The organism is Ochrobactrum sp. CGA5 (assembly GCF_006345815.1).
Lineage (GTDB): Bacteria > Pseudomonadota > Alphaproteobacteria > Rhizobiales > Rhizobiaceae > Brucella.
Map to the genome: position 1 here is coordinate 115,344 of NZ_VCIG01000009.1, position 56,545 is coordinate 171,888.

Genomic DNA, 56,545 nt, shown 5'->3' on the forward strand with positions numbered 1-56,545 from the left:
CAATCCCGGCGCGTGTCCGCGCCAAAAATGTGACTGTGAAAAATCCATGTCCCATTCTGCATCCCCGAAACCAGCAACCGCCCGCCGCTCGGAGGCACTTACGGGCGAAATCCGCATTCCGGGCGACAAGTCCATATCGCATCGCGCCTTCATGTTTGGCGGCCTTGCATCGGGTGAAACCCGCATCACCGGCCTTCTGGAAGGCGAAGACGTCATCAATACCGGTCGCGCCATGCAGGCCATGGGCGCGAAGATCCGCAAGGATGGCGACGTCTGGATCATCAATGGCGTCGGCAATGGTTGCCTGTTGCAGCCCGAGACAGCGCTTGATTTCGGCAATGCCGGAACCGGTGCGCGCCTCACTATGGGGCTTGTCGGCACTTACGACATGACAACGACCTTTATCGGCGACGCTTCGCTTTCCAAGCGCCCGATGGGTCGCGTGTTGAACCCGTTGCGTGAAATGGGCGTCCAGGTGGAAGCAGCCGAAGGCGACCGCATGCCGCTGACACTGATCGGCCCCAAGACGGCCAATCCGATCACCTATCGCGTGCCAATGGCATCCGCGCAGGTAAAATCCGCCGTGCTGCTCGCCGGCCTCAATACGCCGGGCGTCACCACCGTCATCGAGCCGGTCATGACTCGCGATCATACGGAAAAGATGCTGCAGGGCTTTGGTGCGGACCTCTCCGTTGATACAGACAAGGATGGCGTACGCCATATCCGCATCACCGGTCAGGGCAAGCTTACCGGCCAGACCATTGATGTGCCGGGTGATCCATCGTCAACGGCTTTCCCGCTCGTTGCCGCCCTTCTGGTTGAAGGTTCCGACATCACTATTCGCAATGTGCTGATGAACCCGACCCGTACCGGCCTGATCCTCACGCTGCAGGAAATGGGGGCAAATATCGAGATCATCGATCCGCGCCTTGCTGGCGGCGAGGATGTTGCCGATCTGCGCGTGAAGGCGTCGAAGCTCAAGGGCGTGGTCGTTCCGCCGGAGCGCGCGCCGTCGATGATCGACGAATATCCGGTACTGGCGATTGCCGCCTCCTTCGCGGAAGGCGAAACCGTGATGGACGGTCTCGATGAGCTGCGGGTCAAGGAATCGGATCGTCTGGCAGCCGTTGCGCGCGGCCTTGAAGCCAATGGCGTCGATTGCACCGAAGGCGAGATGTCGCTGACGGTTCGCGGCCGTCCCGACGGCAGGGGGCTGGGTGGCGGTACGGTTGCAACCCATCTTGATCACCGCATCGCGATGAGCTTCCTCGTGATGGGGCTCGCATCGGAAAAGCCGGTGACGGTTGACGACAGCACCATGATCGCCACGTCTTTCCCCGAATTCATGGACATGATGCCGGGACTCGGTGCTAAGATCGAACTGAGCGACGCGCAATGACATCGTTTGTCGTCGCCCCGTTCATCGTCGCGATAGACGGACCGGCGGCCTCGGGCAAGGGAACCCTTGCCCGGCGCATCGCCATCCACTACGGCATGCCGCATCTGGATACGGGGCTGACCTATCGCGCTGTCGCCAAGGCACTTCTCGACAAGGGGCTGCCGCTCGATGATGAGGCGATGGCTGCTGACGCCGCGCGGAATCTCGATCTGCGGGAAATGGACAAGGCAGTTCTTTCCGCTCATGCGATCGGCGAAGCGGCATCGAAGGTGGCAGTCATGCCTGCTGTCCGGCGGGCGCTTGTCGAAGCGCAGCGCAATTTTGCTAATGCCTTGCCCTCAAGCGTGCTTGACGGACGCGATATCGGTACCGTCGTCTGTCCCGATGCGGCCATAAAGCTTTTCGTCACGGCCTCGCCGGAAGTGCGCGCCGAGCGCCGCTATGAAGAGATCGTGGGTCGGGGCGAGAAGGCCGATCTTGGAGAAATCCTTGCCGATCTCAAGAAGCGCGACGAGCGCGACACGAACCGCATCGATTCTCCTTTGAAGCCTGCTGAAGACGCGCACTTGCTAGATACGAGCGAAATGAGTATAGAAGCGGCATTTCTGGCCGCAAAAAAGCTGATCGATCACGCTTTGGCGCAGCATCGGGGATGAAATCCGGCAAGTTTCGCGCTTCCGGGCGTCATTGTGCCCTGAAAAGCTGGATTATCCCGAGTTCGGACCTATATAGGCTGCACTCATACTGAAAAGCCTGACTTCGCGTTCCACGCGCCGGTTGTCTGCAAAGACGGGGCCGAGGTCGGGCATAACGCAACACTAACCCCCGGCGCCGCATCCGATGAATTTTCCGGATGCACCAGGAGTATTCATGTCAGAATTCAATCCATCCCTCGCAGACTTCGAGTCGCTGCTGGCGGAATCCTTTGCAACGAACGACCTTGCTGAAGGTTATGTCGTCAAGGGCCGTATTGTAGCCATTGAGAAGGACATGGCGATCATCGACGCCGGTCTCAAGGTCGAAGGCCGCGTGCCGCTGAAGGAATTCGGCGCAAAGGGCAAAGACGGCACGCTGAAGCCGGGCGACGAAGTGGAAGTTTACGTCGAGCGCATTGAAAACGCTCTGGGCGAAGCTGTCCTGTCGCGCGAAAAAGCACGCCGTGAAGAAAGCTGGGTCAAGCTCGAGCAGAAGTTCGCCAATGGCGAGCGCGTCGATGGCGTCATCTTCAATCAGGTCAAGGGTGGTTTCACCGTCGATCTCGACGGCGCTGTTGCCTTCCTGCCGCGTTCGCAGGTCGACATCCGTCCGATCCGCGACGTCACCCCGCTCATGCACGTCCCGCAACCGTTCGAAATTCTCAAGATGGACAAGCGTCGCGGCAACATCGTTGTCTCGCGCCGGACCGTTCTTGAAGAAAGCCGTGCGGAACAGCGTTCGGAAATCGTTCAGAACCTTGAAGAAGGTCAGGTTGTCGAAGGCGTTGTCAAGAACATCACCGATTACGGTGCGTTCGTTGACCTCGGCGGTATCGACGGTCTCCTGCACGTTACCGACATGGCATGGCGCCGCGTCAACCATCCGTCGGAAATCCTCACCATTGGCCAGACGGTCAAGGTGCAGATCATCCGCATCAACCAGGAAACCCATCGTATCTCGCTCGGCATGAAGCAGCTCGAGAGCGATCCTTGGGATGGCATCGGCGCGAAGTACCCGATCGGCAAAAAGATCACCGGCACCGTCACGAACATCACCGATTACGGTGCGTTCGTCGAGATCGAGCCAGGCATCGAAGGCCTCATCCACGTTTCCGAAATGTCGTGGACCAAGAAGAATGTCCATCCGGGCAAGATTCTCTCCACCACGCAGGAAGTCGAAGTCGTTGTGCTCGAAGTTGATCCGGTCAAGCGCCGTATCTCGCTCGGCCTCAAGCAGACCCTCGACAATCCGTGGACGACCTTTGCCCAGAAGTACCCTGTCGGCACAGTTGTTGAAGGCGAAGTCAAGAACAAGACCGAATTCGGCCTGTTCATTGGCCTCGACGGCGACGTTGACGGCATGGTTCACCTCTCCGACCTCGACTGGAACCGTCCGGGCGAACAGGTCATCGAAGAGTACAACAAGGGTGAAGTCGTCAAGGCCGTTGTTCTCGACGTTGACGTCGAGAAGGAACGCATCTCGCTCGGTATCAAGCAGCTTTCCGGCGACAAGGTCGGTGAAGCAGCAACTTCCGGCGACCTGCGGAAGAACGCCGTTGTAACGGTTGAAGTCACCGCAGTAACCGACGGCGGCCTTGAAGTTCGTCTGGTCGATCACGACCTCGACAGCTTCATCAAGCGCTCGGATCTGTCACGTGACCGCGACGAACAGCGTCCGGAACGCTTCACGGTCGGTCAGAAGGTTGACGCCCGCGTCATCGCTTTCGACAAGAAGACCCGCAAGCTGCAGGTCTCGATCAAGGCGCTCGAAATCGCCGAAGAAAAGGAAGCTGTCGCTCAGTACGGTTCGTCCGACTCCGGCGCTTCGCTCGGCGACATCCTCGGTGCCGCTCTGAAGAAGCAGGAAAAGAACTAATCTTTCCCTCTTCAGTTAAACATGGAAAAGCCCGCCAATTGGCGGGCTTTTTCTTTATTAAATAAATTTAATGCTTCTCTTCTGCCACGAAATGGTCACGAATTGGGTCGATCTTCATTACAACATCAGTACTGATTCAGCATTTATATTTCAGATACATCATTTAATATCCAATAAACGCACTACCGCATCAATACTGGAGGGCAGAGACTTACAGAAAGCCAATTACTTAAACATATCCCTATACAGTTATTTCAAGACGGATTGCATACGATGATTTCCAAGACCACCTCTCTTCCCGCGCTGCTCATTTCAGCCGCACTGTTGAGCGCATCATTCGCAACGGCCAGTTTCGCCGAAGAAGCGACAAAGCCAAAAGCAGCAGTAACAGAGAGCACGAAGGCTGCGGAGCAGGATGCCATCAAAAAACTGGACGCGATTTCCGACGACGGCCTCGCAGCGGTGCGCGGTGTCACACTGGCTCGACTGGCCATTTTTCAAGGAACGCCGGACCAAGCCAAGATTATCCTGACAACCGTGAAGGATGATCTGGATAAAGCCCTGAAAGACACGCCAGCATTGCTCGACAAGATGAAAATGGCTGGCGCTCCGGCCGATGAAATCGCAGAGGTTCAATCCGGCACATTGCCGGTCGATATGGAACTTGGTGTCGTTGACGATTACAAGCTGACGCCTGAAAAGGCAGCGCATCTGAAAAAGGCCAATGAGCATATTCAGCATGGTCGCAAGAAAGAAGCACAGGACGAGCTCAAGCTTGCCGATGTCGATCTGGTAATAACCGAAACGACCGCTAATCTGCCAGCTATCGACAAGGATGTCGATCTGGCACTGGAACAGCTCGGCGACAGCAAATACTATGACGCCAACCTGACGCTTATCAAGGCAGAGCATATGGTGACCATCCGCTCCAACATGCCGAAAGACGCGATGAGTGCCGACAAGAAGGCCAATCCACCAGCCGAGGCAAAGCCTGCTGCAGACGCTGCAAAATCAAGCGATGCAGCCAAGAAAAGCTGACCATCAGCTTATGAGAAGAAGCCGGGATGGGAACCCCATCCCGGCTTCTTTATGCAACGCTGAGCATATGGATCAGGCCAAGGCTTATAACGCAGAGAGCCAGGAGTGAAAGCACTGCGGTCAGCGTGACGCGACCGCCCGCCGACGCTACAGAGCGGATATCGACGCCGAGGCCAAGGGCTGCCATCGAAATGATGGTCAGGATGGTCGAGGTGTATTGAATGCCTGGCAGGATCGATTCCGGTATCAGGTGCAGCGAATGCAGCGCCATCATGCCAAGGAAGCCGAGGATGAACCATGGCACCAACTGGAAGAAACCCGGCTTGGCGTTTGCGTCCTTGTTTCCAGCAAGAAGCGCCAGCGCGAGGATGACCGGTCCGAGCATCAACACGCGCACAAGTTTCACCAAAGTGCCAAGCTGAACGCTGATCGTCGCGACCGGCGCAGTGGCTGCCAGAACCTGTGGCACGGCATAGACGGTCAGGCCGGCCAGCACGCCATATTGCGTATGCGACAGCCCGAGAAGCGGCACCAGAAGTGGCAGGAGCAGTACGACGGCCACGCCGAGAATAGCGGTAAAGGCGATGGAAGCCGCCACGTCCTCGCTTCCCGCGCCGATAACCGGTGCGGTTGCGGCGATGGCGGAGTTACCGCAAATGGAATTACCGCAGGCGACCAGCACGGCCATCCGGTGCGGAAGCTTCAACAGGCGCCCGATGCCGTAACTGAGTGTAATGGCCAGAACAACAACGCCCGCAATGCCGAAAATGAGCCCCGAACCCGCCTCCACCACCGCGCTGGCGCTGATCGATGCACCGAGCAGCACCACTGCAATTTCCAGAAGAAGTTTGGCGGAAAAGCCGATGCCCTTGTTGAACTGTTTGCCGGGACGCAGAAACGTCCGCACAACAGTACCGAGGAGAATAGCGAGTACCAGTGCTTCGAGCCAGGCACGCCCTGCATAATGTTCCTCAACCCTTTCAAGCCCAATCGCCGCTATTGCGACGGCAACGCTCAGACCAAGTCCTGGGAGGATGTTCTGGAATTTGGAGTAGGTCATTGTCGGCATTTCAAATCTGACTGTTCGCTTTTCTCGCATTATCCCGCACAAAATCGCTGTGCACTTTTGCTGGAAACGCTGTTTTCCTTGGCATTGTCCCGCGCAAAACCGCTATGCACTTTTGCTGGAAATGCTCATGTGAGAATTATTTTCTGATTAGATGCCTGATTTCGCCTGTTCAATCCATTTCATTGTATGTCATATTTCATTCGATAATATCGAACGATAAGAACTATGACCCTGGAACAGCTAAGAATTTTCATTGAGGTTGCCGAACGCGAACACCTCACACGAGCGTCGGAGGTCCTGAACCTGACGCCTTCGGCGGTCAGTTCGGCTATCCGCACGTTGGAAGATCGCTACGGAGCGACACTCTTCAACCGCATCGGGCGGCGGATCGAGCTTACCGGTGATGGGCACATGTTTCTGGATGAGGCGCGCGCGACGCTTGCGCGTGCCCGTTCTGCTGAACGTATGCTGTCGGAACTTGGTGGCGGTAAGCGCGGCATTCTCGCCATTCATGCCAGTCAGACTATCGCCAGTTATTGGCTGCCGCCCTTTCTGGCAAAGTTTCACGCAACCTACCCGCTGATTGATGTACGACTGACGCTTGGCAATACTGAAAGCGCCACCGAAGCAACCGAGGAAGGAATTGCCGATATCGGCCTTGTGGAAGGCACTGTGCAGGCACCGTCTCTATCGATCAGCCGGGTTGCAAGCGACCAGCTTATTCTGGTGACGCGGCCCGATCATGATTGGGGTATCGGCGGCAAGCTAAGCTGGGACCGGCTTTTCGAGGGAAAATGGATATTGCGTGAGCAGGGATCGGGGACACGCAGCGTTTTCGAGGATGCGATGCGCGCTTCCGGTTACAATCCCGCACGGCTGCATGTGGCGCTTGAACTGCCCTCGAACGAGGCGATCTGTTCGGCGGTGCGCTCGGGTGACTATGTGACGGCGATATCGGAACTTGTCGCCGCCCCGCATCTTGCTGCCGAAACGCTGGTGAAAGCCGATTTCGCTCTCCCGCAGCGTCAGTTTCTCATGCTGCAACACAAGGACCGATACAGGACAAAAGCTCTACAGGCTTTCGCCAGTTTGCTGACTGGTGGGGATCAGCGAATCTGACGCAACAATTCCGGCTGCGGAAAGCAAGTCGCCGCTAGGCCATTGTTTGCCTGCCACAGGCCGATGGAGCGACGGGTCTTGAAACCGGGAAGACCGTCCGGCTTGCCGACGTCATAGCCCAAAGCCTGCATGCGTTTCTGCATTGCACCGATATCCGACCGGTACATTGTGCCGACGTCGCCCCATCCACGACTGAAATCGCCTGCACCATAGGCAATACGGTCGCCGACATGACCGATGAAGAGCGCATAGAGGTCGCTCATATTGTAATCTTTGAGCACGTAAAAATTGGGCGTCACGATAAAGGCCGGACCGTAGCGACCAGCAGGCATGAGCAGAAAACCCTCGCCCTTCAATTCATTGGCCGGAAATGGCTTTCCATTCACTCGCGTAATGCCAAGCTTCGCCCATTCGGCAAAAGTCTTACCCTGATCCGGGCCTTCCAGCGAACAGGAAACATTCTGCGGCACGTTTACTTCAAAGCCCCAGTCGCGGCCCTTCTGCCAGCCGTGCAGTTTCAGATAATTGGCGATGGAGGCAAGCGTGTCAGGCACTGAATTCCAGATGTCACGCTTGCCGTCAGCATCGAAATCGACAGCGTGTTTCAGATAGGACGTCGGCATGAATTGCGGTTGGCCGAGTGCACCCGCCCATGAGCTTTTCATGGCAGCTTCGTCGATATAGCCCTTGGAAGCGATTTCGAGCGCAGCAATCAGTTCCTTGCGGAACATATCCTTGCGGCTCGCCATAAAGGCCTTGGTGCCGAGCACCTCATAAGCATTATAGGGAATCTTCACCCTGCCAAAGCCGGATTCGCGGCCCCATACGGCAAGCAGGACACGCGCCGAAACACCGTATTTCTGCTCAATGCGGCTCAGGAGGTTGGCATATTGGCCATAGCGCTCCTTGCCGCCGCTTGTGACCAACCCCATTGTCTTGGCGTTAAAATATTTCCCGGGCGCGCCAAACTCCGCCTGTTTCTGTTCTTTCGGTGTCGTGGCCTTTTCGCCGGGAATGACGAGATCTGGCAGCTTCCAGTTGATCGAGATCCCGGCAAAAGCCTGATCGAACACGGCGCGGGACACGCCTGCTGCCTTCGCTTCCGGCCAAAGGTCCCTTTCCAGCCAGTTTCGATACTGGGTTTCAATCTGCGCCTTGGACGGTGCGGCAATAGCGGTAGAAATGACGAGGCTGGCAACCAGTGCGAGGCCAATCTTCAGGCTAAGCTTCCAATTTCCCGCTGCCATGCCTTCTCCATTAGTTCTAAAGAGTGGTTCTTGCCCGCAAGGCGGCAGCAAGTGTGCCTTCATCCAGATAATCGAGTTCGCCACCGACAGGAACGCCATGGGCGAGCCGCGTGACGCGAACCTCGAAGCTCGATAGCTGATCGGTGATGTAATGCGCCGTGGTCTGGCCTTCGACAGTCGCGTTGACTGCGAGAATCACTTCCTTGACGGCACCGGTGGCAACGCGCTCCACCAGTCCCTTGATGTTGAGATCATCCGGGCCGATGCCATCGAGCGGCGAGAGGCGACCGCCGAGAACATGATAACGCACATTCATCGTCCCGGCCCGTTCCAATGCCCAGAGGTCGGAAACATCCTCAACCACGATAAGCGTGGCGGGATCGCGACGCTCATCGGTGCAGATCGTGCACAGATCGGACGTGTCGACATTGCCGCAACAAGAACAGATGCGCACCTTTTCGGCCGCCTCCTGCATAGCACCGCCAAGCGGCACCAGAAGCGCTTCCTTCTTCTTGATAAGATGCAGCGCCGCACGACGGGCCGAACGCGGCCCAAGTCCCGGCACGCGGGCGAGAAGCTGGATGAGGCGTTCGATTTCAGGACCGGCTATTCGTTTGGACATTTGCTTAAGGAAGTATGGGAAAGGACAATAACAGGGTTGGGAACAAGGAACAGGAAATATGCGTCGTGGCGGCAGTCAGGCCGACCAAACATACTGCCCTAGTCGCTTGTTCCCCCTCCTCACTTAAAACGGAAGCTTGAACCCCGGAGGGATCGGCAGACCGGCGGTGAGCGACTGTGTCTTCTCGGCCATGGCTGCCTCAAGCTTCGCCTTGGCATCGTTATGCGCCGCGATAATCAGGTCTTCGAGGATTTCGACCTCTTCTTCCTTCATCAGCGACGGGTCGATTTTCAGCGCCGAAAGGGTGCCCTTGCCGGAAAGCGTAATCGTCACCAGTCCGCCGCCCGAAGAGGCTGAGGCTTCCATGGTTGCGATCTCGTCCTGCATGGCCTTCATCTTGGCCTGCAATTCCTTCGCCTGCTTCATCATGCCCATCATGTCACGCATGGGTTCACTCCATCATTCCGTAAATCAGTCGTCTTCAGACGGTGCGCCGGGGATTTCCGCCACAGCATCGAGGTCAATGTCCTCGTCGTCATTCTGTTCCGGTACGGCAATACGCACATCGGTGATTCTTGCCCCTGGAAAGGCCGCCAGAATGGCGGCTACATCGGGATCGGCCCGGGCGTCGGTTACCAGATTGTCGCGGCGCTCGGTTTCCGCCTCTGAAATGGTCTGACCTGCCACGTCGCGCGCGACAGTCACCACCCAGCGAATGCCGGTCCAATTCAGGAGGCGTTGTGAAATGTCACTCGGCAGCGATTTCGGCGCATCGTCGGTCAGGCCAATTTCCAGTCGCCCGGGTGCGATGGATGCAAGCCGCACGCAGCTCTTGACCAGAATCTTGAACTGCATGTCGCGGTGCTTGTCGGCGAGTGCAACCACATCATGCAGGCTGTTGACCGGCACCGACGGCTGCGGCGCATTCTCCACAAATTGCTGCGGTGCAGCTGATGGCTGAACCGGCTGGGGCGGCGTTTCCACGATACGCATGGCCGTAGCTGGTCCGCCAGAGGCGGAGACCATCGAAGACGAGCCAACCGCATCGGGGGCAAAACGCGCTTCAGGCGCGCCACTGCCACCATTCGGTCGCGGATTGCCCGGCTGCGGGCGTGGGGTCGAAACAGAGCCATTGTCGAGACCGCGGATCGCCTCATCCAGTGTCGGCAGATCGGCCGCATGGGCAAGCCGGATCAAAAGCATTTCTGCAGCCTGCACAGGTCTTGCCGCCGTATCGACTTCCGCGATGCCTTTAAGCAGCATCTGCCAGGTGCGCGACAGCACACGAACGGACAGTTTCTGTGCGAACTCACGCCCGCGCACGCGCTCTTCCTCCGCAAGCGACACATCTTCAGCCACGTCCGGCGTGAAACGCAGGCGTGTCACCAGATGGTTGAAATCGGCGAGATCGGTCAAAACGACCGATGGATCGGCACCAACATCATATTGCGCGCGAAACTCGGTCAACGCACCAGCCACATCGCCGCGCATCAGCATCTCAAAGAGGTCGATAATGCGGGCACGGTCTGCAAGGCCCAGCATGGAGCGCACGGCTTCCACCGTAACGGTGCCCGCACCATGCGCGATGGCCTGATCGAAGATCGACAGCGAATCGCGTGCAGAGCCCTCGCCTGCGCGTGCGATCATGGCGAGCGACGTATCGTCCACCGCGATCTGCTCCGCTTCCGCTATGCGACGCAGATGCTGTGCCAGCGCACCTGATTCGATACGGCGCAGGTCGAAGCGTTGGCAGCGCGACAGAACCGTGATCGGCACCTTGCGGATTTCAGTGGTGGCAAAGATGAATTTGACGTGTGGCGGAGGCTCTTCCAGCGTCTTCAAGAGGCCGTTGAAAGCCTGATTGGAGAGCATGTGCACTTCGTCGATGATATATACTTTGTAACGCGCAGAAACCGGGCGGTAACGCACCTGCTCAATGATCTCGCGAATGTCATCGATGCCGGTATGCGAGGCGGCGTCCATTTCGATCACATCGACATGACGGCCTTCCATGATTGCCTGGCAGTTTTCGCCCTGCACGGAAAGGTCGATGGTCGGCTGATCGATCGTATCGGTCTTATAGTTGAGCGCGCGCGCCAGAATGCGCGCCGTCGTGGTCTTGCCGACCCCGCGAACACCGGTAAGCATCCAGGCCTGCGCGATGCGGCCCGTCTCGAATGCGTTCTTGAGCGTGCGAACCATCGGCTCCTGGCCGATAAGGTCATTGAAATTCTGGGGGCGATACTTCCGGGCGAGAACGCGGTAGGCGCCATCAGCGGATTTTGTGTCCATGAGCTGCCCTTCCGTTCTCCATTCGCTTCTTTCTCAGCCGCCAGTTTGGACCGGACGCATTAGCGGCGTCAACCAAAGAGGCAATCCATCAACAGTCGACGGCGCAATGAGAAAGGGTGGGAGGCTGGCACGATGACCCGTGCCGTGGCTCGTTAGGGCTGCTTCCTTCCGGACCTGACCCGGTTGGCGAGTGGCTCGTCCACCACCAACCTCCCACGCTGCATATCGGCAATTGTGAAGCAAAAAGCAAGGAGGGCTCGATGCAAAAAGCAAGCACAGACCGAAAAAAGCTGGTAAGAATTGGACTATGGAACAATTCGCGCTCGATAAACGGCTTCATGCCGACACTTTTTCCGTCGCCAAGCTCGGCCTGTGCGAGCTTCGGATGATGAATGACCGGCGTTGGCCATGGCTGATCCTGGTTCCGCGCCGTCCCGATCTTGCTGAAATTCACGAGATGACTCCGTTGGACCAGACCATGCTGACTTTCGAGACGGGCATTGTTGCGCAGGCCCTCAAGACTGTGACGGGTTGTGAGAAGATCAATACGGGCGCGCTCGGCAATATCGTTCGGCAGCTACATTTCCACGTCATCGCCCGCAACGAGGGCGATGCTGGCTGGCCCGGCCCTGTCTGGGGCTTTGGCACCCGCGAGACCTATGATGAAAAAGACGCCAAGCAGTTGATCGCCAAGATTCGCACAGCGCTTTAGTTTGTTTTCACGTCCATCTTTTCCGAAAACCGTTTCACACTTTTCGGGATGCGCTTTGATCTCCCAACAATTCCGAGATAGACATGACATTCCGTCTCTATGACCTGCCGGAAATCGAACCGAGCCGATCTGTCGGATTTTCCGGTAACCGGATCGACCGCCAATCCGAAAAGCGACGGGATGATTCTGCCTTCATGGCGCTGGAACTTCCTGAAACGCGAATCATGCTGCTTGGCGGCAACAGGCTGCTCCTCGACTATACCGATGAAAAAGCGCCCCGCGCTTTATTCCGCCTCGGCGAGGCGAAGGATTTTGCGCCCGATCTGCACGAACCGATTTTTCTCGGTCTTCAGGACGGTGTGCCGCTTGTCGCGCTGACGACACCGCTCGAACCTGAAACGGTGGAAGCGCCTTTTCGGATGCAGGACTATCGCAGCATCTATACCGAAGGGCTGGTATCCGCCGACCTGCTGGGCGCGCTGGCGCAAGCCGCAGCATTGACTGCATGGCATGCCAATCACGGGTTCTGCGGGCGTTGCGGCACGAAAGCCGAAATGCGAGCCGGTGGTGCCAAGCGGCAATGCCCGAACTGCGGAGCGGAGCATTTTCCGCGCACCGATCCGGTGGCGATCATGCTGCCGGTGCGCGGTGAGAAATGCATTCTGGCACGTGGACCGCATTTTGCGCCCGGCTCCTACTCCTGCCTTGCGGGTTTTATCGAACACGGCGAAACAATCGAGGCGGCCGTCCGCCGCGAAAGTGTCGAGGAAATGGGTCTCGCCATCGGCCGTGTCGCCTATCATGCGAGCCAGCCCTGGCCGTTTCCCTATTCGCTGATGATCGGCTGTCATGCCGAGGTTCTGAGCGACGACTTCACTATCGACCGCTCGGAACTCGAAGACGGTCGCTGGTTCTCGAAGGCCGAAGTGCGGACAATGCTGGAAGGTACACATCAAAATGGGTTGCGGGTGCCACCATCCGGCGCCATCGCAACCCATCTGATAAAGGCCTGGGCTGTCGGTTAGACAGTTATTCTGCTGCGAGCAGATGTGTATCGCGGATATCGCTGCCTTTGTAGACGCCGAGAATGCGCACTTCCTTGGTGAAGAAGCGTAGTTCTTCCAGTGCAAGCTTGAGATTAGTGTCTTCCGGGTGTCCTTCGACATCGGCATAGAACTGCGTGGCGATGAAACGCCCGCCGATCTGATAGCTCTCCAGCTTGGTCATGTTGATGCCATTGGTGGCAAAACCGCCCAGCGCCTTGTAGAGCGCAGCCGGAACGTTGCGCACGCGGAAGACAAAAGTCGTCACGATGCGTTCGCCGTTTTCGGGACGCGGTGCCCACTGCTTGTTCTTGGACAGAACAACAAAGCGGGTCACATTATCTTCCGAATCCTCGACATTTTCTTCCAGAATATCGAGACCATAGAGATCAGCGGCAAGGCTCGGCGCCAATGCCGCCATGGAGCGATCCTTCATATCGGCGACGAGACGGGCTGCTCCCGCCGTATCACCTGCAATGACGCCTTTCCAGCCGTTCTGGCGGATGACGTTGCGGCACTGGCCAAGCGCATGGACATGGCTGTGCACCGTCTTGATTTCCTCGCGCTTGACACCCGGAAGCACCATCAACTGGAAATGAATGGGCAGGAAATATTCGCCAATGATGTGCATGTCAGCAAGCGGCAGCAAATAATGAATATCGGCGACGCGACCGGCCAGCGTGTTCTCGATCGGGATCATGGCGAGATCGGCAGCGCCGGTTTCAACCGCGTTGAAGGCATCCTCGAAAGTCGGGCACGGCAAAGGCTCCATATCGGGAAACATGTTGCGGCACGCCGTGTCAGAATTTGCGCCCGCCTCACCCTGAAAGGAAATCCTGTTGGTTTTCATCGTGTCCATGCTTTCTAATTGCCGCTTAACAGCGATCGTCAGATACCCTTTGCGACAAGAAGGCGCGCGCGGTCAAGATCGGCCTGCGTGTCGACGCCGAGCGGCACCGTCTTCACCAGCTCCACATCGATGCGCATTCCGGCTTCCAAAGCCCGCAACTGTTCGAGCTTTTCGCGCTTCTCCAGCGGCGACGGTCCAAGCTTCACGAAGCGTTCCAGTGCTAAGCGGCGATAAGCGTAAAGGCCGATATGGTGATAGAGCGGGCCTTCGCCATAGGGCGCGGTTGCGCGGGTGAAATAAAGTGCGCGCAGGCGGCTGTTACCGGCAAACGGGGAGCCGACAATCTTCACCACACTCGGATTGGTCTTCTCCGATTCTTCCTCGATTTCGACGCCGAGCGTCGCAATATCGGCAGGTCCGTCTTCAAGTGGCAGAAGCGCGCGACGGATGATTTCAGAATCGATGGCCGGCAGGTCACCTTGAACATTCACGACGGCATCGAACTCGCCCGCCGGATCAACCTTCATAAGCGCTTCATAGATGCGGTCAGAGCCGGATTCATGATCCTCGCGTGTCATGATGGCTTCGTGACCATGCGCTGTGACGACTGCAAAAATCTCTTCGCTGTCGGTTGCGACCACGGTCCGGCCCAGCTTTGCAGCGGCTGCGCGATCAGCCACATGGACGATCATCGGCTTGCCGCAAATGTCGGCGAGCGGCTTGTTCGGCAGCCGCGTGGAGGCCATGCGCGCCGGAATAAGAGTGAGTGTCTTTAATGTCTGAAGCATCATCGCCTCTTGAGATAAATAGGTCGCGAACGTCTTGTATCGCGCTTTGCCGACGCTGGAAATGCATCAAAAGTGTCAAAAAGTCACGGGTCCAGCCCCCCTTATAAGTGTTGCATCGCCCTGGCAAAAGACCTAGTTTCCGCCCGATGCCGGGGAGAGAATTGTGACCTTTATTAAAGGCTTGCATGCCGGCTAGGAGAGCGTTCTCGGGGAGAGCGTTTTGGTAGAGGGAGCGCTGACCGGCGATGAATTCAACCCGGACTAACAAGTTTATCATGGCTTTTCTGGCGACGGTTTTCGTTGTCATGACGACGGGCATTCTGTCCGATTCGCTGTTTCACTCGCCTGCGCCCGAAAAGCCGGGCTTTATCATCGAAGCGGCAGAGGCTTCGACCGGTGAAGGGGGAGCCGCACCGGCCAAGGAAGAAGTTTCCATTGCAACGTTGCTGCAGACTGCCGATCCGGCACGCGGTCAAACCGTCTTCAAGCGTTGCGCTGCATGCCATACCGGTGAAAAGGGTGGCGCCAACAAGGTCGGACCGCATCTGTGGGATGTTGTGAATCGTCCGGCTGCCTCCGTTGAAGGTTTCGGCTATTCGGCCGCCATGAAGGAATTCGGTGCTGCGGGCAACAAATGGGACTTCGAACATCTCAACAAATTCCTGACCTCGCCGAAGGGCTTCATCAAAGGCACAGCCATGGGCTTTGCCGGCGACAAGAAGGACAATGAACGCGCTGATCTGATCGCTTATCTGCGTACACTTTCCGACAATCCGGCTCCGCTGCCAACCGCTGATGCAGCACCTGCCGCTGGCGGCGATGCAAAGCCAGCCGAAGGTGAAAAGCCTGTGGAAGGCGCACCGGCAAACGGCGAGCAGAAACCTGCGGAACAGGCACCAGCCAATTAAGCCAACAAGACAGAATGACGATCAAAGCCCGGCTCGCCGGGCTTTTTTCTTGACCACATCAAATTTCTTGCCCTGGTGCCTTTCTTCCTCCGCAAAAAACCATAAGACTTCATCCCACTATATCCGAAACATGAACGGAGAGGCTGGATGAGAGCTTTTTGGGCGGGTGCGCTTGCGGTGGCCATGCTTGCGAGCACGGTTTCAATGGGACGCGCGAATGACGCGGAACCCCAGTGGCGATATTCCTCCAGCCTGCTTGGCGAACCCAAATATCCAGCCGATTTCAAACACTATGACTATGTCAACCCGGATGCGCCCAGAGGCGGCACGCTGAACATGGTCGCCGTCGGCACTTTTGATAGTCTCAACCCGTTCGTGGTGCAGGGAGTTCCTGCCGCTGGCCTGTCCGATTTCGGTGGCGGACTGCTCTACGACACACTGATGACGGATTCGCTCGATCAGGGCTCGACGCAATACCCGCTGATCGCCGAAGCCCTGCAATATCCCGACGATTTCTCCTGGGTGAAATTCAAGCTCAATCCCAAAGCGAAATGGCATGATGGCCAACCGATCACCGTCGATGACGTGATCTGGTCGTTCGATGTGCTGAAGAAACAGTCTCCCATGTACAACAAATATTATGGCGACGTAGAGAAAGCGGAAAAGACCGGCGAACATGAGGTGAAATTCACCTTCAGCCAAAAGGGCAACCGCGAACTTCCGCAGATTCTGGGACAGCTTGCCGTTCTGCCCAAGCACTGGTGGGAGGGCAAGGATGCGCAGGGCAAGCAGCGCGACATTACCCGCCCGACGCTCGAAATCCCGCTCGGCTCTGCAGCCTACAAGATCGACAGCATGACGCCTGGACGCTCCATTACCTGGGCACGCGTCGACGACTATTGGGGCAAGGATTTGGGCGTCAATGTCGGGCGAAATAATTTCGACCGCCTGCGTTATGAGTATTACTTCAACGAAGATGCAACTTGGGAAGCCTTCAAGAAAGGCGGCCAATATGATTACCGTCTGGAGAATCGCGCTCAACGCTGGGCAGAACAGTATAATTTCCCGGCTGTCCAGCGTGGCGACGTTGTGAAGACCTCTTTCCCGTACCATGCAGCAGGACGTATGCAGGGCTATTTCCTGAATACCCGCCGCGACAAGTTCAAAGACCCGAAGGTACGGCAGGCGCTGACTTATGCCTTCGACTTCGAATCGATGAACCGCCTGCTGTTCTTCAACCAGTACAAGCGCATCAACAGCTATTTCGCAGGCAATGAACTTGAACTGAGTGGTCCCCCAACGCCCAAAGAACAGGCCATTCTGGAAACGGTAAAGGAAGCACTTCCTGCCGACGCCCTGACCAAGGAATTCAAGCTGCCTGTCTATGACACGCCGCAGGCCACCCGCGAAAACCTGCGCACCGCGCTGAAACTCTTATCGGAAGCAGGCTGGACATTGCAGGGCAACAAGCTTGTTGATGCCAAGGGCAATCCGTTCACCATTGAGTTTCTCGGCAAGGACCCGACGGATGAGCGCATTTACAATCCATTCGCCGCAAGCCTGCGCAAAATAGGCATCAATGCGACCGTGCGTATCGTCGACACGGCGCAATATCAGGCTCGCGTCAACGATTTCGATTATGATGTGGTAACCTCCGTCATCCCGCAGAGCAGTTCGCCCGGCAATGAGCAGCGCGACATGTGGGGCTCGAAGGCTGCCGACTTCAAAGGCAGTCGTAACTATGCCGGCATCAAGAACCCGGCTATCGACAAGCTGATTGATCACGTCATCTATGCCAAAGATCGCGACGAACTCGTCGCTTCGACCCACGCACTCGACCGGGCGCTCTTGTGGAACTACTACGTCATCCCGCAATGGTACTCCGACCACATCAATGTGGCTTACTGGAATAAATTCGGAATGCCTGAAAAGCAGCCGGATTACAGCGGCATTGATCCGTTCTCCTGGTGGATAGATCCTGAAAAGGAAGCCAAGCTCAAGACCGGCAGTGAATGAGGGGCGAGCGAGAATGACAATCCTTCGCATGAACCGCCGCCATTTTCTGGGGCTTTCAGGAAGTGCCGCCGTTGCATCCTTTCTGCCGACAAGGGCCGTTGCCGATATACCGACCGGCAAGGCACTGCATGGGCTTTCAGCTTTCGGTGACCTCAAGTATGGTCCCGATTTTCCGCATTTCGACTATGCCAACCCCGAAGCGCCGAAGGGCGGCACATTCAATTTCGCACCGTCGAGCTGGGTCTGGAACCAGAACACCAACACGTTCAACACGCTCAACACCTTCACATTCAAGGGCGACGCGCCACCGCGCATGGAACTGACCTTCGATACGCTGATGGCGTCCGCGCTGGACGAGCCGGATTCCGTCTACGGACTGATCGCAGAGAATGCGACGCTTTCAAAAGACCACCGCAGTTGCACGTTCAAGCTTCGCAAGGAGGCGCGTTTTCATGACGGTTCGCCGATCGAAGCGAAAGACGTGCTGTTCACCTATATGACCATCAAGCAAAAAGGCCATCCAACGCTGCGCCAGTCCCTGGCTGGAGTGGAAAAGGTGGAGGCAACCGGCAAGCACGAGGTGCGTATGCGTTTCGCCGAGGGGCGTGGGTCGAACGCCATCCTCGATGCCGTAACCGTGCCCATCCTGTCGGAAAGCTGGTTCAAGGATCGCGATTTCGAGGCCACCACCATGGAGCCGGTTCTGGGTTCCGGTGCCTACAAGGTCGGAAATTTCGCCGCCGGGCAATTCATCGAATATCAACGTGTCGAGGATTATTGGGCGAAAGACCTGCCGGTGCAGAAGGGTTTCAACCATTTTGACCGCATTCGCATCGAGTTTTTCCGCGACCGACAGCCACAATTTGAAGCCTTCAAGAAAGGCAGTATCGATTACCGCGAAGAGAGCGTCTCCAAAAACTGGGCGACTGCTTATGATTTTCCCGCCATCCAACAGGGAAAGGTCGTCAAGCGCACCTTTCCGAAAGAGAAGCGCCCGCTCATGCAAGCCTGGGCGCTGAACCAGCGCCGCGACCGGTTCCGCGATCCACGCGTGCGGGAGGCGATCGCGCTCTGCTTCGACTTCGAATGGACCAACGAGCATCTTTTCTACAATGTCTATGCCCGCTCGCAATCCTGCTTCAACGGTTCGGATTTTCAGGCAAGCGGCCTGCCGACGCCCGACGAGATGAAGGTGCTTGAACGCTATCGCGGCAAACTGCCGGACGCAGTTTTCGGCGAGGCCGTGCTGATGCCGGTTTCCGACGGAACGGGACGCGACCGCGCGCAGTTTGCCCAAGCCATCAAACTTTTGGAGGCTGCCGGTTTCGAGCGCAGGAATGGTCAGTTCCACGACAAGGACGGGTCGAAATTCGCGCTGGAGATACTCTCTAATTCCGAATCCTTCACCCGGGTCTACAATCCTTATGTGCAGAAGCTGCGCGCCATCGGCATCGATGCCAGCCTGCGGCTTGTCGATGCAAGCCAGTATCAGGCACGAATGCAGGATTTCCAGTTCGACATGGTGGGGATGGCCCTGCAGTTCATCCCCACACCCACACGCGAATCGCTTGCCGGCATGTTCGGCTCCGAATCGGCCAAGATGCCGGGCAGCTATAATCTTCCCGGCACAGAAGATCCGTTGATCGATTCGCTGATTGCGGATATCGGCACGGTTTCAACGCGCGATGAACTCGTCGCCACAATGCGGGTGCTTGATCGGTACTTGCGTATCCGTCGCGACTGGATTCCAAATTGGACGACAGCGAATCATCTCACGGCCTATTGGGACCGGTTCGGTTTCAGAGAGCCGAAGCCCGATTACGGCTTTCCCATCGAGACGCTGTGGTGGATAGATAAAGAAAAGGCAGAAGCTGTTGGCAAGCCATAAGACAAACCTGAATCTGCGTAGAAAGCAGGGCTGATGGGCGCATATATTCTCCGCCGTCTGCTTCTGATGATCCCGACGATTTTCGGCATCATGGCTATTTCCTTCGCTGTGGTTCAGTTCGCCCCCGGTGGTCCGGTAGAGCGCGTGATTGCGCAACTTTCCGGCCAGGGCGGCGACGCTCTTGATCGCCTTTCGGGCGGTGGTGGCGATTTCGGGCAGAGTGCCGTCGATAGCGGCTCTGTCAATTCCAAGTATCGCGGCGCGCAAGGGCTGGACCCGCAATTCATCGCCGATCTGGAAAAGCAGTTCGGCTTCGACAAGCCGCCGCTCGAACGTTTCGGCCAGATGCTGTGGAACTATATGCGCTTCGATTTCGGCCGCAGCTATTTTCGCGACATAAGCGTAATCGACCTCATCAAGGAAAAGATGCCGGTTTCGATCTCGCTCGGCCTGTGGCTGACTTTTCTGTCCTACATGATCTCAATTCCGCTTGGCATTCGCAAGGCGATCAAGGACGGTTCGCGCTTCGACACCTGGACCAGCGCCGTCATCATCGTAGGTTACGCCATTCCAAGCTTCCTGTTCGCTATTCTGCTGATCGTGCTGTTTGCAGGCGGCTCGTTCTTCGACTGGTTCCCGCTGCGCGGCCTTACCTCACCCGATTTCGCGCAAATGTCGTTCTGGGGCAAGATCGGCGACTATCTGTGGCATATGGTTCTGCCGGTGACCGCACTCGTGCTTTCCGCCTTCGCCACCACCACGCTTCTCACCAAGAATTCGTTTCTGGAAGAAATCCGCAAGCAATACGTGACTACAGCCCGCGCCAAGGGACTGACCGAGAATCAGGTTCTGTATCGTCACGTCTTCCGCAATGCGATGCTGATCGTGATTGCTGGTTTTCCAGGCGCTTTCATATCGGCCTTCTTCACCGGTTCGCTTCTGATCGAGACCATCTTCTCACTCGACGGGCTTGGCCTCCTCGGTTACCAGTCGGTCATCAACCGCGATTATCCCGTGGTCTTCGCCAATCTTTTCATATTCTCGCTGATCGGCCTTCTGGTCGGGCTTCTGTCCGATCTCACCTATACTTGGATCGATCCGCGCATCGACTTTGACCGGAGGGACGTGTGATGACCGACACCACCATCACTCCTACCGCAAAGCCGGTAAAACGTCCGTTTCTGTCGCCACTCAACAAGCGTCGCTGGCAGAATTTCAAGGCCAACAAGCGCGGTTACTGGTCGCTGTGGATATTCCTGTTCCTGCTCATTGCAGCGCTTTGCTCCGAGTTCATCGCGAATGACCGGCCCATCCTCGTTTCCTACAAGGGCGAGCTGCTGATGCCGGTTTTCGTCGACTATCCGGAAGAGAAATTCGGCGGCTTTTATGCCGTCACCGATTATCGCGATCCGGTAATACAGGACGAGATCAACAATAATGGCTGGGCTATCTGGCCGCCGATCCGCTATTCCTACAACACTGTGAACAACGAGATACCGGAAGCAGCGCCGTCGAAGCCGTTCTGGCTCTATTCGGCAGAAGAGCGCTGCCAGCGCTATCCGCAAGGTGCGAGCGACCCCAATTGCCGCTTTGGCAATTTCAATCTGCTCGGCACCGACGATCAGGCGCGCGACGTTTTTGCACGCGCACTCTACGGCTTTCGCATTTCGGTGCTGTTCGGCCTGATTCTAACCTTTTTCTCGGCGATCATCGGTGTGACGGCTGGCGCGGTTCAGGGCTATTTCGGCGGCTGGGTCGATCTTCTGTTCCAGCGCTTCATCGAAATCTGGTCATCAATCCCGGTTCTCTACCTGCTGCTGATTATCGCGGCGATACTGCCCCCCGGTTTCTGGGTGCTTCTAGGCATAATGTTGTTGTTTTCTTGGGTGGCTTTCGTCGGCGTCGTGCGCGCGGAATTTCTGCGGGCGCGAAACTTCGAATATGTAAATGCGGCACGTGCGCTCGGCGTGAAGAACGTCACGATCATGTGGCGTCATCTCCTCCCCAATGCCATGGTCGCGACACTGACCTTCCTACCTTTCATTCTGAACGGCTCGATCACCACGCTCACCTCGCTCGACTTCCTCGGTTTCGGCCTGCCGCCCGGCTCGGCTTCCCTCGGCGAACTTCTTGCCCAGGGCAAGAACAACCTGCAAGCCCCGTGGCTCGGCATTACCGGCTTCGTGGTCATCTCGCTGATGCTGTCGCTTCTGATCTTCATCGGTGAGGCAACACGCGACGCCTTCGATCCGCGAAAGGCTTTCCAATGAGTGGATCAATGATCGAAACAGGCAACAAAACTCTGCTGTCCGTCCGCGATCTGTCTGTCGCATTTCGCCAGAACGGTGAGGAACGCATTTCCGTAGACCACGTGTCCTTCAACATTGCTGAAGGTGAAACAGTAGCTCTTGTCGGCGAATCGGGGTCCGGCAAATCTGTCTCGGCCTTGTCCATCCTCAAGCTGCTGCCCTATCCATCTGCCAGCCATCCTTCCGGAGAAATTCTTTTCAACGGCAAGGATCTGATGAAAGCCTCGGAGCCGGAACTGCGTCGTGTGCGCGGCAACGACATCACGATGATCTTTCAGGAACCGATGACGTCGCTCAATCCGCTGCACAGTGTGGAGCGGCAGATCGGCGAAATCCTGAAAATGCATCAGGGCATGGGCGTTGAGGCAGCACGAGCGCGAACGCTGGAACTCCTCAACGAAGTCGGCATTCGTGAACCGGAAAAGCGCCTGGCGGCCTTTCCGCATCAGCTTTCTGGCGGGCAGCGCCAGCGCGTCATGATCGCCATGGCGCTGGCAAACAAGCCGAAGCTGCTGATTGCCGACGAGCCGACCACAGCGCTGGATGTCACGGTGCAGGCGCAGATCTTGAAGCTGCTCGCCGAGCTGAAAGCCGCGCAGGGCATGTCGATGCTCTTCATCACCCACGATCTCGGTATTGTGCGCAAGATCGCCGACAAGGTCTGCGTGATGAGCAAGGGCAAGATTGTCGAGGCCGGGCCGACCAAAGAAATTTTCGAGAACCCCCAGCACCCCTATACCAAGCACCTGCTTGCGGCCGAACCGAAAGGCGAGCCGCCAGCAGCCGATCCGGCAGCCAAAACGGTGATGGAAGGCAAGGACATTCGCGTCTGGTTCCCTATCAAAAAGGGCTTCATGCGCAAGACCGTCGATCATGTGAAGGCGGTGGATGGCATCGACGTAAACTTGCGCGCCGGACAGACGCTCGGCGTCGTCGGAGAATCGGGTTCAGGCAAGACAACGCTCGGCCTTGCGCTTTCGCGCATGATTTCATCCAAGGGCGAGATCAGGTTCGACGGGCGCGACATCGCCAAGTTCAGCTTCAAGGACATGCGCCCGTTGCGCCGTGAGATGCAGATCGTGTTTCAGGACCCGTTCGGCTCACTCTCCCCGCGCATGACGATCGCGGATATTATCGCCGAAGGGCTTCTGGTGCATGAGCCGAAGCTTTCGGCAGACGACCGCGATGCGCGCGTCGTTGCCGCGCTCAACGAAGTCAATCTCGATCCAGAAACCCGCTTCCGCTATCCGCACGAATTTTCCGGTGGCCAACGCCAGCGCATCGCCATTGCACGCGCCATGGTATTGAACCCGAAATTCGTCATGCTGGACGAACCGACCTCCGCGCTCGATATGAGCGTGCAGGCGCAAGTGGTTGATCTATTGCGCACATTGCAGAAGAAGCACGATCTCGCCTATCTTTTCATAAGTCACGATCTGAAGGTGGTGCGGGCGCTGGCAAATGATGTGCTGGTTATGCGCAACGGCAAGGCGGTCGAATATGGTGCGGCGAAAAATATCTTCGCCAACCCGCAGACCGATTATACCAAAGCGTTGATGGCGGCAGCCTTCCGAATGGAAGCAACAGAGGGAGGAACGAAGCAATGACAAACAATGATAAGGGCAATATCCTTCTGGCGATCACCGACTGGGACCCGGAAATCTGGCTGAAGACGTTTCGGGGTCATGCGCCGGACCGCCCGGTGGTGACGGATCGCGCGGAAAACGATCCATCCATCAAGTATGCGCTCGTCTGGAAGCAGAAGCCCGGCTCGCTTGAGAACCTGCCCAATCTGAAGGTCATCTTCTCCCTGGGCGCAGGCGTCGATCACGTCTTCCGCGATGACCGGATTCCCGATGTGCCACTGGTGCGCATCATCTCCGACGATCTCACCATGCGTATGACGGAATATGTCGTCTGGCAGGTGCTGGACCATCACCGTCTCGGACAGCGCTATCGCAAGCAGCAGCACAATCATGTCTGGCACGAAGATCGCCGCCAGCCTGCCGCGCACGAAGTGACCGTCGGTATCATGGGGCTCGGTGTTCTGGGTCGCGATGCGGCGGCAAAACTGAAGCTGTTGGGCTTCAACGTCACAGGCTGGAGCCGTCGCCAGCATGAAATGGATGGTGTGCAGACCTATCACGGCAAGGACGGTTTTGCGAAGTTCCTCAAGACGGCTGACATATTTGTCTGCCTCCTACCACTGACGCCCGACACAAAGGGCATACTCTCCATGTCGATGTTCGCGCAATTGAAGAGCGACGGGCCGCTTGGTGCACCCGTGCTGATCAATGCCGGACGCGGCGGCCTGCAAAACGAAGCTGATATTCTTGCCGCGCTGGATCGCGGGCTTCTTTCAGCAGCTTCGCTGGACGTGTTCACACAGGAACCATTGCCGACCAGTAGTCCTCTCTGGGATCACCCCCGCGTGACGATCACGCCCCACGCGGCGGCAAGCTCATCCGCAACCGCCCTTGTGCCGCAGATCATCCGGCAAATCGAAGCTTTCGAGCGGGATGGAACGCTGGAACATGTCGTCGACCGCAATACTCAATATTAAGCAGCGATTGCAATTGCTCCGTCCTCGCCGACCGTCACCTTATGGCCGGCGAGCTTCTTCTGTGCCTCACGGTCGAGTTCAACAGCGACAGGCACATCATGTCCCATTTCACGGGCCACGATGAGACCAAGAAGCAAGATCGCATCCGGTTCATGCAGGACAATGGCCGCAGGCGCATGACCGCTATGGACAAGCTCCAGAAGAACCGCTGCTGCTGATGACGACCCGATGGTTCCGGGCAAACAAAGTACGCGCCCGGCAATGCTCTGCCCGTGTTCGGGATGGCGCACATCGGCAATCCGCCCGCTCTTCGGATCAACACCACCCCAGAAGCTAATCGGTGCAGAGAGAACCAGCGCCTCGGCATCCGCCCCTTTGCCTGGAACGAGTACAGTACTTTTCCCGATGCTCATACTGCCTGCCTCCCGAAAACCGGCCTTCCCCCGACAGCACTTTCCACGCATTCTTCCAGCGAACCGTAAAGCACGCCATAGCCGGTGTTGCCGGGGGCATAATGCGCGAACTTGCCGGAATTTGTCATCAGTACAGCATTGTCCTTGACCGGCAGAATAGGTGTCACAACCACGCATGTGTCGGCGACAATCACGACGCCCGCTTTCTCGAGCGCCTGCCTGCGTCCGTCTTTCTCCAGCTCAGCCAGTGCGTGACGGCCCGTGCAGGCATATAGCGGCACCGCGAGCTTGCGTTGCGCTATCGCGCGCTCCAGACGGTCAAACTCGGCTATCGAAAGGTGCGGACTGCCAATAGCAACCGCATCAATATGATCAACCCGCTCGACCGTCGAAAGCCGCTTACGCGTTGCCTCAATCATTTCATGTGTGACACGGATAACACTTTCAGGCTTTTGATGCTGCAAAGCTGCTTCAAGATCGGGCGCTTCGGGTGTCACGCCTGCGACATGGAACAATCCCACGGCGCCAACCGATGCCGATGCCGCGCCGAAAGCCTTCAGATCGTCTTCATCAGGGTGAACGGAACTGCCCGCAACGACGCCAATGTTCGTGCCAACGCAGCGACCGAAAAGATTGCCGAGAATAGGCCACGCGACTTCCGTAGACAGAAACGCCGAGTCCAAGCCGGAAATGTCAATCACCACCGTGGCGCGACGGTTTTCGCTGCGATGGAGGCCATAATCAGGCGCGCGACCAGCAATCGCGCAGGCAATATCCAGAAAATCGCCATAGCGATTGGTGCGCGCGCCCAGGACAGAATTACAAAACACGACCGCATTGGATTCGCCCCAGGCGACATCCGTGCCCTTTGCGGGCCGGTGTCCAGCCTGATAGGGCGCGCAGGTCCAGGTTGGCTCGCAGCCGAGCTTGATATAGGCCCGCATCATGCGCTTGGCCATGTCGGCCTCATGAGCCGGCAAAAGATTGCGCGAACAGCCAGTCAGATCGATAGAGCCGACATTGAGCGTCGAGCGGATTTTGACCTTTGCGCCGCCCTCAACCAGCTTTTCTGCAAACAGCGTTCCGCTGTCGCCGTGGTAAAGCGCCCCGTCGATATGCGCGGATGCAACAGGGATGAGACGCGGTGCGCCCATCAGTCTCGCAGTATCAGCCACGATACGCATTGCCATTGCGGCGCCTTGTCCCAGTTCCCCGGCGGCTATCGACCGCTCTTCATGGGTTAATGTCAGTGCCACGCGTGATCTCCTTGCGCATGGTTATGGATGTAGATCGATTGTAACCCGGATGTGCGCTCTCGGCGATCTTGCGATATCCTAGCTTTTCAAACAGCGCCCGATTACGGGTGAGCTCTATACGCACCTGCAACTCTATCGACGGCCTACCTTTTGCAACAGCCGCATCTTCCGCTTTCTGCATCAATAATCGTCCGATACCTCTTCCCGCAAAGGCGGGTGCGACAGCAAGCTTGCCGAGATAAAAGCTGTCGTCTTTCTCCCGTATAAAGACACAGCCAGCTAGTCTCTCGCCCAGAAAGGCTGCAAAGCCGGTTTCTTCCCGTGCCTTATGCCGCAGATTTTCAACCGTCAGCAAACCTGCCGATGAGGGCGGATCGATCAGGCCGTCCATATAGGCGAAGCTATCGCGAATGAGATCGAGTAGTTCCTCCCATTGCCCGAAACTCTCACCAATGACCTCGACTCGCAGAGCCATCATTTGGCTTTGCGAGCCTTGTAGCGAATGGTTTCAAAACGGACATTGAGCGCATTATAAAGCAGAAGCCGACCGACAAGTGGCTCGCCGATTCCTGTGATGAGCTTGATGACTTCCATTGCCTGCAGGCTGCCGATCACCCCCGGCAGGACGCCAAGCACACCGGCCTCCGCACAGGTCGGCACCGTTCCAGGTGGCGGCGCTTCTGGAAAAAGATCGCGATAGGACGGGTTCTGTGCGCCATCTGCGCCCTTCAGGTAAGGCATCAGTACGGTGACCGTACCGTCGAAACGGCCCATGGCACCCGTCACGAGCGGCTTTCCCAGCTTGGCAGCAGCATCGGCCAGAATATAGCGCGTAGTGAAATTGTCGGACCCATCCACCAAGACGTCATAATTACTGATCAGCGCTTCGACGTTGTCTGCATCGAGGCGAAGCTGGTGCCCTTCGACCTTTACATGCGGATTGATGCGGCCGATTGTGGCAAGCGCGCTTTCCACCTTCGGCTGGCCGACACTTTCCGTGTCGTGAATGACCTGCCGTTGCAGGTTGGACAGTGAAACAGTGTCGTCATCGACAATGCCAAGCGTGCCAACGCCGGCAGCCGCCAGATACTGCAGCACAGGCGCACCGAGCCCGCCCGCGCCGACGATCAGCACACGTGCGGCTTTCAACTTCTGCTGGCCCGGACCGCCGATTTCCGGCAACACAATATGGCGAGCATAGCGTTCAAGTTCTTCGGACGAAAATGGTTTGGTTGGTGCATTCATACCCCGAACATATGCCTCTCCGAGGGCGCTGTCAGCGGATATCTTGCCTCACGGCACGATGACTGCTGATATAGCAATGTCGGTTCGTATCTGGTGAAGTCAGTCGAAGACTTCGCCCGGATATACGCCCCACAGGTCCGATTGCTTGATCCAGCCACGGACACCGCCCATGTCGACACGGCACCATTGACCGGTGCATTCACGCACCGTACCGACCACACCGGGTTCGATTTCGGCCGCAAGGCCCGATGTATCGCTGGCATCGCGGCGCATATTGATCATCGAACCGTGATTGTCCTTGAGCCAGGGCGCCGTAATGGCGGTTCGCTTGCCGGAAAGCAGTGACTGGTAAACCCAGCCTTCCGTGCCATCCGCATCACGGATACGACGCCAGTTGTCATATTCCTGGATGATCTCGACTGGCAACCCCGCCTTCATGAAAAGCCATGAAACTGCATAATCACGCCCCGGTCCGACACGCAGATTGACGCGTGCAGGTTTAAGGCTGACGAAACGCGGCACGGGAAGCCCGCTCGGGCCGATAGTTGTGCCTGCCGGCGTCGCAGCTTGTGCGCCATGCCTATGCGACGCACCAAGCGGTGCCAGAATGAGAATAAATGCCAGAAAGCCAAGCGTGGCCATCAAAAAGCGTTGCGAAAGTACTCTGTACAAACTGCGACCTCTCGCCGTCCCGTCATGACAGAGCGGCAGTAGCTTCGGCAGTTTATGAGGGCTGCGAGGCGACGTTGCCGTCCTGTTTCCAGATCGTCGATCCATTTGTATGTAACAGATGGAGATGCGATCTAATTATTTGATTTTAAATGCATCTCTTTGGAGAATCGTTAAGGATTTTCCAAGAGGCACCTGAAGTTTCCGGTTTTTCTTTGTCTTTGCTGCTTCGCCTTGATAGAGATGTTCAGCCGAAGCAATGTCCCATATTGCACCGCCTTGGTTAAGGAGGTCTCAACATGAAGCTTCGGTGAACGCATTTTCGGGAAAAGTGGGAGTCGGTTTTCCGCTGGAAATGTGCAGGAATTTCTTGGAGCATGCGGTACCAGTTGGTTACAATGCAGGGTGTTCCAGGGGGCTTTGCTCAACGATGGGGTGGAGATGTCGAACAAGAAGAAGCCGCTGGTCGTTCTTACGCGGAAATTGCCGGACCCAGTGGAAACCCGAATGCGGGAACTGTTTGATGCGCGTCTGAACATAGACGACCACCGCATGAATCAGCCGGAAATCATCGCTGCGATGAAGGAAGCAGACGTTCTGGTGCCCTGCATCACGGATGTCATCGATGCAGCAGCAATCGAACAGGCCGGCCCCAATCTCAAGCTGATCGCAAATTTTGGCAATGGCGTGGACAATATCGATGTCGCGGCGGCCGCAAAGCGTGGGATCACAGTCACCAATACGCCAAATGTCCTCACCGAAGACACTGCGGACATGACCCTGGCATTGCTGCTGTCAGTGCCGAGGCGTCTGGTGGAAGGGGCCAATGTGCTCAACGAGCGTCATGGGCAATGGCCGGGCTGGTCGCCGACCTGGATGCTTGGACGGCGAATATGGGGCAAACGCCTTGGTATTGTCGGCATGGGACGCATCGGCACGGCTGTTGCACGCCGCGCCAAGGCTTTCGGGCTTTCTATCCACTATCACAATCGCAAGCGTGTCAATCCACAGGTCGAGGAAGAGCTGGAAGCGACCTATTGGGATAGTCTCGACCAGATGTTGGCCCGGATGGATATTATCTCGGTCAACTGTCCGTCAACGCCAGCCACATTCCATCTGCTGTCCGCACGCCGTATCGCGCTAATGCAGCCGACTGCCTATATGGTCAACACGGCTCGTGGTCAGATCATTGACGAAAATGCGCTGATCGAGTTGATCGAGCAGGGCAAGCTTGCCGGAGCGGGGCTGGACGTGTTCGAAAACGAACCGGCGGTCAATCCCCGCCTGCTGGCCCTTGCCGAAAAGGGCAAGGTCGTTCTGCTGCCACACATGGGGTCGGCCACCATGGAAGGCCGCATCGATATGGGCGACAAGGTCATCATCAATATCAAGGCTTTTGTCGACGGGCACCGCCCGCCTGACCGCGTATTGCCGAACCGGGTTTAACTTTTCCGGCTTGCGACCTGCGTTTCTTCGGCGTTCTTGCCGTCGATGAAACGCAGGACCGTATGCGCATAAAGGCGCGGCTTCTCCACCGGGGCGCCGTGCCCGGCATCAGGCAGAATGATCAATTCAGCACCCGGTATCTGGCTAGCGATGAACTCCGTATGTTCGCGCGTGACAGCCGTATCGCGATCGCCGATCACAATCGCCGTGCGCACCCGAATATCGGACAAGTCCTCATCGGTATAGTTTGGTTCATTCGCCCAGAGTGCATGAATTTCCTTATCTATACTCTCATAGTGCCGTAGTTCCGGTATCGGCTTTCCCTCGGCGCGTGCCTCCGCATAACCGGTATTGCCGTCGGGCGTGACATTGGCCGCTTGCGCGAACAGGCTTTTCAGCCGTTCAGGATAGCGCATGGCGATGTCGAGGCCGATAATGCCGCCATCGCTCCACCCCACAAGATCGACCCTGTCGATGCGGAGAAAGTCGAGGAGCGCCACATAGTCGTCGGCCATCAATCCATAGGTGATCGGGTCATCGGTGCGGGTGGAGCGCCCCTGTCCGCGGCTATCGGCAACGATCACGGTGTGGTGGCGCGCAAGAATTGGAAGCTGCGCATCCCATACATGCTGGTCGGACAGACCGCCGGGAATAAGCAGGATTGGCGGTCCCTTGCCAACGATCCGGTAGTACATTTCGATTCCGTTCACCTCGGCAAAGGCGGCTGGGGACGCAAGAATGGTCATACGCGCAACTCTCTCAGTCGAAACAGGTGAAGAAAAAGACAAAGCAAAGCCGATCAGCAAAGCGGCTATCGTCAGTGTCCTCTTTCCCTTCATGGATTCCCGGTCTCATTTTCAGGGTCTGCGGACAAGTGTCGGCAAATCATATAGATAGGCAATGCGTTTGATGGCATCCCGAAGCGGCTCGAGCGTGACCGTCATGGTGTGACCGCTCGCGTGGATCAGCATATCGGGCGAAGCGCAGATCGCGACATGGCCTTTCCAGAAGACGAGATCACCGCGCTTCAGGTTCGAATAGGTCGCATCTGGCTCGATGACTTCGCCGAGCGTATTCTGCTGCATGTCGGAATCACGTAGAACCCTCCGGCCTGCAACCCACATGCACAATTGCACAATACCGGAGCAGTCGATGCCGAAACCCGATGTGCCGCCCCACAGATAGGGCGTGTGAAGAAGAGTTTCGGCGACAGCCACATAGTCGGAAGCATGGTCACCGACCGGCGCAAGATGGCTTGCAATCAGCGCCTCGCCGCTTTCCAGAAGCGCATATCTCGTGCCGCGCGTTTCTGCTGCGCCGACAATACGCACGCGCGAGCCGAGCGACAGAGCTTTCGTATGCGGAAAGCGGAGATCGGAGCCAGGATAAACGAAGGTACGCGGCACGATGACCAGATGTGTTTCGGTTCCTGCGGGCTGTTCCAGCGCGGCAGAGGAGACATAGCCCGTATAGCCATCGCGTTCCGCCTGCACCCACGACCAGCCGTCCATTTCCTCGAAGACGCGGACGCCATCGCCAAAGATTATCTGGGTCTGCGGTCCGCTGTCCATACGCGGTTCGGCGCGCAGATCGACAACGGGAACGCAAACCTGCATCGGCGTGCCAGCGGTAAAGCGAGCAGCCTCCACCTGTCCGGTCAGCCGCTCATCGGCGAGATCAGGGCGATAGGCATTGAGGCGGCGGTCGAGCATGGTCAAAGTGGCAACTCCCTGGCTTTGGCGATCACCAGATCGCCCAGTCTTTCAACATAAAGTGCACCGGCGACTGTCCTCTTTACTAGCACATTTCGTCGGTCTTTTTCATCACGATGCCGGGAGACGAGCTCGAGTGCGCCCATCGTGTCGAGCGCACGGGTGACAACCGGCTTGGTGACATTCAGTTTTGCTGAAAGCCCCCGCACGGTATGCGGTGGGGGTTCCAGATAGATGGTCAGGAGAATAGCTACCTGTCGCGTGGTGAGGTCGGGCATCTCGTCACGCACCTGTTCAAGCGACAGGGTTCTCAACAATGTAAGTGCCTGCAACGGCTTCAGCTCAATTGGCATCCGGCTCCACCAGAATGGGGATTGTTTCGGAACCGTTTTATTCAACCTGCTTTCAGTGTCTCAGGCAAGTGAAATCGGGCGAATTCAGCGCGCCGGGTAACGTTCCTTCAAAAGCTGGTAAAGAGCGCGAATGGCTTGCGCTTCGCCGCCGACCGGGGAAGCTGGCTTTTCGACCGGCACCCAGCCGAAAATGTCGAAATGCGCCCATGCGTGAGCCTTTTCTACGAATTTGCTGAGAAACAGCGCTGCCGTCACCGACCCGGCAAAACCGTCGGTGGTGACATTGTTGATGTCAGCGATCCGCGAAGATAGTTTTTGCGCATAGGGCTTCCACAGCGGCATCCGCCATAGCGGGTCCGCTGTGATATCCGCATTGTGCGCAATTGAGGCGGCAAGTCCGTCATCATGCGTATAGAATGGCGGCAGATCGGGGCCGAGCGCGACACGCGCAGCGCCCGTCAGCGTCGCCATATCGATCAGCAGCGCTGGTTCTTCTTCATCGGCAAGCGCAAGCGCGTCAGCGAGAACCAGCCGGCCTTCCGCATCTGTATTGCCGATTTCGACGGTCAAACCCTTGCGGCTTTGCAAGACATCGCCCGGACGGAAGGCATTACCGGCAATCGAATTCTCCACTGCCGGGATCAACACGCGCAACCGCACCGGCAATTTTGCGTCCATGATCATGGAGGCTAGTCCCAGCACATTGGCAGCTCCACCCATATCCTTTTTCATCAACAGCATGCCGCTTGCCGGTTTGATATCGAGACCGCCTGTGTCGAAGCAAACGCCCTTGCCAACCAACGTGACTTTCGGGTCGCTTGCCCTGCCCCAGCCAAGATCGATCAAGCGTGGTGCAATCGCACCCGCACGACCAACTGCATGAATCATCGGAAAGTTCTTCTCCAAAAGCGCATCGCCTTCGGTGACCGCAATGTCCGCCTTGTGTTTCGCCGCCAGTTCACGAGCGACATGTTCAAGGGCGTCAGGCCCCATATCGTTAGTCGGCGTATTGATGAGATCGCGCACCAGCGTGACCGCAGCGGCTATACGACGGATCTCCGCTTCATCCACACCTTCGGGCAGAGCAAGACGGATTACCTTGCCGTTCGACTTGCGATAACGCGCAAAACTATAGCCGCCCATCAGGAAGCCCAGGACGGCAAGCGCAGCCTCATCGGTCGCACCGTCAATATGCCAGTCTCCTTCAGGGAGGTTTCGTGCAAGCTTCCCGGCCAGAAGTTGCGATTGGCCACCCTTTTCCTGGTCTCCCGTTCCAAACAGTGCACCCGATACGGCTCCACCTGCACCGGGAAGGATGAGGATACGTCCGGCTTCGCCGTCAAAGCCATGGGCTTTTGCCCATGCAAACGCATCGGCAGGCAGGCCAGATGCTTCCAACCCGCCTCTCGGCGTAAACCGGATGGGGCGGCTTTGTTCGGATTTTCGGGAAAGGAGTTCGACAGACATGATGTTCTTTCTGAGCAGTAGGCGATCTCCGGCAAAAGCGCTGGGATTTTGTCGGAAGTTCATAGAAACGGACAGATAGCGCATGCCGAAACGTGTGAAGCGGCTTTCGGACAAGATGCGCGTCAAAACAAACAGATAGAGCAATTATTGCCGTGCGAATAGAGAAACCGCAATCGCTTTATTAACCAATCATTAGGGTTAACAGACTATTGATTTAGAGGGAATTGGGCTTGAGGGTGCCTAAGGTATGTTGGATGCACGACACGCTTTAGCAGGAGAGGCGGCATGCTGAACATCGCTCGAAAAAACGCTATCGCAATACGTATCGGCTTCGCCTGCATTCTTTCGGCACTTGTCGTTTCCGGGTGCACATCGGTTGATCGGACCACCACCGGGTCGGTGCGTCGCGCGGCAACCGCCGCCACTTTCGACAACATGAACAACGCTCAGCTTTCAGCCATGGCTGGACGGCTTGGCGCACAATATGAACGCAATCCGAAGGATCGTCAGACAGCACTCAACTATGCTAATGTACTGGCGCGTCTCGGTCGCAACGATCAGGCATTGGCCGTCATGCGGGCGCTCGCCATTGTCTATCCCAAAGATCAGGCTGTTCTCGCCGCTTATGGCAAGGCGCTCGCCGGTGCTGGCCAGTTTGACGGTGCGCTTGATGCCATTCGCCGCGCGCAGAATCCTGCTTATCCTGACTGGAAACTGGTTTCCGCAGAAGGCGCCATTCTCGACCAGATGGGAAAGCGGGAGGAAGCCCGGGCGACCTACCAGAAGGCGCTGCAACTTCAGCCGAATGAGCCGTCGATCATCTCCAATATGGGTATGTCCTATCTTCTGGCTGGCGACGCGCGGACAGCAGAAAGCTATTTCAAACAGGCTGCCGCTGCGCCCGGCGCAGACAGCCGTGTGCGCCAGAATCTTGCCCTGTCAGTTGGTTTGCAGGGGCGCTTTCAGGAAGCCGAGGCGATTGCGGCGCGCGAGATTTCTCCGCAGCAGGCCAAGGCCAATACGGACTATCTCCGTTCCATGCTGGCCCAGCAGAACTCCTGGAACATGCTCAAGGACAAGCCGAAGGGCTGAAACCCCAATCACTTTTCCATTATACTCTGATCGATGGTTTCAGTTGCCGCCGAACAATCCGCCTTGCGCCGAAATCTGAATGAAGGCCGGACCAAGGATCACGATAAAGAGCACCGGCAGGAAGAAAACGATCATCGGCACGGTGAGTTTCGGCGGCAGTGCCGCCGCCTTCTTTTCGGCTTCCAGCAGGCGCAGATCGCGACTTTCCTGCGAAAGCGTGCGTAACGCCTGTGCTACTGGAGTGCCGTAACGCTCTGCCTGAATGAGTGCCTGCGTTACGGACTTCACCGGTTCCAGACCCGTTCTATTGGCCAGGTTATCATAGGCCTGACGGCGTTCCGGCAGGAATGAAAGCTCAGCATTGGTCAGCATCAGTTCTTCGGCAAGCTCGACGGATTGGATGCCAATTTCATCGGCTACACGCCGAAATGCGGCTTCAGTGGACATGCCCGATTCCACACAGATCAGCATCAGGTCGAGCGCGTCCGGCCATGCGCGGCGAATGGATTGTTTGCGCTTGGTAGCCCTGTTCGAGACATAGAGATTGGGCGCGTAGAAGCCAGCATAGCCGGCGAAAATACATACAAGCAAACGAACGAAGAAGGTTTGATCGGCAAGAACACCAAGCACGAAAATATAGACTACAGCAATCAACATAGCGCCGAAGGGCAGCACAAAGCGCAGGAACAGAAAGATATTGAGCGGGTTTTGCCCCCTGAAGCCTGCCTGCCTAAGCGAAGCAATCGTCTTTTCGTCGGCAAGCGCGCGCTTGAGATCAAGCTTTTCAACGAATTGGCGAATGCCCTGCTTTTGCTGATGACGCAGACTGTTTCGACGATCGCTTTCTGCTGCAAGACGGGCGCGCTCCCGCGAGCGAATGGCCTCGCGCTCGGTTGCGACGGATTTCATACGTGATTTGAGCGCGCTGCCGCTGAGAACCGGCATCAGGATCGTAACCACGGTTGCAAAAACCGCAACGGTAATCAAAACCCCGATTAGAAACTGCGGGTCGGTCAGCTTTTGTGTGAGGAGAGAAAGCATGTCCGATACCTCACATATCGAAATTGATCATGTTTTTCATGATGAAGATGCCGGTCAACATCAAGACCCCTGCAATGCCCAGAAGCATGTGGCCGGTCGAAGAGGTAAAAAGCAGCGTCATATATTGCGGACTCGTCAGATAGACCAGAAACGTAACGATAAATGGCAGAGCGCCAATGATGGCAGCCGAAGCCTTGGCTTCCATGGAAAGAGCGTTGACCTTGGCCTTCATCTTCTTCCTGTCGCGCAGAACCTTTGAAAGATTGTTGAGTGCTTCGGAAAGGTTGCCGCCAGCCTGTGCTTGTATCTGGATGACGATGGCGAAGAAATTCGTTTCCGGGCAAGGCATGGAATCGGGCATCTTGCCAACGGCTTCGGCGATCGAAAGCCCGATCTGCTGTGCTTCGACAACCTTTTTGAACTCTCCCTTGACCGGCTCAACCGCCTCGCTCGCAATCAGCCGCAAGCCGTCATTGAGCGGAAGCCCGGCGCGGGTTGCGCGCACGATGACGTCAAGGGCGTTGGGAAACTCTTCGAGGAATTTCTTCAGCCGTCGCTTGCGCCTTTGCAGCACAAACCAGCGTGGCAGGCCGAAGAAACCCGCAATGGCGACACCCGGCAGGAAAAGCAGTGGCGCGCCGAATATCAAAGCGACGAATGAGACAACGAACGCAGTCCCGCCCGAATAGATATAAAATTTCTGCAAGGTGAGATTTAATCCCGCCTGCGTCAGAAGAATACGGAGGGGCGGATATTTCTGGTTCTTTTCGCGTTGCTTCTGCCGCGCTTCCAGATCCTTGATGTTGTCATGCAGTTGTTTGCGGCGCTTCTGGATGTCAGCATTTCTGTCGCGTTCGCTGCGCGTTATCGCCCTTTCCGAGCCGCTGTTGCGCACGGTCTCAAAGCGCCGCGTTGCATGATCCTTCTTGCCGAACTTTTCATAAAAAAGCGCGTAGAACAAAGCCGCGCAGGCAACGATGGCAAGCACGATGAACATCAAAATGCCGGCCCCGGACCCCATCATGCGTTTGGTCTTTCCATGCTATCGAGAACGGATGCCAGGCGGCTATCCTCATTATAGTAACGGGCGCGCTCCCAGAAAGCGGGTCGTCCGATGCCGGTCGAGCCATGGCTGCCGAGAATGCGACCGGAGGCGTCTTCACCCTTGATATCGTAGAGAACGAGATCCTGCGTGGTGATGACATCACCTTCCAGTCCCACCACTTCGGTGATGTGGGTGATGCGGCGTGTGCCATCGCGAAGGCGTGCGGCCTGAATGATGATATCGACTGAACCGACGATAATCTCGCGCACGGTCTTTTGCGGCAGCACATAGCCGCCCATGGCGATCATCGCTTCCATACGGTTGAGACATTCACGCGGGCTATTGGCATGGATCGTACCCATCGAACCGTCATGTCCAGTGTTCATCGCCTGCAGGAGGTCGAAGACTTCAGGGCCGCGCACTTCGCCAACGATGATGCGTTCGGGACGCATACGCAGGCAGTTCTTAACCAGATCGCGCATGGTGACCTCGCCTTCCCCTTCCAGATTGGGCGGGCGGGTTTCCAGACGTACCACATGTGGCTGCTGCAATTGCAGTTCGGCCGAGTCTTCGCAGGTGATGATGCGTTCGTGTGTATCGATATAGCGTGTCAGGCAATTCAGAAGCGTGGTCTTGCCCGAACCAGTGCCACCCGAAATAATGACATTGCAGCGCACGCGACTGATGATCTGCAGCAACTCCGCTCCGGCATTCGATATGGCGCCGAATCGCACCAACTGGTCGAGCGTCAGCTTCTCCTTGCGGAACTTGCGGATGGTAAGGGTCGGGCCGTCGAGCGACAGCGGCGGTGCAATGACGTTGACGCGCGAACCGTCTGGGAGACGAGCGTCGCAGATCGGGCTCGATTCGTCGACGCGGCGTCCAACCTGGCTTACGATGCGCTGGCAGATATTGAGAAGTTGCTGGTTATCGCGGAAACGAATGCCGGTTTCCTGCAGCAGGCCGTCCACTTCGATATAGGTCCGGCGAGAACCGTTGACCATAATGTCGGCAATGTCGTCGCGCGAAAGAAGAGGCTCCAGTGGGCCGTAGCCAAGAACATCGTTGCAAATATCGTCGAGCAGTTCTTCCTGCTCGGCAATCGACATGACGAAGTTCTTGATGGCAATGATATCATTGACGATGTCGCGGATTTCCTCGCGTGCGGTGTCCGGTGCCATACGGGAAAGCTGCGACAGGTCGATCGTGTCGATAAGTGCAGAGAAGACCTGCGACTTGGTATCGTAATAGCTCTCGGTTTTCTCGCGCCCCTGTGTGCCGGTTTGGGTGGCGGATCTTGCCGGAGCGCTCGGCACCGCAGCCTGCATACGGGGCGGTTGCAAGGCTGGCTGGGCCATGGGGGGCGTTACAGCAGGTACGGCAGGTTTCGACGCGGGCGGTCGTGTCCCGGTTTCTGGTCTGCTTCCCGTATCGTTGCCTCTTCTGCCGAACATGATTTCCTGCCGTTACTTGGTCTTGCGTGCAAACTTGCCGAGAAGGCCGGATATTCCGCTCTTCTTGCGTGGTTGCACATCGGCCCTGCCGGTCACGATATGCGCAATATGGCTGATGGTCTCGGCAGCAGGGCTTTCCGGGTTGGTCTCTGCGACCATCCGGCCATTATTCGCTGCATTGCCGAAAAGTTGCGGATCGAAGTCGATGGTGGCGATAGGATCGATGCCGAGCGGCTCCGTAAAGTCGGCGAGCGCGATTTCCGGCCGTTTGGGAATGCCCATCTGGTTCAGGATGAGGTGCGGCTTCACATCGTTCGGGCGCAATTGCGCCAGCGTGTCCAGGAGGTTTTTCGCATTGCGGAGATTGGCAAGATCAGGTGCTGCAACGATTACCACCTCATCAGCGCGCATCAGCGTGGTCCGCGTCCATCCGTTCCAGCCATGCGCCACATCCAGCACGACCAGCGGAGAATTGCGCTGGGCAACATCAATCAGTTCTGCAAAGGCTTCCTCGCCGAAATCAAAAGTCCGCTCCAGGCTGGAAGGTGCCGCAAGGATCGAAAGATGATCGCCATATTGTACAAGCAGCCGGTCAAGATAAACCTCGTCGATGCGCTCCGGCGAGAAGACGGCGTCGGCGATACCAAGCGTCGGGTCCTGATCGAAATTGATATTCGCCGTACCGAAAGGCAGATCCATGTCTGCCAGCACCACATCGTGCCGGAACAGCTCGGAAATCGACCAGGCGACATTGTGCGCGACGGTCGAAGCGCCGACACCGCCTTTCGCACCGATGAAGGCGATGGAACGGCCCAGCGGTTCTGCATCGGGATTGAGAAAGATAGAGGAGACGATGGCCAGAATGTCGGCCAGCGAGACAGGTGCCACGATATATTCCGAAACGCCGCGGCGCAGCAATTCGCGATAAAGCCAGACCTCATTGGAATGACCGATCACCATAACCTTTGAGCCGGGATCGCATACCTCAGAGAGCTGCTGCAGTTCCTCAAGCAGCACATTGGGTTCGGAAGCTGACTCGACAATAATCAGGTTCGGCGTAGAGGCGGTCTGATAGAACTCGATTGCCGACGCGATGCCCCCCATCATGACCTTCAGATGGGTTTTGGCCATCCGCCGGTCGCCACCTGCGCGCTCGATCGGAATGGCGACGCTTTCGTTCACACAGAAGGCCTGAATAGAAATGCGTGGAATGGGGCGCACATTTTCAAGCATGATCGGCGCGCGGCCCGTCTCGACGCCCTGTTCTTCTTGGGCCGGTTCGAACGCGAAGTTGCTCATGGCGCCCTCTTAATACTCGGCCTGCTGGCTGCGGGTTTCCTGCCAGTTGTCCGTTTGTGCAGGTGACATTTTCACGTAGCCCTGATTACCGTTGAGACGTTGGGTCGTACGGTCCGAATCGATTGGCGCCATGACGCGCGGTCCCAGAAGGTCGGCCGGATTGGCGACCTGAGCGGCAAGATTGTTCTGCGACGCGCAGCCAAAATTGGTGTAGTGCTTGTTTTCAGGCGTGCTGGCGAGATCGTCCGGCCAGCGACCGCACGGTGTCGTGCCAGCCGTCATCGCATAGTAGCTGATACGGATGGGGGCCGCTGCTTCCGGGTTGTCAACGGGATAGTTTTCGATGGCGATATTGTTCGCCTTGACGCCGCTGCGCCGTAGTGTGGCCGACACCTCTGTGCTCAGCCGATAGGCTGCGGCCTGATTGGATGCACCGGACGGCACAAGAACATAGATCATGCCTGAGCCGCTGCGCCGATAATTGGCGATCGCACCCTGAACGATGCCGCGTTGCATAGGGTTCAGCTTCTGGTCTGCTTGTGCAACCGGAATGTCGGTGACCTGCTCCCGCTCGGCAATCGTAATCGGGTGGTTTGTGCGGTAATCATCTGGCAGGGCCCCCACGGTGACGTGCTGGCGATTTGCGCAACCTGCGAGGAGAACCAGCGACAAGGCGACAAGCGTTGGGCGAACCGATATAATGCAAAAACCTCTGACTGAATATGTCATGATCTGTCCCCGCTCACTTATAGATATAACCGACGACGCCGTTGTAGCGACCGGGTGGCAATTTGGTTTCCATCGTGCCGTAAACTCGATTGACCTTGCCAAGGATATATCCCGCGCCATCGCTGGCCGGGTTGAGATTGTCATCAGGCCGCGCAAGCTGCTGGCGGGCAACAGGGCGCGCCAGATAAGGTGTGACAATCACCACCAATTCGGATTCGTTGCGGATGAAATCCTTGCTGCGGAACAGCGCGCCAAGGACTGGAATTTTGGTGAGGCCCGGAAAGCCTGAAACCGACTGGCGCACTTCGTCGCGGATCAGGCCGCCGATCATCATGGAGCCGCCGGATGGAAGCTCAACCGTCGTGTCGGCGACGCGCTTGCGCAACGACAGAACGCTCGCGCCCACGCCCTCCATCTTGTTGGTGGTGCCTGCACCTTCGGTCGTCGGTTCCGAGACGGAGGTTCTAATTTTCAGGCTGATGCGTCCCGGCCCCAGCACGGTCGGCATGAATTCGAGGCCTATACCGTAGTTGATCTTGGCCAATTGATTGGTGCGTTTTCCGTCATCGTCATAGGTGACGCTGTTGATGACGTTATATTCGCCGCCGACATTGAAAGCTGCTTTTTCGCCGGAGATTGCCGTCAGCGTCGGCTCGGCGAGCGTCTTCATCACGCCTGCCGATTCCATCGCCCGCAGATAGGCGGAAAAATTGCTCGTCGCGAGGCCGAATCCGGTATCGGACAGGTTGTTGCCGATGGCTCCGGCAATACTCTCGGAAATTCCCCCATAGGAAATACCGTTCGAAACGCCTCCGCCGCTCATATTAACGCCAAGCTGCTTCATGACGGAGCGGCTGACCTCGGCGACGGTGACTTTCAGCGTCACCTGATCCTCACCGACTATAGTTAGCATATTGACGATGGCACTTTGACGGCGTCCCCAATCAGGGTTGTTGATGGCTACGCCGCCGCCATCCGTTGGCGCGGATGCAGTCGTGGTGAACTGGCCGGTTGTTGCTTCGCCACCGGTCACGAAAAGGCCCGCAAGCTTTGCGGCCTGCGCCGAATCCTGCGGGGTCTGCACCGTCCCGGTCAACACCACATTGTCATTAATGAGCTCTACGCGAATGTCTGAACCGGGAATGAGACGCTTGAGCTGTGCAGAAAGCCCGCTCACATCGCGCTCGATTTCGACATCAATGGACGCGACCTGCTCACCATTGGGACCGAAAACAAAAATATTGGTCTGTCCGACCTGCTTGCCGAAAAGATAGATGCGCCGCGATGTTCGCGTCACTGCATCAGCGATTGTCGGGTTCGAGACGAGAACATCATAGGCGTCTTGCGGAAGATCGAGAACAACAGACTTGTTGAGGCCAAGCTTGATCGTCTGCGAACGCTGTTGCTTGCCGACCTTGACAATACCAGCCGAGGCCCAAGCGGACATATCGATGAACGGCAATGAAAAGGTTGCGAGGGCGCTGGCCACAAGCGCGATCTTTGCGGAATACGGGCGCACGCGTTTTGTCTTTCTCATGAGCGCGGTCCTACTTCTGTAACGCTGCCGGACTTGATGACCTTGACCGTCCCGCTCCGGGTCGGCGAGGAAACCAGATAGTCAGCTTGCTTGATATCCTTGTCCTCGACATCCTGTGTCGAGCGAAGCGCCAGCGTCAGGCGGTCCGCCATCTGCTGGGCGACGGTGATGATTTCGGCCTGTTCCGGCGTTACTTCGAGCGTAGCCGTTTGACCAACCATGACCTTGCGGCCCTGCTCATCTTCCTGAATAGCCTGGTCTATGGCTAGAACGCGCACATTCTGCAGTACGGTTTCCGTAGTGAATGGCGCCAGCGATTTATCCCCATTGTCCGGCTTGCGGCGGGTCATGATGACATCGACGAAATCATTGGGAAGAATGAAACCACCTGCCGAGCTTTCGGCATTGATCTGCGTCGCGACAGCGCGCATACCGGGAGGCAGGATCGACGACATGAAGCTCTGTCCCGGACCGATCAGCTTAGTCTTGCGGATCGGCTCGCCCGTGAAGAACTGCAAGCGAACGGTCGCGCCGCTCAATTGATTGATTGCATCGGGTTCGCTCGCGCGGGTGATATAGCCTTCGCTGATTGCTTCCGCAGGCCAGGGCTGCCAGCGCATCTGCGATGTCAGTTCTGCGCCGACGCCCAGATTTTCGGTTGCAACCAGCACATCTTCCAGTTTCATCTGTGGCGCTTCAGGCGCTACAATGACAGGAGCAGGCGGAGGCGCGGAGAGGTTCATCGCAATATAGCCAGCACCGCCTGCCGCAAGAACGGCCACCCCTAAAATGAGCAGTCGAGCTGATTTCATGATATGCCCCGCGCAAATCCCCACGCCTTGATGACGTGTTCCAAAATTGCACTGGCAATCGTGTAATTATGGTTAATATAATCTTATTAGAATAAAGAAAGATTGGGAATACATGCGGGCGTTGCGCATAAAGCGCTTAAAAAACTCCCGTCATATAAGCTTTTATCGTTTCCCCGATTGGCGACACTGGAAATGCCCAGAGACCGGCGGCGCCGAGAGCGATACCGTAGGGAATGCCTGCATCCTTCCGGGCAAGCATTCCCATGAAGGCATAGCGATCCGCCAGAAGCGGGCGTGGGATCGTCCTGTAGAGAAGAAGCGCGAGCGTCAGCACGCCACCCAAGATCGAAACCATCACAAGATAATCCAGCAGGCTGATATTGGGACCGAACCACAGGGCCGACGCAGCAATGAGCTTGGCATCGCCGCCACCCATGGCGCGAAGGCAGAAGAGCGAAAAGGTGACGATGAGCGCAAGACCGCCAACCGCCAGATGCCAGCCATAGTCAGAAAGGGAGATGCCGCAGAGCGGTGCAAGCAGGACGAAGCCGAAGGTCAGGCCGATGGAAACACGGTTGCGGATGGTCATCGACATCAGGTCAGTCACCATGGCCGTCACCATTGCTACAGCGAAGATCGCTGTCATGGCTGCTGCTATCATTGCCAAGGCCCCCGCGTCGCCTGTCATCCCATCATTTGGCCACCGTTTGCACAGAACAGCATTCTGTCGATTAGCGGTTGATCGCTTGTTCGAACTGTGTGGCTGTGTCGTTGAATTTTTCGCCGACATTTCCGGCCACGAGCGCGACGCCGCTGATGATCATTATCGAGACGAGCGTGCCGATGAGCGCATATTCGATTGCTGTCGAGCCGGCCCTGTTCTTCATGAAACGCGTCATCAATGTCGGCATCACATGCTCCTCGTAGTTCCGGTCGCGCTGTTTTCGGAAAGCGCTTCAAGTTCGGATGCGATCAAGCATAGGAGAGAGGAATTGTGACCCTCTTAACAATCAGGGTTAATGAAGTGTTTCGGCGCTGTGCAGGGCCTGCAATCGCGCCATTGGTTAATCTTTGGCGAATTACAGGCTTTGTCTGCACCGAAGGGCTAGCGACTTAATTCTTCCTTCACCAATCCTGTTCATTCTTTGCTCATTATATTGATTGGGTCTCATTCGCTTGGCCCATACAGCGGGGAATGTCGCGTGGCGCGTCGTGTGTTTTCTTTGGATGGCTTCGGCATGGTGGTGTCCGCCGTGAGCGTTGTGTTCATGGCAGTTTTTGCCGCCGCGCCGGCGTCTGCGGAAGACCATATTACCCTTGAAACAAGTCAGGCACGCATTTTGCGGCTGGCGCGTCCAGCCGACAGTGTCGTGATCGGAAATCCGTCGATTGCCGATGCGGTCGTTCAGGATGCGCAGACTATCGTTCTGACCGGCAAGGATTTCGGCGTCACCAATATTGTCGTTATGGACAAGCAGGGCGAACCGATTCTCGACCGCGAACTGGTTGTCTCCCGCAATACACGCGGAACAACGCGGATTTATCGCCAGGCCGAAGTGCAAACACTTTCCTGCACGCCCTATTGTGAGAAAGCCTCGACGAAGAACGGCTTTGACGACAAATAGCTATAATCGTGCATGAGCAATTACTTCCGTTAATACTCTTTCAGGTTGTCCTGTTGTAACGATACGCCCCATCGCATCAAGGCAGAATTGGGTGGGGTAATGGCTTTCGGGATTTTCGCGCGTCACCTTGCGCGTGTAGGCGTAAGTTTGCGCCGTTTCGTCCGTGCGCAAGATGGTGTGACGGCAGTGGAATTTGCGCTGCTCATCGTTCCATTCCTGCTTATTGTCTTTGCAACGATAGAGATCGGCGTGAGTTTTGCTGCGCGTCAAGTCATATCCAACGCGACGGAGACTGTGGCGCGCAGATTGCAGACTGGCCAGATCAGGGGAACCGCGATAAGCGAAGAGACACTGCGCAACGAACTCTGCCAACAGATGCAATTCATGGTCGCTGCGGACTGTCCCAATCTGTCGTTCAACCTTGGAACATATGAAGGTTTTGCCAGGGTTCCGACTGATAAGATACTCGACGATAAAGGCAAGCTCACACAGACAGGTATTATCGGAGCAAGCGGTACCTCGACGATCAACCAGCTTAATGTGGTGTATGCCTGGCCGGTGCTGACGAACATTCTCTATATGGTGCAAAGTCCATATTCAGCAGGCGGCACGATGCCGCTTTTTGCAACGCTCACCTGGCAGAACGAACCCTTCCCGAACTAGAGCAACCGACGCGCACCGAAAAGCGTTTCAGACATTCGGAATGCGCTTTAGAGCGATCAACTGTCATGCGTAATTATCTTCGGAATTTTCTGAGTGACCGGCGCGGATTGGGAGCGGTCGAGTTCGCCCTGATCGCGCCTCTCCTGCTTCTCATTTACCTCGGCTCCGCCGATCTTGCCGACGGGATGGATACCAACAAGAAAGTGTCGCGGTCGGCAAGCAGCCTCGCCGATCTGGTTGCCCGCCAATTGTCGGTTACGAAAAATGATCTGGACGATATGTTCAATATCGGTCGCACATTGCTTCTGCCTTATGGCCGGAGCAGCCCGAAGATAAGGATCACCGCCATCAGGATCGACGGAACGAAAAGGGCCAACAACCTGGAACCGAAGGTGGACTGGTCCTATGCCAGTATCGCCAATTTTGCGGCACTGAAAGGTACTGTGGGTAACCTTCCGACAAGCCTAGTGGACGAAGGGGCGTATTTCATCAGGGTCGACGTCGAACTCGACTACAAGCCGCTCAATGCGTGGATTTCCAACAGCATTCCGATGAGCGAGACCTATTATCTGGCACCCCGCTATACCAATACGATTCCCTGCACCAATTGCTGAGCTCTTGGCATCGCGGGCAAAACTGAACATATAAGGACAAAGCCAATTGATGGCTCTTGTTCAGGATCAATGTTCAATGCCCGAATTGCCAGAGGTCGAGACGGTACGCCGTGGTCTGCAGCCAGTCATGGAGGGCGCGACCGTCAGCCAAGTCGAACAACGGCGCCCGGACCTGCGCTTTCCCTTCCCCGACCGCTTTGTCGAACGTCTTTCCGGTCGGCGCATTTCAGCGCTTGGACGTCGCGCAAAATATCTCACGATCCATCTCGACGACGGACTTTCCCTCATCAGCCATCTGGGCATGTCAGGTTCGTTTCGCATCGAAACCGATGATGGTAACGGCACGCCGGGCGAATTCCATCATGAGCGTTCCAAGCTGAGCACGCATGATCATGTCGTGTTTCACCTCTTGCGTGCCGATGGTGCTCCTGCCCGCATTGTTTACAACGATCCGCGCCGCTTCGGCTTCATGCTCTTTGCGGAAGAAGGCACACTTGAAAGTCATCCGCTGCTGGCAAGCCTTGGCATAGAGCCAACAGGCAATCTGCTCTCTGGTGCCGTTCTGGCCGAGCTCTTCAAGGGACGTCGAACACCACTCAAAGCGGCCCTGCTTGATCAGCGACTGATAGCCGGTCTCGGTAATATCTATGTCTGCGAGGCTCTCTGGCGCAGCCACCTGTCGCCCATGCGCGCCGCCGGGTCCATTGCACAGGACACCGTAATCATGGAGCAATTGGCTGCCGATATTCGTACGGTGATTGCGGAAGCCATTGCCGCAGGCGGCTCAACCCTGAAAGACTATATTCAGGCAGACGGCGCACTCGGCTATTTCCAGCACTCTTTCTCCGTCTACGGGCGTGAGGGCGAGCCATGCAAAAGTCCAGACTGCAACGGTGTTGTTGAACGGGCGGTACAGTCGGGACGTTCGACTTTTTTCTGTGCCTCTTGCCAGCAATGAGGCCTTGAAAAAGAAGCTCCGCCGGTCCACTTTGCCCGCCAACCAGCAAGTGGTCTGAAGGAGGAGTTCGAATCCATGGCCTATGAAACGATCATCGTTGAGACACGTGGCAGCGTTGGCCTCATCCGCCTCAACCGCCCGCAGGCGCTCAATGCACTGAATCGCAAAGTTCTCGACGAATTGACCGAAGCTCTCGGCGCATTCGATGGAGATGGCAAAGTCGGCGCTATCGTCCTGACCGGTTCCGAAAAAGCTTTTGCCGCCGGAGCTGACATCAAGGAAATGCAGCCAATCGATTTCGTGGACGCCTATCTACAGGACATGTTCGCCAACTGGCAGAAAGTGGACCGTGTTCGCAAGCCGATCATCGCAGCAGTCTCGGGGTATGCACTCGGCGGTGGCTGCGAGCTTGCCATGATGTGCGATTTCATCATTGCGGGCAGCAATGCAAAATTCGGCCAGCCAGAAATCACGCTCGGCGTCATGCCCGGCATGGGGGGCTCGCAGCGTCTCACCCGTTATGTCGGCAAATCCAAGGCGATGGATATGTGCCTGACTGGACGTATGATGGACGCAGCGGAGGCCGAACGTAGCGGTCTCGTCTCGCGCGTCGTTGCGCCGGAAGAGCTCCTGGACGAAGCGTTGAAGGCCGCCGAACGCATTGCATCCTTCTCACGCCCGTCCGTTCTGATGGTCAAGGAAGCGGTCAATCGCACCTATGAAATGACGTTGAGCGAAGGGCTTCGCTTTGAACGCCGTCAGTTCCATTCGCTGTTTGCAACGGAAGATCAGAAGGAAGGCATGGCGGCTTTCATCGACAAGCGCACACCCTCCTTCAAGAATCGCTAATTGACCGGCTGGCTGTCCATCGAGCGCCCGACAAAAGCTTTCTGGAAGACTCCATGCTGCTTTTGACGGGCTTTCGGGCCCGGTTTGCGGCTTTTTGGTCGAGCGTTGGAACAGAATCCACGTTGACGCAGCGCCAAAGCTGCTCTATAAGCCCACCCACGGATCGGCGGCCCCAGGGATCTTAAAGGGATTTTCTCGGCTGCCCTAGAGGTTTTGTGCCCGGCGGTTTTTGCCCCCTGGCTAGCTGACAGAAAAAGAGAGGCATTTATGGCCAATACTCCTTCGGCCAAGAAGGCAGTGCGCAAGATCGCTGCCCGCACCGAAATCAACAAGTCCCGCCGTTCGCGTGTTCGTACCTTTGTGCGCAAGCTGGAAGACGCTCTGCTGAGCGGCGACAAGCAGGCTGCAGAAGTTGCATTCAAGGCCGCTGAGCCAGAACTGATGCGTGCTGCTTCCAAGGGCGTAATGCACAAGAATACCGCTTCGCGTAAGGTGTCTCGCCTTGCCCAGCGCGTTAAGGCTCTGAACGCCTAAGCATTTATCCATTCTATGGATCGTTTTCGAAACCCGGCTCATCGTTAGCCGGGTTTTCTTTATTGAACGCTTTTCTGCAGAACCGACGCTCTCTCACTCCACTTCGAATTGTAGAGTGATTTCAATACCAAGCTGGAATATCACCGAGCGCAGTCAATATCGCATACGCTGATTTAGTTAGATTTTTCAAATGGTTGCAGAATGTTATCCACCACTATCCACAGGCTGGTTTAGGGACTCGGAAGGGTGTTTGAGTCAAGGAAAATTTTTAAATTTATTTTCAATTAGAACATATCAGGATCAGCTAAAAATTGTGCCCTGAAAACGCATTGAATCCAAAGGTGTTATTTCGCTGGCATCCGATTCCCTGCTCTTGTCGAGTCTGTTTGCAAGGGCTTTCAGCAAAAAAATGTGGCTTTCTGAGGCTTGCCCTTTGCTGCGAGGCTTCGCTAAAGTCAGGACATAAGAGGGGTGGGCCACCGGCCCGGAGTTAGCATCAAATATTGAGTTTGTTGGCGTGGGTATCATAGCCCGCGGGTGTTATATTCTGGTCGTAAGGTCCTGTTCCTCATGGTTGTTTGCTTACCGTTCATTAACCGGAATGCCGTTTTAGGCAGGTCCCCGACAATTGAATGGTTGTGGCGGATTTCTTTCCGGGCAATCAGCCTCCGGTAAAGTGTTATGAGTCGTAAAAAGGTCGCCGGGAAGGAGTATCCGGGTGTGGGTCCTGATGGGACCGTTTGAGTTTGTGTTTGGCCCAGAGCTGTAGAGCCGGGCTTTGTGAGTGTGTACCTGTCGCTCCCGACGGATGGTAAATCTGCGGTTCGGCCAGGAAAAAATGACAAGCGCCAAGAAAACGGCGCGTACGAATGTGAAGGCAGGCGAGACGATGGCAATGATGACCGGCAAATCGACGGCAACGATGGGTGAAGATGCACATGCGAACCGTATCCACGGATCTTCTGCTACCGGAAATGATAAGAGCCTGGTCGAGTTGGGCGGCAATGCCGGTGACGAGGTTTTCGAGCGCCTTACGGCAAAGCTGAAAGCCCGCGTCGGTACCGAGATTTACTCGAGCTGGTTCGGTCGTCTGAAGCTCGACGACATCTCCAAGAGTGTTGTTCGCCTATCGGTGCCAACGGCATTTCTGCGCTCTTGGATCAACAATCATTATTCCGAACTTCTGACCGAGCTGTGGCAGGAAGAAAACCCGCAGATTCTGAAAGTTGAAGTTGTGGTTCGTGGTGTGAGTCGCGTGGTTCGCAGCGCTGCACCTGTGGAAACCTGCGAAGCCGCTGAAAACAAGCCTGCGGTTGCTCCGCGCGAAAAGGTGGTGTTTCCGCTGGGTCAGTCCTTCGGCGGTCAGTCGCTGGGTGATAAGCGCGGTTCTGCAGTGGTCGCAGAATCGGCCGCGGCTTCGGGTGCTGTGTTGGGATCGCCGCTCGACCCGCGCTATACGTTCGACAGCTTCGTGGACGGTGCATCGAATCGTGTGGCGCTCGCTGCTGCCCGCACCATTGCCGAGGCCGGCTCCAGCGCGGTGCGTTTCAATCCGCTTTTCATCCACGCCTCCGTCGGTCTTGGTAAGACTCACCTTTTGCAGGCAATCGCCGCCGCCGCGCTCCAGCGCCAGGAAAAGGCCCGCGTTGTCTATCTGACGGCTGAATATTTCATGTGGCGCTTCGCCACTGCTATCCGCGACAACAATGCGCTATCCTTCAAGGAACAGCTGCGCGATATCGACCTCCTCGTCATCGACGACATGCAGTTCCTGCAGGGCAAGTCGATCCAGCACGAATTCTGCCATCTCCTGAACACGCTGCTCGACAGCGCCAAGCAGGTCGTGGTCGCAGCTGACCGCGCGCCTTCCGAACTGGAATCGCTTGATGTGCGTGTTCGTTCGCGTCTTCAGGGCGGCGTTGCGCTCGAAGTGGCCGCTCCCGACTACGACATGCGGGTCGAAATGCTGCGTCGCCGTCTGGCCGCCGCACAGGCAGAAGATTCAAGCCTCAACATTAGCGAAGAGATTCTCTCTCACGTTGCTCGCACTGTCACCGGATCAGGCCGTGAGCTGGAAGGCGCATTCAATCAGCTTCTGTTCCGCCAGTCTTTCGAGCCGAACATCTCCATCGATCGCGTCGACGAACTGCTTGGCCACCTGACCCGCGTTGGCGAGCCGAAGCGGATCCGGATCGAGGAGATCCAGCGAATCGTAGCGCGTCATTACAATGTGTCGAAGCAGGACCTGCTGTCGAACCGCCGTACGCGCACCATCGTCAAGCCGCGTCAGGTAGCAATGTACCTTGCCAAGATGATGACGCCGCGCTCCCTGCCGGAAATCGGTCGCCGCTTCGGCGGTCGCGATCACACCACGGTTCTTCATGCTGTGCGCAAGATCGAGGATCTGGTCGGTGCCGATACCAAGCTGGCGCAGGAACTCGAACTTCTGAAGCGTCTTATCAACGATCAGGCAGCCTAATCGGTAACCTTCCCCGCTATCAACGGCGGTTATCAACAAAAAGCCCGGGCCCTGTCGCTTTCCGACACGGCGCGGGCTTGCTTTTCTCCTTAAAAATCTGCCACTTTAGCGGACCTTCTGGCGCCCTCGGCGCCTTATCGACAGGGGCTTCCTGCCTGCCCGTCAGATGCAGTTGCCCCGTCCCAGCGAGCGAGTGCGTTTGAACATGCGTGTTACCCTAGAGCGATCGAACCTTCTCAAATCTCTCAATCACGTCCATCGCGTCGTGGAGCGCCGCAACACGATACCGATTCTGTCGAACGTGCTTTTGCAGGCTGATGGTGCGAGCCTCGCGCTCAAGGCAACCGACCTTGATCTCGAAGTCAACGAAGCGACCGCAGCAATGGTGGAACAGGCAGGTGCCACGACGGTTCCGGCCCATCTTCTTTACGACATCGTCCGCAAGCTGCCGGATGGTGCTGAAGTCATGTTGTCGACCAATCCAGACGGCGGTTCCATGTCGGTCACTTCCGGCAAGTCGTCTTTCCGCTTGCAATGCCTGCCACAGTCCGATTTCCCGGAACTGACCGCTGGCGCTTTCACCCATTCCTTCCGAATCGAAGCACAGGCGCTAAAGCGTCTTATAGACCGCACGCAGTTTGCGATTTCGACGGAAGAAACCCGCTACTACCTCAACGGCATTTTCTTCCATGCCATTGAAAGTGAGGGGGCCCTGAAGTTGCGCGCCGTCGCGACCGACGGTCACCGTCTGGCGCGCGCCGAGCTGGAAGCGCCTTCTGGTACCGAAGGCATGCCGGGCATCATTATCCCCCGCAAGACGGTTGCCGAACTGCAGAAGCTAGTCGATACGCCTGACATGGTTGTTACAGTCGAACTGTCGGACGCCAAAATTCGCTTCACCGTTGGATCGGTCGTCCTCACCTCGAAACTGATCGACGGCACCTTCCCGGATTACCAGCGTGTGATTCCGTCCGGTAACGACAAGAAGCTGACCATCGGGCGCCAGGAATTTGCAGCTTCCGTGGATCGCGTCTCGACCATTTCGAGCGAACGTGGCCGTGCGGTCAAGCTTTCGATTGCCGATGGACAGCTGACGCTCACTGTCAACAATCCCGATTCTGGAAGCGCAACCGATGAGCTTGCGGCGGATTACGATGCCGATCCGCTCGATATAGGATTCAACTCGAAATATCTGCTCGACATTACGAGCCAGCTTTCGGGCTCAGATGCAGTCTTCATGCTGGCCGACGCCGGTTCACCGACGCTGGTGCGCGACACAGGCGATGAAGATGTGCTGTACGTCCTGATGCCGATGCGCGTCTAGGTCGCGTTTGGGGCCATAGCTATTTCAGCTCTGGCGGCCCGTGAATGGTATTGTTTTTGCTCCCGGCTCCCAATTACCCAACGGTACAGTCCACGCCGGCTCCCGAACTCCGCCATTTTAGGCCCCGCATAATGAAAAGTGTTGGCACCCCTCCTTGGTAAACAAGGCTAGAGCGCATCCCGAAGTATGAAGCGGTTTTCGGAAAAGATACCTCCTGAAACACATTGATAGAGTATTCCCAGCAGTTCAATTAAACAGGGAAAGCTCTAGAAGAAGCGGATTGTGGAAACAAATGATCACATAGAGCGGCGGCCGGAACGTGTTTCGATCCGGCGACTTAAACTTGTGAGTTTCCGCAATTATGCGGAACTATCGCTGCCGCTTGGTCCCGACCACGTGGTGCTAACCGGCGAAAATGGTTCCGGTAAGACCAATCTGATTGAAGCAATTTCCTTTCTCTCGCCGGGGCGCGGCCTGCGCCGCGCCGCCTATGATGATGTTGCTCGCACCAATTCGCTCGATGGTTTTGCCATTCACGCATCACTCGATTGCATGATCTATGGTGAAGCTGAAATCGGGACCGGCACTGCAGGTGGTGGCGAGGGCGGTCGTAAAGTTCGTATCAACGGTATTGCGGCCTCAGGCGACGACATGCTCGATTATGCGCGTATCCTCTGGGTGGTACCGTCAATGGATGGGCTTTTCACCGGAGGGGCATCAGACCGTCGGCGCTTTCTGGATCGAATGGTACTCGCCATTGATACCGCCCACGGCAAGCGTGTGCTTGATTACGAAAAGGCAATGCGCAGCCGCAACCGCTTGCTGAACGATGGCAATAATGACGACCAATGGCTGGATGCGATTGAAAGCCAGATGGCAGAACTGGGAACGGCGATTGCCGCCGCCCGTGCTGAAGCCATGCGCCTGATTGCTGCCATGATCGAACGGCTTCCCGCAGATGGACCGTTTCCAAAGGCCGATTGTTTTCTGGAAGGTACTCTGGAGCAGAGAATCAACGTCGAGGCAGCTCTCGACCTTGAGGAGGATTTCCGACGTACACTGCGCGATGGCCGCTCGCGGGACCGGGCGGCAGGTCGTACGCTCGACGGCCCGCATCGGACAGATCTCATCGTCCAGCATCGTCCCAAGGCCATGCCAGCCGCACTCTGTTCAACGGGCGAACAAAAGGCGCTTCTGATCGGGTTGGTGCTTGCCCATGCACGACTGACGGCAGAACTTTCCGGCATGGCGCCGATTCTTCTGCTCGATGAAATCGCCGCCCATCTCGACACGGGGCGTCGTGCAGCGCTCTTTGGCATCCTCAATGAGCTTGGCGGACAGGCTTTCATGACCGGCACGGATCGCACGCTCTTCGAAGCGCTCGAAGGGGAAGCGCAATTTTTCAATGTCTCCGCCGGGGTTCTATCGCGTGACGCAAAATTTCGATGAGTTGAAAGGTACTTATTCGTCAGTCACTTGCCTAAGACTATCCTCGAGGGACGGCCGTGAGTTACAATTGCCTTCTTGAACTGACGTGGTTCGGTTTGTCTGAAAGGCTTTTTCTGTGATCATGCAATCCTGAACCGTTGTGCATTACTCACGGCAGATCAGTGGATAAGCACCGATTCAACAATGCCGCTGGGGAGTGGAAAAATGATGTCTTTCCATTGATGTGTTGATTGTGATGGCCAATCCCTTGATTTCCTCCTGCTCGAGAAGGTTCTAGTCGACAACAGCGACACCTCATAACCCCAAAAAGCGGCCTTAGCCGCTTTCTTTTCTATTCCCAACTGAAAGGAAGCTCGTTACTGGCTCTTGCGGCGCAGGCGGACGATAATATCCACGTTGACAATTTCCATACCGTCCGGCGCATCAGGCATGTTGGCGACCGTAGGCTGGCCTTTCTCACCGTGTGGAATATCGAACACGACATTTTCCCCCTCGAGGAAGAAATGCTGGTGATCCGATATATTCGTATCGAAATAGGTTTTAGAGCCCTCTACTGCGATAATACGCAGCATGCCGGCTTCCGTGAACTGATGAAGCGTGTTGTAAACCGTCGCCAGAGACACTGGCACGTCGGCCATAACAGCCTCTTCGTGCAGGTCTTCCGCAGACAAATGGCGATCGCCCTGGGCAAAGATCAGGCTCGCAAGCGCAACGCGCTGCCGCGTCGGACGCAGGCCCGCACGGCGGAGCTGCTCTTCCATCGAGACCGTCGAGTGGTTATGTGAAGATTGCATATTCACCGTTGGTTCCGTCACAAGCTTGTTGCAAAATCATCAATCGTCAAACGGGCTGTTGCCCACTGCATACTGACATTGATATATGCCGTTGCGAAATAAGTATCAATAGCCTTGGGAATTGGCCGGTTTTTCGGATAAAAACCCAGATAAACCCAATGCAGGATTTTACTGCCGGAAACAGTCTGTGGTAGGGATGTTCCGGTGAAACCTACAACCCGGGCCGGATTGCCGGTCGATACAGAATGAACCTCAAGGGAGGCGTAATGGCAGAACAGAAATCCAGCTACGGGTATGAAGAACTCCTGGCCTGTGCACGCGGCGAGATGTTCGGTCCCGGCAATGCTCAGCTTCCTCTGCCTCCGATGCTGATGGTCCACCGCATCACAGATATTTCCGAAACCGGCGGCGAGTTTGATAAAGGCTATATCCGCGCTGAATATGATGTGCGCCCGGATGACTGGTATTTTCCGTGCCATTTTATGGGCAATCCGATTATGCCGGGCTGCCTCGGTCTCGACGGTATGTGGCAGTTGACCGGTTTTTTCCTCGGCTGGCTTGGCGAGCCGGGTCGCGGCATGGCTCTCTCCACCGGTGAAGTGAAGTTCAAGGGCATGGTGCGTCCGCATACCAAGCTTCTCGAATATGGTATCGATTTCAAGCGCGTCATGCGTGGCCGCCTCGTGCTCGGCACCGCTGATGGCTGGCTGAAAGCCGATGGCGAAATCATCTACCGGGCGACCGACCTGCGCGTTGGCCTGTCAAAGGACAGCGAGGGCCAATAAGGCGCCTCAATCATCATCATCCACGAGCGCGACTGCAAAAAAGTGTACAGTTTTCATGCGGCCGCGCTCAAAACATGCGAAGATCGCACCTATGTAACCGCGAACAGGCGGCAGTCCGCATGACGGACGCGTCGCTCACGGAACAGGTGTAAAGGAGAACGCGATGCGGCGTGTGGTCGTAACGGGTATGGGGATCGTATCCTCGATTGGTAACAACACCGAGGAAGTCACGGCTTCGCTGCGTGAAGCAAAGTCCGGCATCTCCCGGGCTGAGGAATATGCCGATCTCGGCTTCCGCTGTCAGGTGCACGGTGCCCCGAAGATTGATGTCGAAGCACTGGTCGATCGTCGTGCGATGCGCTTCCATGGCCGTGGTACGGCCTGGAACCACATTGCCATGGATCAGGCCATTGCGGATGCGGGGCTTTCCGAAGACGAAGTATCCAACGACCGTACCGGCATCATCATGGGTTCCGGTGGTCCTTCGACGCGCACCATTGTTGATTCTGCTGACATCACGCGTGACAAAGGTCCGAAGCGTGTCGGTCCGTTCGCCGTGCCGAAAGCCATGAGTTCAACGGCTTCCGCGACGCTTGCGACCTTCTTCAAGATCAAGGGCATCAACTATTCGATTTCCTCCGCGTGCGCGACTTCCAACCATTGCATTGGCAATGCGTTCGAGATGATCCAGTACGGCAAGCAGGACCGCATGTTTGCGGGCGGCTGCGAAGATCTCGACTGGACTTTATCGGTTCTGTTCGACGCCATGGGCGCCATGTCCACCAAGTATAACGACACGCCCTCCACCGCATCGCGCGCTTACGACAAGAACCGCGATGGATTCGTAATCGCAGGCGGCGCCGGTGTCTTGGTACTCGAAGATCTGGAAACCGCACTGGCCCGTGGCGCCAAGATTTACGGCGAAATCGTGGGCTATGGCGCAACCTCCGACGGCTACGATATGGTCGCTCCGTCCGGCGAGGGGGCCATCCGTTGCATGAAGATGGCGCTTTCGACTGTCAAGGGCAAGATCGACTACATCAATCCGCATGCCACCTCGACACCCGCTGGCGATGCGCCGGAAATCGAAGCGATCCGTCAGGTCTTCGGCTCGGGAGACGCCTGCCCGCCGATCGCTGCGACCAAGTCGCTGACCGGCCATTCGCTCGGCGCAACCGGCGTGCAGGAAGCGATCTATTCGCTTCTGATGATGCACAACAATTTCATTTGCGAAAGCGCACATATCGAAGAACTGGACCCTGCCTTCGCGGACATGCCTATCGTTCGCAAGCGCATTGACAACGCTCAGCTCAACACCGTGCTCTCCAACTCCTTCGGGTTTGGCGGCACCAACGCGACGCTGGTTTTCCAGCGCTACCAGGGCTGAGGGAGAGGGAAAATATGGAAGGTTTGATGAAAGGCAAACGCGGCCTCATCATGGGGGTCGCGAATAATCACTCACTTGCTTGGGGAATTTCAAAGCAACTCGCAGCACAAGGCGCTGAACTAGCCTTCACCTATCAGGGTGAAGCGCTCGGTAAGCGCGTAAAGCCGCTGGCCGAACAGGTTGGCTCTAATTTCGTGCTACCCTGCGATGTGGAAGATATCGAGTCGGTTGATGCGGTCTTTGCCGAAATCGAAAAGAAGTGGGGAAAGCTCGATTTCATCGTCCATGCTATTGGCTTCTCTGACAAAACCGAACTGAAGGGTCGCTACGCAGACGTCACCACGCGCGAAAATTTCAGCCGCACCATGGTGATTTCCGCCTACTCCTTCACGGAAATGGCGCAGCGTGCCGAAAAGCTCATGAAGGATGGCGGCTCAATCCTGACGCTGACCTATGGCGGTTCGACGCGCACCATCCCGAACTACAATGTCATGGGCGTTGCCAAGGCCGCGCTTGAAGCCATGGTTCGTTATCTTGCCGCCGATTACGGCCCGCAGGGTATCCGCGTCAACGCCATCTCAGCTGGGCCGGTGCGCACGTTGGCCGGTGCCGGTATTGGCGATGCACGCGCAATCTTCAGCTATCAGCGCCGCAATTCGCCGCTGCGCCGCACCGTCGACATCGACGATGTTGGCAAATCGGCGGTCTATCTGCTGTCCGATCTTTCGAGCGGCGTTACCGGCGAAATCCATTATGTGGATTCCGGCTACAATATCGTCTCCATGCCGACATTGGAGGAGCTGAAAAGCTCTGATGCGGAACGAGGCGAGTAAGCCTGACAGTACAAAGAAGCCGCCCTTCGAGGCGGCTTTTTTGTTTCATTTCTTCGCGTCGAAGATTTTGAAACCATTTGCCTCTTCAAGCAGTGTCACGTTCTTGAACAATCCTTTGAGCGTAATCTCATAAGGCAGTTGACGGTTTGCGACCATCAGCAGACGTCCGCCCGGTTTAAGACGCGACGCGGCAGCGGCTATGAACGCCTGACCAAGCGACACATCCGTCACCCTCCCCTCGTGGAAA

Annotated in this window: 55 protein-coding genes and 1 other RNA gene (1 of these 56 running past the window's edge); 28 read left to right on the plus strand and 28 right to left on the minus strand. The window is 56.7% G+C overall.

The features are described 5' to 3' along the window. Positions 1-46: 46 nt before the first annotated feature. The 4 genes from aroA to FJQ48_RS10185 all read left to right on the plus strand — a co-directional run bounded on the left by aroA (position 47) and on the right by FJQ48_RS10185 (position 5,008). Positions 47-1,399: a 3-phosphoshikimate 1-carboxyvinyltransferase gene (gene aroA / locus FJQ48_RS10170; RefSeq protein WP_139975008.1), complete on the plus strand. Its 1,353-nt coding sequence runs from the start codon at positions 47-49 to the stop codon at positions 1,397-1,399. Continuing rightward, positions 1,396-2,055, plus strand: a complete 660-nt coding sequence (cmk, locus tag FJQ48_RS10175) for a (d)CMP kinase (protein ID WP_139975009.1) — start codon at positions 1,396-1,398, stop codon at positions 2,053-2,055. The genes aroA and cmk overlap by 4 nt, the downstream gene beginning before the upstream one ends. Before the next feature lie 214 nt (positions 2,056-2,269). Further along, entirely contained in the window at positions 2,270-3,970 is a 1,701-nt protein-coding gene (gene rpsA, locus FJQ48_RS10180) for a 30S ribosomal protein S1 (protein WP_139975010.1), read from the plus strand. Positions 3,971-4,243: 273 nt separating this feature from the next. After that, complete coding sequence (locus FJQ48_RS10185) at positions 4,244-5,008, plus strand: YfdX family protein (RefSeq protein WP_139975011.1); 765 nt, start codon at positions 4,244-4,246, stop codon at positions 5,006-5,008. Between the two features lie 49 nt (positions 5,009-5,057). Here the strand turns inward: FJQ48_RS10185 and FJQ48_RS10190 are convergent, their stop codons facing one another. Beyond that, positions 5,058-6,077, minus strand: coding sequence for a YeiH family protein (locus tag FJQ48_RS10190; protein WP_180350171.1), 1,020 nt, complete (start codon positions 6,075-6,077; stop codon positions 5,058-5,060). A 225-nt stretch (positions 6,078-6,302) separates the two neighbouring features. Here FJQ48_RS10190 and FJQ48_RS10195 point away from each other — a divergent pair, with 225 nt between their 5' ends. Beyond that, on the plus strand, positions 6,303-7,196 hold the full coding sequence (locus FJQ48_RS10195; protein WP_139975013.1) for a LysR family transcriptional regulator: 894 nt from the start codon (positions 6,303-6,305) through the stop codon (positions 7,194-7,196). Here the strand turns inward: FJQ48_RS10195 and FJQ48_RS10200 are convergent. From FJQ48_RS10200 to ffs, 5 genes are all read right to left on the minus strand, one after another. Continuing rightward, on the minus strand, positions 7,184-8,443 hold the full coding sequence (locus tag FJQ48_RS10200) for a lytic murein transglycosylase (RefSeq protein WP_139975014.1): 1,260 nt from the start codon (positions 8,441-8,443) through the stop codon (positions 7,184-7,186). The two genes, FJQ48_RS10195 and FJQ48_RS10200, sit on opposite strands and share 13 nt — an antisense overlap. A 16-nt stretch (positions 8,444-8,459) precedes the next feature. Next, positions 8,460-9,065: a recombination mediator RecR gene (gene recR, locus FJQ48_RS10205; protein ID WP_139975015.1), complete on the minus strand. Its 606-nt coding sequence runs from the start codon at positions 9,063-9,065 to the stop codon at positions 8,460-8,462. 123 nt (positions 9,066-9,188) lie between these two features. After that, positions 9,189-9,512: a YbaB/EbfC family nucleoid-associated protein gene (locus FJQ48_RS10210; protein ID WP_010657829.1), complete on the minus strand. Its 324-nt coding sequence runs from the start codon at positions 9,510-9,512 to the stop codon at positions 9,189-9,191. 24 nt (positions 9,513-9,536) lie between these two features. Then, entirely contained in the window at positions 9,537-11,357 is a 1,821-nt protein-coding gene (locus FJQ48_RS10215) for a DNA polymerase III subunit gamma/tau (protein ID WP_139975016.1), read from the minus strand. A 116-nt stretch (positions 11,358-11,473) separates the two neighbouring features. Further along, an RNA gene (gene ffs / locus FJQ48_RS10220) (signal recognition particle sRNA small type) lies at positions 11,474-11,571 on the minus strand. Positions 11,572-11,664: 93 nt separating this feature from the next. Here ffs and FJQ48_RS10225 point away from each other — a divergent pair. Together FJQ48_RS10225 and nudC are read left to right on the plus strand one after the other, a co-directional pair. Next, positions 11,665-12,069, plus strand: a complete 405-nt coding sequence (locus FJQ48_RS10225) for an HIT family protein (RefSeq protein WP_139975017.1) — start codon at positions 11,665-11,667, stop codon at positions 12,067-12,069. A gap of 83 nt (positions 12,070-12,152) precedes the next feature. Then, positions 12,153-13,094, plus strand: a complete 942-nt coding sequence (gene nudC, locus FJQ48_RS10230; protein ID WP_139975018.1) for an NAD(+) diphosphatase — start codon at positions 12,153-12,155, stop codon at positions 13,092-13,094. A 4-nt stretch (positions 13,095-13,098) separates the two neighbouring features. On the opposite strand, the gene FJQ48_RS10235 is transcribed toward nudC, so the two are convergent. Both FJQ48_RS10235 and FJQ48_RS10240 read right to left on the minus strand, forming a co-directional pair. Continuing rightward, positions 13,099-13,962, minus strand: a complete 864-nt coding sequence (locus FJQ48_RS10235; protein ID WP_139975105.1) for a prephenate dehydratase — start codon at positions 13,960-13,962, stop codon at positions 13,099-13,101. Between the two features lie 38 nt (positions 13,963-14,000). Beyond that, a complete protein-coding gene (locus tag FJQ48_RS10240; RefSeq protein WP_139975019.1) occupies positions 14,001-14,750 on the minus strand; it encodes a 3-deoxy-manno-octulosonate cytidylyltransferase in 750 nt (249 codons plus the stop codon). 245 nt (positions 14,751-14,995) lie between these two features. Between FJQ48_RS10240 and FJQ48_RS10245 the strand changes: the two genes are divergently transcribed. The 7 genes from FJQ48_RS10245 (at position 14,996) to FJQ48_RS10275 (ending at position 24,434) form a co-directional block, all read left to right on the plus strand. After that, positions 14,996-15,658: a cytochrome c family protein gene (locus tag FJQ48_RS10245; RefSeq protein ID WP_139975020.1), complete on the plus strand. Its 663-nt coding sequence runs from the start codon at positions 14,996-14,998 to the stop codon at positions 15,656-15,658. A 147-nt stretch (positions 15,659-15,805) separates the two neighbouring features. Further along, the gene (locus FJQ48_RS10250) at positions 15,806-17,674 is read left to right on the plus strand and encodes an extracellular solute-binding protein (RefSeq protein ID WP_139975021.1); all 1,869 of its coding nucleotides are present in this window, start codon (positions 15,806-15,808) and stop codon (positions 17,672-17,674) included. 13 nt (positions 17,675-17,687) lie between these two features. Further along, a complete protein-coding gene (locus tag FJQ48_RS10255) occupies positions 17,688-19,562 on the plus strand; it encodes an extracellular solute-binding protein (protein WP_139975022.1) in 1,875 nt (624 codons plus the stop codon). A 33-nt stretch (positions 19,563-19,595) separates the two neighbouring features. After that, positions 19,596-20,693, plus strand: a complete 1,098-nt coding sequence (locus FJQ48_RS10260) for a microcin C ABC transporter permease YejB (protein WP_139975023.1) — start codon at positions 19,596-19,598, stop codon at positions 20,691-20,693. Beyond that, entirely contained in the window at positions 20,693-21,832 is a 1,140-nt protein-coding gene (locus FJQ48_RS10265) for an ABC transporter permease (RefSeq protein WP_139975024.1), read from the plus strand. The genes FJQ48_RS10260 and FJQ48_RS10265 overlap by 1 nt, the downstream gene beginning before the upstream one ends. 8 nt (positions 21,833-21,840) lie before the next feature. Then, entirely contained in the window at positions 21,841-23,478 is a 1,638-nt protein-coding gene (locus FJQ48_RS10270) for an ABC transporter ATP-binding protein (protein WP_139975025.1), read from the plus strand. Beyond that, positions 23,475-24,434 (plus strand): glyoxylate/hydroxypyruvate reductase A, encoded by a 960-nt coding sequence (locus FJQ48_RS10275; protein ID WP_139975026.1) that lies wholly within the window; start codon positions 23,475-23,477, stop codon positions 24,432-24,434. Before FJQ48_RS10270 ends, FJQ48_RS10275 begins: the two co-directional genes overlap by 4 nt. Here the strand turns inward: FJQ48_RS10275 and FJQ48_RS10280 are convergent. The 5 genes from FJQ48_RS10280 to FJQ48_RS10300 all read right to left on the minus strand — a co-directional run bounded on the left by FJQ48_RS10280 (position 24,431) and on the right by FJQ48_RS10300 (position 28,020). Continuing rightward, a complete protein-coding gene (locus FJQ48_RS10280; RefSeq protein WP_139975027.1) occupies positions 24,431-24,847 on the minus strand; it encodes a DUF126 domain-containing protein in 417 nt (138 codons plus the stop codon). The two genes, FJQ48_RS10275 and FJQ48_RS10280, sit on opposite strands and share 4 nt — an antisense overlap. Further along, positions 24,844-26,103 carry an aconitase X catalytic domain-containing protein gene (locus tag FJQ48_RS10285; RefSeq protein ID WP_180350172.1) on the minus strand — a complete coding sequence of 420 codons (1,260 nt, stop codon included), beginning with the start codon at positions 26,101-26,103 and terminating at the stop codon, positions 24,844-24,846. Before FJQ48_RS10285 ends, FJQ48_RS10280 begins: the two co-directional genes overlap by 4 nt. After that, on the minus strand, positions 26,081-26,581 hold the full coding sequence (locus tag FJQ48_RS10290) for a GNAT family N-acetyltransferase (protein ID WP_139975028.1): 501 nt from the start codon (positions 26,579-26,581) through the stop codon (positions 26,081-26,083). Before FJQ48_RS10290 ends, FJQ48_RS10285 begins: the two co-directional genes overlap by 23 nt. Beyond that, positions 26,578-27,348, minus strand: coding sequence for a molybdopterin-synthase adenylyltransferase MoeB (locus FJQ48_RS10295; protein ID WP_139975029.1), 771 nt, complete (start codon positions 27,346-27,348; stop codon positions 26,578-26,580). The genes FJQ48_RS10290 and FJQ48_RS10295 overlap by 4 nt, the downstream gene beginning before the upstream one ends. 99 nt (positions 27,349-27,447) lie before the next feature. Then, positions 27,448-28,020, minus strand: coding sequence for an SH3 domain-containing protein (locus tag FJQ48_RS10300; RefSeq protein ID WP_139975030.1), 573 nt, complete (start codon positions 28,018-28,020; stop codon positions 27,448-27,450). A 438-nt stretch (positions 28,021-28,458) separates the two neighbouring features. On the opposite strand from FJQ48_RS10300, the gene FJQ48_RS10305 reads away from it, so the two are divergent. Continuing rightward, complete coding sequence (locus FJQ48_RS10305) at positions 28,459-29,463, plus strand: D-glycerate dehydrogenase (RefSeq protein WP_139975031.1); 1,005 nt, start codon at positions 28,459-28,461, stop codon at positions 29,461-29,463. Here the strand turns inward: FJQ48_RS10305 and FJQ48_RS10310 are convergent. From FJQ48_RS10310 to FJQ48_RS10325, 4 genes are all read right to left on the minus strand, one after another. Beyond that, on the minus strand, positions 29,460-30,302 hold the full coding sequence (locus tag FJQ48_RS10310) for an alpha/beta fold hydrolase (protein ID WP_139975032.1): 843 nt from the start codon (positions 30,300-30,302) through the stop codon (positions 29,460-29,462). The genes FJQ48_RS10305 and FJQ48_RS10310 overlap by 4 nt on opposite strands. An 18-nt stretch (positions 30,303-30,320) precedes the next feature. Beyond that, positions 30,321-31,175: an NlpC/P60 family protein gene (locus FJQ48_RS10315; protein WP_180350175.1), complete on the minus strand. Its 855-nt coding sequence runs from the start codon at positions 31,173-31,175 to the stop codon at positions 30,321-30,323. Positions 31,176-31,177: 2 nt separating this feature from the next. Next, positions 31,178-31,528 carry a MarR family transcriptional regulator gene (locus FJQ48_RS10320; protein WP_139975034.1) on the minus strand — a complete coding sequence of 117 codons (351 nt, stop codon included), beginning with the start codon at positions 31,526-31,528 and terminating at the stop codon, positions 31,178-31,180. Positions 31,529-31,612: 84 nt separating this feature from the next. Further along, positions 31,613-32,995, minus strand: a complete 1,383-nt coding sequence (locus tag FJQ48_RS10325; protein ID WP_139975035.1) for a leucyl aminopeptidase family protein — start codon at positions 32,993-32,995, stop codon at positions 31,613-31,615. Positions 32,996-33,280: 285 nt separating this feature from the next. Here FJQ48_RS10325 and FJQ48_RS10330 point away from each other — a divergent pair, with 285 nt between their 5' ends. Beyond that, the gene (locus tag FJQ48_RS10330) at positions 33,281-34,087 is read left to right on the plus strand and encodes a tetratricopeptide repeat protein (RefSeq protein WP_139975036.1); all 807 of its coding nucleotides are present in this window, start codon (positions 33,281-33,283) and stop codon (positions 34,085-34,087) included. Between the two features lie 39 nt (positions 34,088-34,126). Here FJQ48_RS10330 and FJQ48_RS10335 read toward each other — a convergent pair whose 3' ends face one another. The 9 genes from FJQ48_RS10335 to FJQ48_RS10375 all read right to left on the minus strand — a co-directional run bounded on the left by FJQ48_RS10335 (position 34,127) and on the right by FJQ48_RS10375 (position 42,915). Then, a complete protein-coding gene (locus FJQ48_RS10335) occupies positions 34,127-35,128 on the minus strand; it encodes a type II secretion system F family protein (protein WP_139975037.1) in 1,002 nt (333 codons plus the stop codon). A gap of 10 nt (positions 35,129-35,138) precedes the next feature. After that, complete coding sequence (locus tag FJQ48_RS10340; RefSeq protein ID WP_139975038.1) at positions 35,139-36,152, minus strand: type II secretion system F family protein; 1,014 nt, start codon at positions 36,150-36,152, stop codon at positions 35,139-35,141. Then, the gene (locus FJQ48_RS10345) at positions 36,149-37,627 is read right to left on the minus strand and encodes an ATPase, T2SS/T4P/T4SS family (protein WP_139975039.1); all 1,479 of its coding nucleotides are present in this window, start codon (positions 37,625-37,627) and stop codon (positions 36,149-36,151) included. The genes FJQ48_RS10340 and FJQ48_RS10345 overlap by 4 nt, the downstream gene beginning before the upstream one ends. 12 nt (positions 37,628-37,639) lie before the next feature. Further along, entirely contained in the window at positions 37,640-38,926 is a 1,287-nt protein-coding gene (locus FJQ48_RS10350; RefSeq protein ID WP_139975040.1) for a CpaE family protein, read from the minus strand. Positions 38,927-38,935: 9 nt separating this feature from the next. Then, positions 38,936-39,655 (minus strand): CpaD family pilus assembly protein, encoded by a 720-nt coding sequence (locus tag FJQ48_RS10355; protein WP_139975041.1) that lies wholly within the window; start codon positions 39,653-39,655, stop codon positions 38,936-38,938. Between the two features lie 13 nt (positions 39,656-39,668). Beyond that, on the minus strand, positions 39,669-41,192 hold the full coding sequence (locus FJQ48_RS10360; RefSeq protein WP_139975042.1) for a type II and III secretion system protein family protein: 1,524 nt from the start codon (positions 41,190-41,192) through the stop codon (positions 39,669-39,671). Beyond that, on the minus strand, positions 41,189-42,004 hold the full coding sequence (gene cpaB / locus FJQ48_RS10365) for a Flp pilus assembly protein CpaB (RefSeq protein WP_139975043.1): 816 nt from the start codon (positions 42,002-42,004) through the stop codon (positions 41,189-41,191). Before cpaB ends, FJQ48_RS10360 begins: the two co-directional genes overlap by 4 nt. A 136-nt stretch (positions 42,005-42,140) precedes the next feature. Next, positions 42,141-42,665: a prepilin peptidase gene (locus FJQ48_RS10370; RefSeq protein WP_247870349.1), complete on the minus strand. Its 525-nt coding sequence runs from the start codon at positions 42,663-42,665 to the stop codon at positions 42,141-42,143. 70 nt (positions 42,666-42,735) lie between these two features. Further along, positions 42,736-42,915, minus strand: coding sequence for a Flp family type IVb pilin (locus tag FJQ48_RS10375; protein WP_139975045.1), 180 nt, complete (start codon positions 42,913-42,915; stop codon positions 42,736-42,738). Between the two features lie 291 nt (positions 42,916-43,206). Here FJQ48_RS10375 and FJQ48_RS10380 point away from each other — a divergent pair, with 291 nt between their 5' ends. The 9 genes from FJQ48_RS10380 (at position 43,207) to recF (ending at position 52,499) form a co-directional block, all read left to right on the plus strand. Further along, entirely contained in the window at positions 43,207-43,629 is a 423-nt protein-coding gene (locus tag FJQ48_RS10380) for a pilus assembly protein N-terminal domain-containing protein (RefSeq protein WP_139975046.1), read from the plus strand. 99 nt (positions 43,630-43,728) lie between these two features. Beyond that, a complete protein-coding gene (locus tag FJQ48_RS10385; RefSeq protein ID WP_139975047.1) occupies positions 43,729-44,292 on the plus strand; it encodes a TadE/TadG family type IV pilus assembly protein in 564 nt (187 codons plus the stop codon). A gap of 65 nt (positions 44,293-44,357) precedes the next feature. Further along, positions 44,358-44,906, plus strand: coding sequence for a TadE/TadG family type IV pilus assembly protein (locus FJQ48_RS10390; RefSeq protein WP_139975048.1), 549 nt, complete (start codon positions 44,358-44,360; stop codon positions 44,904-44,906). 76 nt (positions 44,907-44,982) lie between these two features. Then, positions 44,983-45,864, plus strand: a complete 882-nt coding sequence (gene mutM / locus FJQ48_RS10395; protein ID WP_139975049.1) for a bifunctional DNA-formamidopyrimidine glycosylase/DNA-(apurinic or apyrimidinic site) lyase — start codon at positions 44,983-44,985, stop codon at positions 45,862-45,864. A gap of 75 nt (positions 45,865-45,939) precedes the next feature. Continuing rightward, entirely contained in the window at positions 45,940-46,713 is a 774-nt protein-coding gene (locus FJQ48_RS10400; RefSeq protein ID WP_139975050.1) for an enoyl-CoA hydratase, read from the plus strand. A gap of 267 nt (positions 46,714-46,980) precedes the next feature. After that, complete coding sequence (gene rpsT, locus FJQ48_RS10405) at positions 46,981-47,247, plus strand: 30S ribosomal protein S20 (protein ID WP_010657809.1); 267 nt, start codon at positions 46,981-46,983, stop codon at positions 47,245-47,247. Between the two features lie 838 nt (positions 47,248-48,085). Continuing rightward, on the plus strand, positions 48,086-49,726 hold the full coding sequence (gene dnaA / locus FJQ48_RS10410; protein WP_139975051.1) for a chromosomal replication initiator protein DnaA: 1,641 nt from the start codon (positions 48,086-48,088) through the stop codon (positions 49,724-49,726). Between the two features lie 205 nt (positions 49,727-49,931). Continuing rightward, positions 49,932-51,050 carry a DNA polymerase III subunit beta gene (gene dnaN / locus FJQ48_RS10415; protein WP_139975052.1) on the plus strand — a complete coding sequence of 373 codons (1,119 nt, stop codon included), beginning with the start codon at positions 49,932-49,934 and terminating at the stop codon, positions 51,048-51,050. A 282-nt stretch (positions 51,051-51,332) separates the two neighbouring features. Then, positions 51,333-52,499 (plus strand): DNA replication/repair protein RecF, encoded by a 1,167-nt coding sequence (gene recF, locus FJQ48_RS10420; protein WP_139975053.1) that lies wholly within the window; start codon positions 51,333-51,335, stop codon positions 52,497-52,499. 356 nt (positions 52,500-52,855) lie between these two features. On the opposite strand, the gene irrA is transcribed toward recF, so the two are convergent. Then, the gene (gene irrA, locus FJQ48_RS10425) at positions 52,856-53,293 is read right to left on the minus strand and encodes an iron response transcriptional regulator IrrA (protein WP_139975054.1); all 438 of its coding nucleotides are present in this window, start codon (positions 53,291-53,293) and stop codon (positions 52,856-52,858) included. Between the two features lie 266 nt (positions 53,294-53,559). On the opposite strand from irrA, the gene fabA reads away from it, so the two are divergent. From fabA to fabI, 3 genes are all read left to right on the plus strand, one after another. Next, positions 53,560-54,078: a 3-hydroxyacyl-[acyl-carrier-protein] dehydratase FabA gene (fabA, locus tag FJQ48_RS10430; protein WP_139975055.1), complete on the plus strand. Its 519-nt coding sequence runs from the start codon at positions 53,560-53,562 to the stop codon at positions 54,076-54,078. Positions 54,079-54,241: 163 nt separating this feature from the next. Beyond that, entirely contained in the window at positions 54,242-55,465 is a 1,224-nt protein-coding gene (fabB, locus tag FJQ48_RS10435) for a beta-ketoacyl-ACP synthase I (RefSeq protein WP_139975056.1), read from the plus strand. A 14-nt stretch (positions 55,466-55,479) separates the two neighbouring features. Next, the gene (gene fabI, locus FJQ48_RS10440; RefSeq protein ID WP_139975057.1) at positions 55,480-56,298 is read left to right on the plus strand and encodes an enoyl-ACP reductase FabI; all 819 of its coding nucleotides are present in this window, start codon (positions 55,480-55,482) and stop codon (positions 56,296-56,298) included. 45 nt (positions 56,299-56,343) lie between these two features. Here the strand turns inward: fabI and FJQ48_RS10445 are convergent, their stop codons facing one another. Then, positions 56,344-56,545: the 3' portion of a class I SAM-dependent methyltransferase gene (locus tag FJQ48_RS10445; protein WP_139975058.1), read on the minus strand. 833 nt of this gene lie beyond the right edge of the window; only the last 202 of its 1,035 coding nucleotides appear in the window; its start codon lies off the right edge, out of view; the stop codon is at positions 56,344-56,346.

What these genes read in the sequence shown, in the direction of transcription:
- irrA (WP_139975054.1), bottom strand. Translation starts at nt 53,293, where the DNA reads ATGCAATCTTCACATAACCACTCGACGGTCTCGATGGAAGAGCAGCTC.
- FJQ48_RS10245 (WP_139975020.1), top strand. Translation starts at nt 14,996, where the DNA reads ATGAATTCAACCCGGACTAACAAGTTTATCATGGCTTTTCTGGCGACG.
- FJQ48_RS10315 (WP_180350175.1), bottom strand. Translation starts at nt 31,175, where the DNA reads ATGCTCGACCGCCGCCTCAATGCCTATCGCCCTGATCTCGCCGATGAG.
- dnaN (WP_139975052.1), top strand. Translation starts at nt 49,932, where the DNA reads ATGCGTGTTACCCTAGAGCGATCGAACCTTCTCAAATCTCTCAATCAC.
- aroA (WP_139975008.1), top strand. Translation starts at nt 47, where the DNA reads ATGTCCCATTCTGCATCCCCGAAACCAGCAACCGCCCGCCGCTCGGAG.
- FJQ48_RS10200 (WP_139975014.1), bottom strand. Translation starts at nt 8,443, where the DNA reads ATGGCAGCGGGAAATTGGAAGCTTAGCCTGAAGATTGGCCTCGCACTG.
- FJQ48_RS10290 (WP_139975028.1), bottom strand. Translation starts at nt 26,581, where the DNA reads ATGATGGCTCTGCGAGTCGAGGTCATTGGTGAGAGTTTCGGGCAATGG.
- FJQ48_RS10210 (WP_010657829.1), bottom strand. Translation starts at nt 9,512, where the DNA reads ATGCGTGACATGATGGGCATGATGAAGCAGGCGAAGGAATTGCAGGCC.
- fabA (WP_139975055.1), top strand. Translation starts at nt 53,560, where the DNA reads ATGGCAGAACAGAAATCCAGCTACGGGTATGAAGAACTCCTGGCCTGT.
- cmk (WP_139975009.1), top strand. Translation starts at nt 1,396, where the DNA reads ATGACATCGTTTGTCGTCGCCCCGTTCATCGTCGCGATAGACGGACCG.
- FJQ48_RS10345 (WP_139975039.1), bottom strand. Translation starts at nt 37,627, where the DNA reads ATGTTCGGCAGAAGAGGCAACGATACGGGAAGCAGACCAGAAACCGGG.
- FJQ48_RS10320 (WP_139975034.1), bottom strand. Translation starts at nt 31,528, where the DNA reads ATGCCAATTGAGCTGAAGCCGTTGCAGGCACTTACATTGTTGAGAACC.
- FJQ48_RS10400 (WP_139975050.1), top strand. Translation starts at nt 45,940, where the DNA reads ATGGCCTATGAAACGATCATCGTTGAGACACGTGGCAGCGTTGGCCTC.
- FJQ48_RS10260 (WP_139975023.1), top strand. Translation starts at nt 19,596, where the DNA reads ATGGGCGCATATATTCTCCGCCGTCTGCTTCTGATGATCCCGACGATT.
- FJQ48_RS10340 (WP_139975038.1), bottom strand. Translation starts at nt 36,152, where the DNA reads ATGATGGGGTCCGGGGCCGGCATTTTGATGTTCATCGTGCTTGCCATC.
- FJQ48_RS10240 (WP_139975019.1), bottom strand. Translation starts at nt 14,750, where the DNA reads ATGCTTCAGACATTAAAGACACTCACTCTTATTCCGGCGCGCATGGCC.
- FJQ48_RS10305 (WP_139975031.1), top strand. Translation starts at nt 28,459, where the DNA reads ATGTCGAACAAGAAGAAGCCGCTGGTCGTTCTTACGCGGAAATTGCCG.
- fabB (WP_139975056.1), top strand. Translation starts at nt 54,242, where the DNA reads ATGCGGCGTGTGGTCGTAACGGGTATGGGGATCGTATCCTCGATTGGT.
- FJQ48_RS10325 (WP_139975035.1), bottom strand. Translation starts at nt 32,995, where the DNA reads ATGTCTGTCGAACTCCTTTCCCGAAAATCCGAACAAAGCCGCCCCATC.
- nudC (WP_139975018.1), top strand. Translation starts at nt 12,153, where the DNA reads ATGACATTCCGTCTCTATGACCTGCCGGAAATCGAACCGAGCCGATCT.
- FJQ48_RS10390 (WP_139975048.1), top strand. Translation starts at nt 44,358, where the DNA reads ATGCGTAATTATCTTCGGAATTTTCTGAGTGACCGGCGCGGATTGGGA.
- FJQ48_RS10310 (WP_139975032.1), bottom strand. Translation starts at nt 30,302, where the DNA reads ATGAAGGGAAAGAGGACACTGACGATAGCCGCTTTGCTGATCGGCTTT.
- FJQ48_RS10355 (WP_139975041.1), bottom strand. Translation starts at nt 39,655, where the DNA reads ATGACATATTCAGTCAGAGGTTTTTGCATTATATCGGTTCGCCCAACG.
- FJQ48_RS10190 (WP_180350171.1), bottom strand. Translation starts at nt 6,077, where the DNA reads ATGCCGACAATGACCTACTCCAAATTCCAGAACATCCTCCCAGGACTT.
- FJQ48_RS10270 (WP_139975025.1), top strand. Translation starts at nt 21,841, where the DNA reads ATGATCGAAACAGGCAACAAAACTCTGCTGTCCGTCCGCGATCTGTCT.
- FJQ48_RS10215 (WP_139975016.1), bottom strand. Translation starts at nt 11,357, where the DNA reads ATGGACACAAAATCCGCTGATGGCGCCTACCGCGTTCTCGCCCGGAAG.
- FJQ48_RS10275 (WP_139975026.1), top strand. Translation starts at nt 23,475, where the DNA reads ATGACAAACAATGATAAGGGCAATATCCTTCTGGCGATCACCGACTGG.
- FJQ48_RS10385 (WP_139975047.1), top strand. Translation starts at nt 43,729, where the DNA reads ATGGCTTTCGGGATTTTCGCGCGTCACCTTGCGCGTGTAGGCGTAAGT.
- FJQ48_RS10375 (WP_139975045.1), bottom strand. Translation starts at nt 42,915, where the DNA reads ATGCCGACATTGATGACGCGTTTCATGAAGAACAGGGCCGGCTCGACA.
- fabI (WP_139975057.1), top strand. Translation starts at nt 55,480, where the DNA reads ATGGAAGGTTTGATGAAAGGCAAACGCGGCCTCATCATGGGGGTCGCG.
- cpaB (WP_139975043.1), bottom strand. Translation starts at nt 42,004, where the DNA reads ATGAAATCAGCTCGACTGCTCATTTTAGGGGTGGCCGTTCTTGCGGCA.
- FJQ48_RS10185 (WP_139975011.1), top strand. Translation starts at nt 4,244, where the DNA reads ATGATTTCCAAGACCACCTCTCTTCCCGCGCTGCTCATTTCAGCCGCA.
- FJQ48_RS10280 (WP_139975027.1), bottom strand. Translation starts at nt 24,847, where the DNA reads ATGAGCATCGGGAAAAGTACTGTACTCGTTCCAGGCAAAGGGGCGGAT.
- FJQ48_RS10235 (WP_139975105.1), bottom strand. Translation starts at nt 13,962, where the DNA reads ATGAAAACCAACAGGATTTCCTTTCAGGGTGAGGCGGGCGCAAATTCT.
- rpsA (WP_139975010.1), top strand. Translation starts at nt 2,270, where the DNA reads ATGTCAGAATTCAATCCATCCCTCGCAGACTTCGAGTCGCTGCTGGCG.
- FJQ48_RS10295 (WP_139975029.1), bottom strand. Translation starts at nt 27,348, where the DNA reads ATGAATGCACCAACCAAACCATTTTCGTCCGAAGAACTTGAACGCTAT.
- dnaA (WP_139975051.1), top strand. Translation starts at nt 48,086, where the DNA reads ATGACAAGCGCCAAGAAAACGGCGCGTACGAATGTGAAGGCAGGCGAG.
- FJQ48_RS10195 (WP_139975013.1), top strand. Translation starts at nt 6,303, where the DNA reads ATGACCCTGGAACAGCTAAGAATTTTCATTGAGGTTGCCGAACGCGAA.
- FJQ48_RS10330 (WP_139975036.1), top strand. Translation starts at nt 33,281, where the DNA reads ATGCTGAACATCGCTCGAAAAAACGCTATCGCAATACGTATCGGCTTC.
- recR (WP_139975015.1), bottom strand. Translation starts at nt 9,065, where the DNA reads ATGTCCAAACGAATAGCCGGTCCTGAAATCGAACGCCTCATCCAGCTT.
- FJQ48_RS10335 (WP_139975037.1), bottom strand. Translation starts at nt 35,128, where the DNA reads ATGCTTTCTCTCCTCACACAAAAGCTGACCGACCCGCAGTTTCTAATC.
- rpsT (WP_010657809.1), top strand. Translation starts at nt 46,981, where the DNA reads ATGGCCAATACTCCTTCGGCCAAGAAGGCAGTGCGCAAGATCGCTGCC.
- FJQ48_RS10225 (WP_139975017.1), top strand. Translation starts at nt 11,665, where the DNA reads ATGGAACAATTCGCGCTCGATAAACGGCTTCATGCCGACACTTTTTCC.
- FJQ48_RS10370 (WP_247870349.1), bottom strand. Translation starts at nt 42,665, where the DNA reads ATGATAGCAGCAGCCATGACAGCGATCTTCGCTGTAGCAATGGTGACG.
- FJQ48_RS10255 (WP_139975022.1), top strand. Translation starts at nt 17,688, where the DNA reads ATGACAATCCTTCGCATGAACCGCCGCCATTTTCTGGGGCTTTCAGGA.
- FJQ48_RS10265 (WP_139975024.1), top strand. Translation starts at nt 20,693, where the DNA reads ATGACCGACACCACCATCACTCCTACCGCAAAGCCGGTAAAACGTCCG.
- FJQ48_RS10360 (WP_139975042.1), bottom strand. Translation starts at nt 41,192, where the DNA reads ATGAGAAAGACAAAACGCGTGCGCCCGTATTCCGCAAAGATCGCGCTT.
- mutM (WP_139975049.1), top strand. Translation starts at nt 44,983, where the DNA reads ATGCCCGAATTGCCAGAGGTCGAGACGGTACGCCGTGGTCTGCAGCCA.
- FJQ48_RS10350 (WP_139975040.1), bottom strand. Translation starts at nt 38,926, where the DNA reads ATGAGCAACTTCGCGTTCGAACCGGCCCAAGAAGAACAGGGCGTCGAG.
- FJQ48_RS10250 (WP_139975021.1), top strand. Translation starts at nt 15,806, where the DNA reads ATGAGAGCTTTTTGGGCGGGTGCGCTTGCGGTGGCCATGCTTGCGAGC.